Source organism: Pseudarthrobacter sp. RHLT1-30-1, assembly GCF_059383415.1.
In genome coordinates, this window is record NZ_JBWZCG010000023.1 from 1 (window position 1) to 55,556 (window position 55,556).

Consider the following 55,556-nt stretch of genomic DNA (forward strand, 5'->3'; position numbering starts at 1 on the left):
AAAAGTTCCCGGCGCGGTTTGGGGTAGGGTGCCTTGGGGCAGCGGCCGTGCCCGCCCGCTCCCACCAACCAGCTACCAAGGGGACTCCGAGTGCTTGAGACGATGGCCGCCGCACGGATTGAACCGGCGGAACTGGCACGGGCGCAGCAGACCCTGGCGGCCATCTCCCGCAGCTTCGACGCCAAAGTGGTGGGCCAGGCCAGGCTCCGCGAATCCCTCCTCGTCGGGCTCATGACCGGCGGCCACATCCTGCTGGAAAGCGTCCCCGGGCTGGCAAAGACCACGGCGGCGCAGACCGTGGCCGAGGCCATCAGCGCGGACTTCCGGCGGATCCAGTGCACCCCGGACCTGCTTCCGAGCGACATCGTCGGCACCCAGCTGTACGACGCCGCCAAGGGCACCTTCGTGACCCAGCTTGGCCCGGTTCACGCCAACATCGTGCTCCTGGATGAGATCAACCGCTCCAGCGCGAAAACCCAAAGTGCCATGCTCGAGGCCATGCAGGAACGCCAGACCTCCATCGGGGGAGTGCTGCACCGGCTGCCCAGCCCCTTCCTGGTGCTGGCCACGCAAAACCCCATCGAGCAGGAGGGCACCTACCTGCTGCCCGAGGCCCAGATGGACCGTTTTATGCTCAAGGACGTGCTGGACTACCCCACGCAGGCCGAGGAGGCGGAAATCATCCGGCGGATCGACGCCGGCGTGTTCACGCCCGAGCAGAAGCCCGCCGCGGCGGCCTCGCTGGAGGATGTCCGTGAACTGCAGGGAATCGTCCGGCGGGTCTACCTCGATCCGGCGATCGTCCGCTACATCGTGGGCCTGGCCTCCGCCACCCGAAACGCCGCCGAGTACATCGACGCGCGGCTGGCCGGTTTCATCGAGTTCGGCGCCAGCCCCCGTGCCAGCATCGCGTTCAGCCAGGCGGCACGGGCGGTGGCCCTGCTCAACGGTCGGGACCACGTGATTCCGGAGGATGTGAAATCCCTCGCCCACCGCGTGCTGCGCCACCGGCTGATCCTCGGCTTCGAGGCCGTCGCCGAACAGGTGCCGGTGGAGACCCTGATTGACGCCATCGTCGCCGCCGTCCAGACCCCCTGAAAATGGCCGGTCTCCTCCAGCGCGTGAAGTCAAAGCTGTCGATCTACGCGCACCGCAAGGCGCACGGCATGCTCGCGGGCCAATACGGCGCGGTCTCGCAGGGACGCAGCCTGGACTTCGATGACCTCCGCGCCTATGTCCCCGGCGACGAGGTCCGCGACATGGACTGGAAGGCCACCGCCCGGCACGGATCACCGCTGGTCCGCCGCTACGTCGCCGTCCGCCGGCAGACACTGCTGCTGGTCACCGACACCGGCCGCAATATGGCCGCCGAGTCCCGGAGCGGCGAGCAGAAGAAGGAGATCGCCGTGCTGGCCCTGGGCGTGGTGGGCTACCTCGCATACCGCCACGGCGACGCCGTCGGGCTGGCCTGCGGCGACTCCTTCGGTTCCCGGTCGCTGCCGGGGAAGACCGGCGAAGCGCACCTGGAACGGCTGCTGCGCGAAGTCCATGACGGCACCTCGCTGGCCTCCGCGCCGAGCCGGCTCGAAACCCAGCTGGACTATGTGGCCCGGAACTTCCCGCGGCGGATGCTGCTCCTGGTCGTGGCCGATGAATTCCGCCCGGACGCGGAGACCGAACGGCTGCTCCGCCGGCTCCGCGCCCAGCACGAGATCCTCTGGCTGACGGTCCGGGACGCCGAACTGCTCGGTGCCGGTGACGGCGCCGGTGACCGTGGTGCCGGCCGCGGTGCTGCCCGCGCTCCCTCCCACGCCGCCGCCGCCCACGCCGCCTCCGCCGCCTCCGCCGCCTACGACGTCGCCGCGTCCGGCAACCCGGCCGGAGCCCAGGCCGCCCTGCTGCCGGCCGGGCTGGCGGAGTCCGCCCCTATCGCCGCCGCCTACGCCCGCGCCCGGGACGAGCGGGACGCGGCGCGGCAGTCGATGCTGCGCCGGCTGGGGATCGCCGAAGCCGACGCCGGCAGCAGTGACGACGTGATTCCCGCCGTCTTCACCCTGCTCGGACGGCACCGGCGTGGACGGTGACTCCCATGGACGGTGACTTCCTCGGTCCGCTGGACTACAACGCGTGGTTCCCGTGGGCAGGCCTGGGAGTGCTGGTCCTCGTGGCGGCCTGGTTCGCCTACGTCATCCTCAGCACCCGACGTCGGCGCCCGGTCCCGCACGCGGCGCCCCCGGCTCCGGGGCCCTCCGCGCGGGACCTGGCCCGGCTCCGGCGCGACTACCTGCAGCGGATCGACGCCGTCGCCGCTGAGGCTGCGGCCGGCACCCGCTCCGGCCGTTCCTCCCACCAGGAGCTGAGCCTGCTGGTCCGCAGCTTCGTCCGCGATGCCTCCGGACTGGACGCGACGCGGATGACCCTCGCCGAGCTCCGGGCGGCCAGCGAGCCGAGGAAGCAAGTGGCGGGGAATCAGGCCCGTGCCAGCCAGCCGCCGGTCCACCAAGCGGCGCCCAACCTGCCGGCCGCCGCGGACGCCATCGCCGTGATGTACCCGGCCGCCTTTGGCGCCGCACCGGCGTCCGGCGTCCCGGCCGCAGCAGAAACCGCGCGGGGAGTGGTCCGGTCGTGGAACTGATCTTTTGGTGGATCCTGCCAATCGCCGCCGTGGCGGCCGCGCTGGCTTGGCTCGTCGCGCGGCGCCGCCACCGGGCCCGGACCGCCCGGCGCCGTCCGGTGGCCCACAGCGACCGCCTTACCGCGCTGCCGGAATACCAGGCAGCGCTGCGGAAGCACCGCCTGCGGCTGCGGCTCATCGCCGCCGCCGGCACCGTGCTGCTGGTGGCCGCCGTCGTCGCCGCTGCCCGTCCCGCCGAACGCAGCCTGATCCAGCCAGCGCAGCAGAATCGGGACATCATCCTCTGCCTGGACGCGTCCGGGTCGATGAACAGCGCCGATGCCGCGGTGGTGGAGGTCTTCGGCCGGCTGGCCCAGGAATTCGACGGCGAGCGCATCGGCCTCACGGTCTTCGACAGCAGCGCTGTGCAGGTCTTCCCCCTGACCGACGACTACGACTCCGTGCAGGAACAGCTGCAGCAGGCGAAGAGCGCCTTCGACGGGACCGGCAGCGGCAGCTTCCTTGACGGGACGTGGAACGGCGCGGGCTCCTCACTGATCGGCGACGGCCTGGCGTCCTGCCTCCAGAGTTTCCCGGCGGCGCGCAGCGGGGACGGCCCCGTGAACGACGGCGGGGGAGACAGCGCGGATGCCACCGGGGGCCGCTCCCGCTCGGTCATCCTGGCCACGGACAACTTCCTGTCCGGCACCCCGATTGTCACCCTCGAGGAAGCCGGTGGCCTGGCCAAGGACCGGGACGTCCGAATTTACGCACTGAACCCGGGGGACTACGACTTCGGCCCGGACACGGACCAGCCCGGCGCCCGCCTGCGCAACGTCGCCGGGAGCAGCGGCGGCGCATACTACGGTCTCGACAGCCCGGACGCGGTTCCCGGCATCGTCGCCGGGATCGAGGCCACCCAGGCCGCGGCGTTCCAGGGCTCACCCCGTGCAGTCGTATCGGACCGCGCCGAGCTTCCGCTTGCCGTGGCACTGCTGGCCGGGCTGGTCCTCGCCGGAGCATCGTGGCGGCCCCGGCCATGACCTTCAACCCCATCCTGCCGTGGTGGATCATGGGCCCGCTGGCCGCCGCCGCCATCCTGGGCCTGGCCTGGATCCTGTCCGGTTCCCGCACATCCCCGGCTGACTTCCGCGGCTGGCTCTTCCGCGGCGGCCTCGTGCTGCTTCTGCTCCTGGCCGCCTGCCGGCCCGGCGTTCCTGGCGGCACCGCCCGGGCCGCTGACAGCGGACTGAACGTGTTCTTCGTGGTGGACACGAGCAGCAGCATCGTCGCCGAGGACCATTTTTCCGCCGGCAGGCAGGGGGCCGGTGTGGCACGGCTCGACGGCGTCCGGGAGGACATCCGGACGATCGCACGGGAACTCGGCGGGTCCCGGTACTCGCTCATCAGCTTCGATTCCGGCGCCGTCGTGCGGATGCCCCTGACCGCCGACACGTCCGCGCTCGATACCGCCGCGTCCGTGCTGGCTCCGCAGGTCACCGCCTATTCGAAGGGCAGCAGCGTCACCGCGGCGGGCACCGTTCTCGCCGAACGGCTCGCGGCCGCGCGGGACAGCCACCCCGAACGCCCCCGTCTGGTGTTCTACTTCGGAGACGGCGAACAGACCAGTGCCGCCAAACCCCAGGCACTGGGGATTGACGGGTCGCTCGTGAGCGGCGGCGCCGTCCTGGGCTACGGCACCACCGGGGGCGGTCGGATGAAGGAAAACAGCGGGGATCCCACGCAGCCGGCGCAGGACTACATTCAGGACCCGGCCACCGGCACCGACGCCGTCTCACGCCTCGACGAGGACCGGCTGCAGGACCTGGCCCGCCAGCTCTCGGTACCCTATGTGCACCGGGCGGCAGGGGATCCGGCCGCCGCGATGCTCCGCAAAGCCACCCCCGGCACCCTGGCAGGCACCGGCGAACGCCTCGACGGCAGGACGGAACTGTACTGGCTGCCGGCCTTCGCCGCGTTCCTGCTGGCGCTGCGCGAAACGCTCCTGGTGTCCGGCCAGCTCCGGGACCTCCCGCCCGTCCGCCGGGACCCCCGGGCAGCGGCAACCACGGCACCCTCTGCGTCCCGCGGATCAGCACCGTCCGCTGCCCGGGGGCCGGGCGCATGAGGCTCCGACGCCGTCGCCGGCTGCTGCTCTGGTCAGTAGTCCCCGTCCTGCTGGCGCTCTTGCTGGCCGCGAAACTGCTTAGCGCAGCATGGTTCTCCGGCCAGGCCCGCAGCGGCTTCGCCCGAGGTGACGCCCCGGCAGTGGAGTCGGCCGCCGTGGTGCTGGGCCTCGGGAACTTCCTCGAACCGCACAAGGCACCGTTCGCGGCCGGGGACGCGCTGGCGCTCCGCGGCGAGTTCGCCGGCGCGCGCACCGCCTTTGACGCTTCGCTCGCCGACGCGCCGCCGGCCGACCAGTGCCGGGTCCGGGCCAACCTGGCCCTGAGCATCGAGCGGCTGGCCGACGCCGGCCGGGAAGCTGGCACGGGTGCCCCACAGGGTGCCGGCCAGGGTGAGGGCACGGGTGCGGGCCCGGACGCCGGCCCGGCCGGCGGCAACGACGCTGCCCGCCTCCTCGACGAGGCGCTCGCCGTCGTCGGGGGTGCGCCCGCCGGCTGCTTCGGCGCCGGCAGCACCGACCCCGAGGCGGGGAAGAACCTCGAGGCGGCCGGGCAGCGCCTGACGGAAAAAATAGAGGCGCTTCGCAACCAGGCTCCACCCGAACCCGAACCCGAACCCGACCCCGAACCCGGACCGGAAGAACCGGGCGGCTCCGGGCCCACGGACCCGATCCGGTCGCAGCTTGAGCAGCTTGAGGAGTCCGGAAAATCCGCCCAGCAGGAGCGAAGCCGCGGCCTGGAACGGGAAGAGTATCTCAACGGCACGGCCACCGGACCGCTCACAGACAAGCCCTGGTGAGCCACGGGGGCGAAGAATGTTCTATCCGGGGCCCGAATATGCCGTAAAGCCGCGTCTTAATTCGGCGGCAGACTTGAACCGATTCCCGGCTGGCCCTAGAGTTCTAACCAAGTTACCTCAGTAACGTGTCAGCGATCCTCCGCTGAAGGTCCGCCCCACGGCGGCCGAGGAGGGTGTGGGTGCCCCCATGTGGGCCTGACATTTGCTCACGGAAAACTTCGTATCAGGCGTAACAGTCGCGGCTGCGTCCTGCTGGAGTTTCCTCCGTGTTCCCCAAACTCAATTCACCGACGGACCCCCTCACCGGGCACAGCTGTCGGTGTTCACAGCCAAGGACGCAAATGTCTCCACCAAGCCTTATCGACACCCATCCAAATCTGGCCGGCACGGCCCCGGTCGCACTGTCCTACGAGCTGTTCCCGCCGCGGTCCGCCGCGGCCGCGGAATCGCTCTGGACCACCATCGGCGAACTGGAAGCCACGGACCCGGACTACGTGTCCGTGACCTACGGCGCCAGCGGCTCCAACCGGGACACCGCCGTCGAGCTCATCAACCGCCTCGTCCAGGAAACCACCCTGCGGCCGCTGGCGCACCTGACCTGTGTGGGGAACTCCCCGGAGGAGCTCGCCGAGATCATCGGTGAACTGCTCGACGTCGGCGTGCGCGGCATCCTGGCCCTGCGCGGCGACCAGCCCAAGGACGGCGGCGCCCCTCCCGAGGGGTCGCTGCGCTACGCCCAGGACCTGATCGAACTGATCCGCCGGGTCGAACAGCGCCGCTCCGCGCTGCTCTGCGCCGGCAAGGTGGCCGTCGGCGTCGCCGCCTACCCCACCCGGCACCCGGAATCCCCGAGTGAGGCGCACGACGTCGAGGTGCTGCTCGCCAAGCAGCGTTCCGGCGCGGACTTCGCCATCACCCAGGTCTTCTTCCACACCGAGCAGTACGCGGACCTGCTGACCCGGGCACGCCGGGCCGGCGTCACGATCCCGATCATCCCGGGTGTCATGCCGCTCACCAGCCTCCGGCGGCTCGCCCGGCTCAGCGAACTGACCGGTGTCGACCCCGACCCGGATCTGATCGGACGGCTTTCCGCCGCCGATACGGACGCCCAGCGCATCCGGATCGGGGTCAGTGCCACCGTGGACCTGGCCAACGCGGCCCTGGACGCCGGCGCCCCCGGGCTGCACCTGTACACCTTCAATGAACACGCCGCGGCCCTCGACGTGCTGGACAAGCTCGCGCTGCCCCGCCCGCGAAGCGGCAACCGGCACAGCACCCACCAGCGCAGCCACGGCCGCCGCCGCCAGCTCGCCAGCTGACCGCACCAGCACAACTTCCCTCCGCACCACATCTCCCAACACCAAGGACTTCGCCATGACTGAAAAGATCACCCCCACTCCGTTCCCGGCCGCCTCGATCCTGGGCTACCCGCGCATCGGCCGCCGCCGCGAACTCAAGAAGGCCGTGGAGGCCTACTGGGCCGGCACGATCGACGCCGCCGCCCTGGACGCTGCCGCCAAGGAGATCCAGCTCGGCACCGCCCGGCGCCTGCAGGAGCTCGGCCTCACCGAAGCCGCCGCCGTTCCCGGCACGTTCTCCTACTACGACCAGGTGCTCGACGCCGCCGCCCACCTCGGCGCCGTTCCCGCCCGCTTCGGCAACCTCCTGAACGCCCAGGGCCAGCTCGACATCGACGGCTACTTCACCCTCGCCCGCGGCAACAAGGACCAGCAGCCGCTCGAAATGACCAAGTGGTTCGACACCAACTACCACTACCTCGTCCCGGAAATCGGCCCGGAAACCGACTTCTCGCTGACCTCCGACCGCATTGTCGAGGAATTCACCTACGCCCTCGCCAACGGCGTCGAGACCCGCCCGTACCTCGTCGGACCCGTCACCTTCCTGCTGCTGAGCAAGGCCTCCGACGGCGCCCCGGCCGGCTTCAGCCCGCTGTCCCGCCTCGAGGACGTCCTGCCGGTCTACACCGCCCTGCTGGAGAAGCTGGCCGCCGCCGGCGCCAGCTGGGTCCAGCTCGATGAGCCCGCCCTCGTGGTGGACCAGGACACCCCGGCCGAGGCGGTCCAGGCCGCCGTCGCCCGCTCCTATGAGGTCCTTTCCGCCGCCGCGAACCGCCCGCAGCTGTTCGTCTCCACCCCGTACGGTGCGCTCAACGGCCAGCTCGGCACGCTCGCCGCAACCGGCATCGACGCCCTGCACCTGGACGTCTTCAAGGGCGGGGTGCCCTCCGCCGCGGCGCTGGCCGCGCTGGGCAACAAGACCCTCGTCGCCGGCGTCGTGGACGGCCACAACATCTGGCTCAACGATCTTGCCGCCTCCGCGGGGAAGATCGCCGGGCTGAAGAAGTCCGTCGCCAGGCTGGCCGTCAGCACCTCCACCACCACCGCGCACGTCCCGCACGACGTCGACGAGGAAACCCAGCTCTCCGCGCAGCTGCGCAGCTGGCTCGCCTTCGCCGACCAGAAGACCGCCGAGGTCGTCACCCTCGCCGGCCTGCTGACCAACCCGGCAGCCGTCCAGCCGGCCATCGATGCGGCCACCCGCATCATCGCCGACCGTGCCGCAGCCGACGGCGTCCGCCGCGCCGAGGTCCGGAACCGCACCGCGGCCCTGACCGACGCCGACTTCAGCCGCTCCGCTTACGGCGTCCGCGAGGCCGCGCAGACCAAGGCCCTGCACCTGCCGCCGCTGCCGACCACCACGATCGGTTCCTTCCCCCAGACCGGCGAAATCCGCACCGCCAGGGCCCGCGCGAACAAGGGCGAGCTCAGCACCGAGCAGTACAAGCAGCTGATGAAGGATGAGATCAAGCGTGTGGTGGAGCTCCAGGAGGAGCTTGGCTTCGACGTCCTGGTCCACGGCGAGCCCGAGCGCAACGACATGGTCCAGTACTTCGCCGAGAACCTCGACGGCTTCGACGTCACCGTCCACGGCTGGGTCCAGTCCTACGGCTCCCGCTGCACCCGCCCTTCGATCCTGTGGGGCGACGTCACCCGCAGCGCACCCATCACGGTGGAGTGGGCAGAGTACGCGCAGTCCCTCACCAACAAGCCGATGAAGGGCATGCTCACCGGCCCGGTCACCATCCTGGCGTGGTCCTTCGTCCGCGACGACCAGCCCCTCGGCGAGACCGCCAACCAGGTGGCCCTCGCGCTCCGCGACGAGATCGCCGACCTGGAAGCCGCCGGCATCAAGATCATCCAGGTCGACGAGCCCGCCCTGCGCGAACTCCTGCCGCTGCGCAAGGCCGACCAGGCCGGGTACCTGGACTGGTCGGTGAAGTCCTTCCGGCTCGCCACCGCCGGCGCCGGGGACGCCACCCAGGTCCACACCCACCTGTGCTACTCGGAGTTCGGGGCCATCATCGACGCGATCGACGGCCTCGACGCCGACGTCACCTCGATCGAGGCCGCCCGCTCGCGGATGGAGGTCGTGCACGACCTCGAGTCCCACGGCTTCGGCCGCGGTGTGGGCCCGGGCGTCTACGACATCCACTCGCCTCGTGTCCCGGGCGAGCAGGAAGTCACCGAACTGCTCAGCACCGCGGTCAAGCACGTCCCGTCCCGCCAGCTCTGGGTCAACCCGGACTGCGGCCTGAAGACCCGCGGCTACGCCGAGACCGAGGAGTCGCTGCGCAACCTGGTCACCGCCACCAAGACGGTCCGCGCCGGCCTGCTGCAGGCAGCCCAGTAGGACCAGCCGGCAGCGCGCCAAGCGTCGGCCGGACGACCGGCTGAGCGCCAACCGGCGGAGGGGGCTAAACCCCTCCGCCGGTAGAGCCTGCCGGTTCTTGGCCTGCGGGCATTTTCAACCGCCACGCGCTGATCAGCAGCCAGACGGTCCAGACGATGGTGAGGATGATCCCGGCCAGCGTGGGCAGCGCGTTGGTGGCGGCGAAACCTTCGGCTCCGACGATCCATCCCTGCAGCAGATAGGCCACCCCGGACAACCCCATGAGAAAGCCGATGGTGCGGGGGAGCCGCCGGGTGGCCACGATGACGAAGCCGATAATAACCAGGGCGAGACCCAGCAGGCAGCTCTGGTAACTGCGCATACCCCACTCCAGCCAGCGGATTCCCTCCGCGCTGGCGAAACGCATCGCTTTCTCCGGCTCCGCAGCCGCGGCCCAGGCATCCACGGCGTGCTTGAGGGCGACGCCGTCGACAGCCTGAAGCGCGCCGTAGAGCGCGAGGGAGAGGGCGGCCGAGAGGGCCCCCGACCGGGCGGTCCAGGCCAGGGCGCCCCGCTGCAGATTCAGGGAAACCACCAGGGCCATCAGTCCGGCGGTCAGCAGCGCCATGCCAATGAACTGGACCAGATGCACGCCGGTCCAGACGCTGCTCCTGGCGTACTCGGTGAAGGACGCCACATGGTCGTTGGCGCTGGCGGCGTCGGCGTGGAACAGGCCGGCCAGCAGGGAAACCACGACGCCGGCGACGAGCAGCGACGCGGCCACGCGCAGCGACCGTCTGTCGGCGGTCAGCGGTCCCGATTCCGTTAGGCGCGCCAAACGCCCGGTTCCGCCGTCGCCTGTTTGGATTTCTTCCATGCTGGCCACCGCTCCATCAGTTCGGTGCCACGGGACAGTCCGGAGTCAGGACTCCCAGAGGATCTCGTCGTCCACGACGCCGTCCTCGTCCGCGGAGGCAACCAGGACCTCGTCGGTGAAATGCTTGCCGAGGGTGAAGTCCAGGACGAAATAGCGTTCCGGCTGGCCGGGGAAGATGCCCACGTGGCCCAGCTTGAGCGCCTTGAGGAAGACCGCATCGGTGAGCTGGCTCTTGTCCTCGACGCCGAACACCGTCTTCAGGTGCTCGTCCTTGATTGCGTTGCAGTGGAAGTGCCGGTACTCCTGCGGGCTGGTGCCGTCCTGCTCCAGCTCGTCGGCGATCATTTCGCGGACCTGGTCCACGAGTTCAGGCAGGAAGCGCAGCCGGTAGTCAACCTTGTGCAGCGCCGCTTCGTCGAAGCGGTCATGCGCGTTGACATTCAGGTCAAGCTCCACGGTCTCGCCCGCCAGTTCGTGCTTGGCGGTGAAGTTATGGTCCCTTCCGTGGTTGAGCTCGACCTCTCCGAAGTGCTTGCTCGCTACCTTGTTCATATCTTCAACATAGTCCTGAAATCCGGCCCGTTCCAGCATTCCCAAGGTTTTATCCAGTACCGGGCCCGGCCGGCCCCCGGGGCCGGTACATTGGGCGGATGCAAAACGTTGCCCCCGCCGTCGCCCGCGCCCGTGAACTGTTCGACACCGGCGCCACCCGGCCGCTGGCCTGGCGGCTCGAGCAGCTGGGCAGCCTGCGCCGGATGCTGGCCGAGCGCCAGACGGAATTCGCCGAAGCCCTGGACAGCGACCTTGGCAAACACGCCACCGAGGCTCTGCTGACGGAAATCGGCTTCGCCACGGCCGAAATTGTGCACCTGGAGAAGAACCTCGAAGCCTGGCTGCGGCCACGCCCTGTCCCCGTGCCGCTGGCCGTCCAGCCGGCCAAGGCCTGGACCGAGCTGACCCCGCTGGGCGTGGTCCTGGTGATCGGCCCGTGGAACTACCCGCTGCAGCTGCTGCTCGCCCCGCTGGCCGGTGCCCTCGCCGCCGGCAACACCGTCGTGCTCAAGCCGAGCGAACACGCCCCGGCCACCTCGGCGGCGCTGGCCCGCTGGATCCCGGAGTACCTGCCCGGCGCGGCGGAGGTCGTCGAGGGCGGCATCCCGGAAACCACCGCCCTGCTGGCGATGCGCTTCGACCACATCTTCTTCACCGGCGGGGAGGCCGCCGGCAAGGTGGTGCTGCGCGCCGCCGCGGAGCACCTGACACCGGTCACCCTGGAACTGGGCGGCAAATCCCCGGCGTACGTGGACGCCACCACGGACCTGGCCAAGGCGGCCAAACGCCTCGCCTGGGGCCGGTTCCTGAACGCCGGCCAGACCTGCGTGGCGCCGGACTACATCCTGGCCACCGAGGACGTGCTGGTGCCGCTGGAGCGCGAACTCGTCAAGGCGATCGGCGCACTGTTCGGCCCGGACGCCTCCCGCAGCGAGTCCTACGGCCGGATCGTCAATGACCGGCACTTTGCCCGGATCGCCGCCCTCGCGGACGGCAGCACCGTGGTCCACGGCGGCGAACGGAACGCCGCCAGCCGCCACTTCGCCCCGACCCTGCTCCGGCCCGCCCCGGGCGACGCCGTGATGGGGGAGGAGATCTTCGGTCCATTACTGCCGCTGGTTCCGGTCGCCGGGCAGGATGAGGCCATCCGGATCATCAACGACGGCGCCAAGCCGCTGGCGCTCTACGTCTTCAGCAACGACGCCGGGACCCGCCGGGCCTTCTCCGAACGCACCTCCTCCGGGGCGCTGTGCTTCGACGTCCCGGCGGCGCACCTTATGGTACCCGGCCTGCCGTTCGGCGGGGTCGGCGGCAGCGGCATGGGCGCCTACCACGGCGAACACTCGCTGAAGACGTTCTCGCACGAACGCTCCACCCTGGCCAAGCCGTTCCGGCCGGACACCCTGGAGCTGATCTACCCGCCGTACACCCGGACCAAGCACCGGATTGCCAGCGCCCTCGCCGGCACTGGAACAAGCCTGCGGCAGCGGCTCCGCAAGAGCTGACTCAGCCCCGTCGCTGGCCCGCAGGCTTCAGGGCCGGGGAGTTGAAGGTGTCGCCGAGCAGGTCGAGGAAGAGCTGGACCTGGGCGGTCTGCTTCTCATTGATCAGCAGGGCAAAGACGTTGCGGGCCAGCCGGATCTCGGGAACGTCCAGCACCACGACCCCGGCCGGGCGGTGCAGCAGCGCGAGCTCCGGTACCAGCGCCGCGCCGAGCCCCGCCGCGGCCATCTCGAGGCTGGCGTGGAAGTCATCGCTGTAGGCAACCACCCGCGGGTGCAGGTTGCAGCTGGCAAAGAGCCGCTCGATCACGGTCGCGTCGGATGTGCCCGGGTGGTGCACAATCCACGGCATGTCGGAGAGGTGGTCCGCCGCGACCTTCGAATCGGTGCCGATGCCCCAGACCGCGGGCAGCACCACCCGGAAGTCGTCGTCGCCGATCCACTGCCGGTTTACCGTGTGCGGCCAGGCCAGGCCGGACTGGCCCACCTGGTAGACCAGGGCGACGTCGAGTTCGCCGCCGGTGCGCAGGCCCTGGATGGTCTGGGCCGGCTCCGCCACGGACACCCGCAGGTCGATGCCGAGTTTCTTCCAGGCCGGGTTGGCGAGGATCCGCGGCAGCACATAAGTGGCCAGGCTGGGGAAAATGCCGAGCCGGAGTTCCTGCCGGGTGGTGTCCCCGGTGCGGGACGCCGCCGCCATCAGCGCCTCGATATCGGTCAGGACCTTCGCCGCGTGCCGGGTCATGACCAGGGCGGCTTCGGTGGGCTGGATGCTGCGGGCGGAGCGCTGGAACAGCTCGACGCCGGTGTCGCGCTCCAGGGCGGACATCTGCTGGGAGACGGCCGACGCCGTGTACCCGAGCCGGGCGGCGGCCGCCGCGAAGGAGCCCAGCCGGGTGACTTCGACAAGGGTCCGCAGGTGGACGGGGTTAATCAAGGGTTGCCCTTCGCATAATTCCGGTGAGCCGGGACCGCAATCCCGCTTCATTCTGGCACATTTGGCAGAAGTGGAAATTGTTGGAAGCCGGACACATCCGCCGGCGCTCCCGCGACGAATTGCCGCTAAGAGGATTCACCAGGACGATTCAGCCAGTCGACGTACCAGCCAACAGGAGCAGATCAGTGTCAGATGCAGTAGGGATTCCCGAGGGCCGGCGGATAGCCGTGATCGGCAGCGGCGTGGCGGGACTGACCGCCGCCTATGTGCTGAACCGGCAGGACACCGTGACTCTCTTCGAGTCCGAGGCCCGGCTCGGCGGCCACGCCCACACCCACGACGTGCCGCAGGCCGGCGGCCCGGTGCTCGGGATCGACACCGGCTTCATCGTCCACAACGAGCGGACCTACCCGACGCTGCTGCGGCTCTTCGCCGAACTGGGCATTAAAACGCAGGACTCGGAAATGAGCATGTCCGTCCGCTGCGACGGCTGCGGGCTGGAATACGCCGGCGCCCGGGCCAAAGGCCGCGGCATCCTTCCCCGGCCCGCGACCCTGCTGCGCGGACGGTACCTGCTGATGCTGCTCGAGGTGATGCGCTTCTACCGCCGCGCCAGGGCCCTGCTCGCCGAGGCGGGCCCCGCAGGGAAGTATTCAGCAGGGAATGGTGCAGGGGAAAACTCCAGCGGGAACGCAGCAGAGCCTGAGCTGACCCTGGGCGAGTTCCTGGCCCGGGAGAAGTTCAGCGGCTACTTCATCTCGCATTTCATGACCCCGATCGTCAGCGCGGTCTGGTCCTGCGACCCCACCACGGCGCTCGCGTACCCGGCCCGCTACCTCTTCACCTTCCTGGCGCACCACGGCCTGCTCGGCGTTTCGGGCTCGCCGCAGTGGCGCACCGTCACCGGCGGTTCGCGCAGCTACGTGGACAAGCTGGCCGCCACGCTGCCGGACATCCGCCTGGCCAGCCCGGTCACCGGCGTGCGCCGCCACGCGGACGGCGTCACACTCTCCATCGCCACCGGTGCGGGCACCGTGACCACGGAGACGTTCGACGCCGTCGTGATCGCCACGCACCCGGCGCAGGCGCTGGGCATGCTCACTGACGCTTCGCCGGCTGAACGCGTCGCGCTCGCCGGGATGCCGTATTCGGTCAACCACACCGTCTTCCACCGCGACTCCGCCGTGCTGCCGACCAGTGACAACGCGAAGGCGTCCTGGAACTACCGGCTGCCGTCCTGTGATGCCAGGCCGGACAAGGTGCTGGTCAGCTACGACATGACCCGGCTGCAGCGGCTCGAGCCCGCCGACGGCGGGCGCTACATCGTCAGTCTGGGCGAATCCGAGCTGATCGCGGACCACACGGTGCTCGAACGGATGGTCTACGAGCACCCGCAGTACACCCCGGAATCCCTGACGGCCCAGCAGCGGATCCTGGCCCTTGGCGATGACCGGCTGGCCTTCGCCGGCGCCTACCATGGCTGGGGATTCCACGAGGACGGCGCGCTCTCCGGGGTCCGCGCCGCGGCCCGGCTGGGACGCGACTGGGACGACGCCGCCGTCGCGCTCAACAAGCAGTACCGGGCCGTCGCGATCGACCCGGACCTGCAGAGTGTCGCCGCGGAGGGCTCATGAGCGCCCCGGCCGCGATCTACCGCACGTCCATCGCGCATGTGCGCCGGACGCCGCTGAAAAACGCCTTCACCTACCGCAGCTACAGCTGGTATGTGGACGTTGACCGGCTCCCCGTCTTGCCCCGGCTGCTCCGGCCGCTCGCCGGCTTCAGCGCCGCGGACCACCTGGGTGACCCGGACGGCACCCTGCGCGGCAACGTTGAGGCGTTCCTCGCGACCCGGGGGATCGGGCTCGACGGCGGCCGGATCACCATGCTGGCCAGCGCCCGGATGTTCGGGCATGTCTTCAACCCGCTGAGCCTGTTCTGGTGCCACGACGCCGCCGGGGAGCTGCGCTGCGTCCTCGCCGAGGTGCACAACACCTACGGGGAGCGGCACTGCTACCTGCTTGAAACGGACGACGCCGGCCGGGCCAGCGTGCCCAAGGCGTTCTACGTCTCACCGTTCAACGACGTCGACGGCCAGTACCGGATGAAACTCCCGGAACCCGGCGACCGGCTCGCCGTCTCGATCGTGCTGGAACGCGAGGGGCAGCAGCCCTTTCTCGCCAGCGTGGACGGTGAACGCCGCGAAGCCACCGTGCCGAACATCCTCGCCGCGGCGCTCGCGGTCCCGCTGGCACCCCTGCGCGTCTCCGTGCAGATCCGCTGGCAGGGAATTAAGCTTTGGGCACGTCGGCTGCCCATCATCAAACGACCGCACCACCCTTCACAGGAGGCTGTTCAGTGACCATCACCGAAGCGACCGGACCCGCCGCAGGGCGCCCGCACCAGGCGACGCCGGCTGCCCCCACGGGGCTGGCCACCGACACCGCAGCCCCCGACGCTGCCGGCGCTGACAGCGCTGCCGCTCCGGCGGCGGCAGCGACGGCGACGGCGTCCCGGCCCGGCGTCCCGTACACGGTCCCGCAGCCGCCGGCGGTGGTCGACGCTGACTTCTGGCCCGGCATCGCCACCGTCCCCTCCGGGCTGAAAGCCGCCGTGGCCGGCAAAGTGGCCGAGGCCATCTTCAAGGCCGCGGTCCGCCGGCTTCCGTTGCAGGTCCGGTACCCGGACGGCACCGTGCTCGGCAAGCACTCCTCCGGTGAGGACGCCTCCGCGACTGCCCACCCCGTGATGACCATCAACCGGCCCGGGGCCTTCGCAGTCCGGGTCGGCGACGGCGGCCTGATCGGCCTGGGCGAGTCGTACATGGCCGGCGACTGGGATGCCGAGGATCTCACCGCGGTGCTCGAGGTGTTCGCGGGCAGCGTCGGCAACCTTGTGCCCGAACCGCTGCAGAAGCTGCGCGCCCTGTACCTGCCGCGCCAGCCGCGCCGGGAGCGCAACACCGAGCAGAACACCCGCTCGAACATTTCCCGGCACTACGACCTCTCCAACGAGCTCTTCGCGACGTTCCTGGACGAGACCATGACCTACTCCAGCGCGATCTTCCCGGAGTCCGGCGAGGCGCTCAAGAGCGTGGCCTGGGACGGTTTGGCCGACGCCCAGCAGGCCAAGATCGACCGGCTGCTGGACAAGGCCGGCGTCACCCGGGGCACCCGGGTGCTGGAGATCGGCACCGGCTGGGGTGAACTCGCACTGCGGGCGGCCCGGCGCGGCGCTACGGTCTACTCGGTCACGCTCTCCAGCGAACAGCAGGAACTTGCCCGCCAGCGGGTCGCCGACGCCGGCTACGCCGACGCGGTCACCATCGAGCTCAAGGACTACCGTGCCGTCGAAGGTGAGTATGACGCCGTCGTCTCGGTCGAGATGATCGAGGCCGTGGGCTTCGAGTACTGGGCCACCTACTTCCAGACGATCGAGCGGGTCCTCGCCCCGGGCGGGAAGGTCGCGATCCAGGCGATCACGATCGCGCACGACCGGCTGCTGGCCACCCGCTCCAGCTACACCTGGGTGCACAAGTACATCTTCCCGGGCGGCGTCATTCCCTCCGTCCGGGCCATCGAGGAGATCACCGAGAAGCAGACCGGACTCCGCGTCCGCGAACGCCTCGCGATGGGGGAGCACTACGCCCAGACGCTGCGGCTCTGGGAGGAGCGCTTTATGGCCCGCGCCGCCGAGGTCCACGGCCTCGGCTTCGACGAGATCTTCCAGCGCATGTGGCTGTTCTACCTCTGCTACTCCCGGGCGGGCTTCGAGACCGGCTACCTCGATGTGCAGCAGATTGTGCTGGACAGCCGCAGGGCGGGCGAGCCGGGCGGCGGATCCGCAGCCTGACCGTGCCGCGCCCGGCGTCGCACGTGGCGGCGAACTGAGCGCAGCTGTTAGACGCCTCACGCCGACAAAGGCGGGCACCCTCCCGGTGCCCGCCTTTGTCGTGTTCCCGGACACCACATGTGGTGTTGTGTGGCACCTTCCGGCCCCAAGCGCCGCACCCGCGACACGCCGTCTCCGGGGCGACACGCGGGGGAGTTAATTGTGCAAAGGTACTCCACAGCCTGTGGATTTCGTCCGCTTAAACAGCGGAACTACGGACATTTTGAAGCACCCTGCCTGTGGACTGTCGGTGCATTAAATGACATACTTGTAATACATCATCTTGGGGTCCACATCGGGCTCTTGCACTACATGTAGTATCGACATACAGTTCCAGCGGAGCAGCAATGCTCGCCAGGCAAGGCCAGTAACGGATGAGGATTCCTGTCCCGGATCGGCCCGCCCGGACTACTGGCACCAGAGGCTTACAAGGGGGGCTCCGCAGGGGGCCCGGCACCAAAGACGCACCAGAGACTCAGCTCAAATGCAGTGGCTATCTCGCAGTAAAAACGACGCAGTACCAAAGACTTCAACAAAGGGGACAGGGACCATGACCGTTACGGTTTACACGAAGCCGGCCTGTGTTCAGTGCAACGCGACATACCGCGCGCTGGACAAGAAGGGCATCACCTACCAGAGCGTCGACATCTCGCAGGATGCGGATGCCCTCGAGCGCCTGAAGGCCCTGGGTTACATGCAGGCCCCGGTAGTCGTCACGGACCAGGACCACTGGTCAGGGTTCCGCCCGGACAAGATCGAAGAGCTGGCGCAGGCTGTCGCCGTCGCCGTAGCCTGAACCGCTTCGCACGAAATCACGTCAGATGAGGTGAGGAACTCCATGGCATTGGCAACAGCCGATACGCCGCTGGCAGCAGACACCGTGCACACCACCAGCAGCCACCTCATCTACTTCTCCTCCACGTCGGAGAACACCGCACGCTTCGTGAAGAAGCTGGGCATCGACGCGGCACGGATTCCCCTCCACATGAAGGAACCCGCGCTCGTGGCCACCGAGCCCTTCGTGCTGGTGCTTCCCACCTACGGCGGCACCGGGGGAGAGGGATCCGTTCCTAAGCAGGTCATCCGCTTCCTGAACGATCCCCGCAACCGGAAGCAGATCCGGGGAGTGATCGGGGCGGGCAACACAAACTTTGGGGACAACTACTGCATGGCCGGCGACATCATCGCCGCGAAATGCCAGGTCCCGCATTTATATCGTTTCGAACTCATGGGGACGCCGGAAGACGTCAGCCGAGTACAACAAGGATTGGAAGAATTTTGGACACGACTGTCGCAAGAACAGAAGTAGCCGTCGAGAAGCACACCGTCCCGGGTGAGAAGCCGGCGATGCCGGCTGCCTTCCAGGGCCTGGGCTACCACGAGCTCAACGCCATGCTGAACCTCTACGGCCCGAACGGGGAGATCCAGTTCGACGCCGACCGCGAGGCCGCGCACCAGTACTTCCTGCAGCACGTGAACAACAACACCGTGTTCTTCCATGATCTTGAGGAAAAGCTCGACTACCTCGTCAAGAACGACTACTACGAGCGCGAAACCCTCGACCAGTACACGATGAACTTCATCCGCGATCTCTACAACCGCGCGTACAAGAAGAAGTTCCGCTTCGAGACCTTCCTCGGCGCGTTCAAGTTCTACACCTCCTACACGCTGAAGACGTTCGACGGGAAGCGCTTCCTGGAGCGCTACGAGGACCGCGTCTGCATGGTGGCCCTGCACCTGGCCCGCGGCGACGAGCAGCTCGCCACCCAGATGGTCGATGAGATCATCGAGGGCCGCTTCCAGCCGGCCACCCCGACGTTCCTGAACGCCGGCAAGAAGCAGCGCGGCGAACTCGTCTCCTGCTTCCTGCTCCGCATCGAAGACAACATGGAGTCGATCGGCCGGTCCATCAACTCCGCGCTGCAGCTGTCCAAGCGCGGCGGCGGGGTGGCGTTTGCGCTGACCAACATCCGCGAGGTCGGCGCGCCGATCAAGCAGATCGAGAACCAGTCCTCCGGCGTCATCCCCGTGATGAAGCTCCTCGAGGACAGCTTCTCCTATGCCAATCAGCTCGGTGCCCGCCAGGGTGCCGGCGCGGTGTACCTGCACGCCCACCACCCGGACATCTACCGCTTCCTGGACACCAAGCGCGAGAACGCGGACGAGAAGATCCGCATCAAGACCCTCTCGCTCGGCGTCGTGATCCCGGACATCACCTTCGAGCTGGCCAAGAAGGACGAGGACATGTACCTGTTCTCGCCGTACGACGTCGAACGCGTCTACGGGATGCCGTTCTCCGACGTCTCGGTCACCGAGAAGTATTACGAGATGGTGGACGATTCCCGGATCAAGAAGACCAAGATCAAGGCGCGCGAATTCTTCCAGACCCTCGCCGAGATCCAGTTCGAATCCGGCTACCCGTACATCATGTTCGAGGACACCGTGAACCGGGAAAACCCGATCGACGGCAAGATCATCATGTCCAACCTGTGCTCCGAGATCCTCCAGGTGTCCCAGCCCACGACGTACCACGATGACCTGTCCTACGACCAGACCGGCAAGGACATCTCCTGCAACCTGGGTTCGCTGAACATCGCCAAGGCCATGGACTCACCGGACTTCGGCCTGACCATCGAGACGGCCATCCGCGCGCTCTCGGCCGTCTCGGACATGTCCAACATCACCTCGGTTCCCTCGATCGCCCGCGGCAATGACCAGAGCCACGCCATCGGCCTCGGCCAGATGAACCTGCACGGCTACCTTGCCCGCGAGCGGGTGCACTACGGCTCCGAAGAAGGCATCGACTTCACCAACATCTACTTCTACTCGGTGGTGTACCACGCGGTCCGCGCCTCCAACCGGCTGTCCATCCAGACCGGCCAGACCTTCGGCGGCTTCGAGAAGTCCAAGTACGCCTCGGGCGAGTTCTTCGACAAATACACCAACCAGGAATGGGTCCCGCAGACTGCCAAGGTTGCCGAGCTGTTCAAGAACATCCACATCCCCACCCAGGATGACTGGCGCGAGCTGAAGGCCTCCGTCATGGAGCACGGCATCTACAACCAGAACCTGCAGGCCGTCCCGCCGACGGGCTCGATCAGTTACATCAACAACTCCACCTCCTCGATCCACCCGGTGGCGTCCAAGATCGAGATCCGCAAGGAAGGCAAGCTGGGCCGTGTGTACTACCCGGCGCCGTACCTGACGAACGACAACCTGGAGTACTACCAGGACGCGTACGAGATCGGCTACGAGAAGGTCATCGACACCTACGCCGCCGCCACCCAGCACGTGGATCAGGGCCTGTCCCTGACGCTGTTCTTCAAGGACACCGCCACCACGCGCGACATCAACAAGGCCCAGATCTATGCCTGGAAGAAGGGCATCAAGACCATCTACTACATCCGTCTCCGCCAGCTCGCGCTGGAAGGGACTGAGGTAGACGGCTGCGTCAGCTGCATGTTGTAACCGATATCGGTTGATTTTGCTTCAGTACGACGACGGGCGTCCGCCCGCCGTCGTACGCTTTAACTTGAGAACGAACCCAACTTTTAGGGGATAACATGACCGAGAAGGTCAAGCTGCTTAGCCACGTTGAAGCCATTAACTGGAACCGCATCCAGGACGACAAGGACGTGGACGTCTGGAACCGCCTGGTCAACAACTTCTGGTTGCCGGAGAAGATCCCGCTGTCCAACGACGTGCAGTCGTGGGCGACGCTGACCCCGGACGAGCAGCAGCTCACCATGCGCGTTTTCACCGGACTGACCCTGCTGGACACCATCCAGGGCACCGTCGGCGCCGTCTCGCTGATTCCGGACGCGATCACCCCGCATGAAGAGGCTGTCTACACGAACATCGCCTTCATGGAGTCCGTGCACGCCAAGAGTTACTCCTCCATCTTCTCCACGCTGGCCTCCACCAAGGAGATCGACGAGGCATTCCGCTGGTCCACCGAAAACGTGAACCTGCAGAAGAAGGCCCAGATCGTCATGGACTACTACCAGGGCGACGATCCCCTGAAGCGCAAGGTGGCCTCCACCCTGCTGGAGAGCTTCCTGTTCTACTCCGGCTTCTACCTGCCGATGTACTGGTCCTCACGGGCCAAGCTGACGAACACGGCCGACCTGATCCGACTGATCATCCGCGATGAGGCCGTGCACGGCTACTACATCGGCTACAAGTTCCAGAAGGGCCTCGAAGGCCTGTCCGAGGAGCGCAAGCAGGAGATCAAGGACTACACGTTCGAGCTGCTCTTCGAGCTGTACGAAAACGAAGTCCAGTACACGCACGACCTCTACGACTCCGTCGGCCTGGCCGAGGACGTCAAGAAGTTCCTGCACTACAACGCCAACAAGGCGCTGATGAACCTGGGCTACGAGGCCATGTTCCCGGCCTCCGTCACCGACGTGAACCCGGCGATCTTGTCGGCCCTGTCACCTAACGCGGACGAGAACCACGACTTCTTCTCAGGGTCCGGGTCCTCGTACGTGATTGGCAAGGCTGTTAATACTGAGGATGATGACTGGGACTTCTAATCCTCCTCCTCCTCCTGTAGATGGACAACCATTTTGGTCCTTTGGACGCTCTAAATGGTCCTCGGGATTCAGTGCCAGTTCTTCTCGCTCGCGCTCATCCTCCGTGCCGGCAACCGCCGCCATGACCGGACATGGCAGGATAGGGGGCTCGGCACACCGAGGGCCACATGCTCCCGTGGCCCCGTGGAGCTGAGCGCAAACGTGCTATTTGTCGCCGTCGGTTTCGGTGTTCTTCGTGCCGGTGTCGAAGGGCTTGCCTTTGGTCGGCGGCTCGCCCGCGGCGAGACGGTCCGACTCTCGAGCCCCAATAACGGACTGGGCTCCACCGGATCCGGCGTCGGCAGGTGAAGGTCCGGGCGGTACGGCCCCGGCGGCCGCAGATCCGGTCACGGTACGCTGCCCCTCGGTCATGGCGGGGTCATTGAACACCTGCTCGACGGGCGCCTCGCCCGACTTTGCCCGTTCCGGATGCGAGTGATCCCCCTGCGCGTTGGTGCCCGCCTCAGCGATCTCGACCGCTTCTCCCACATCTGCACCGCTGTGGGGGCGATCGGCCAGGACATCGGCACCCGGTGACGGGTGCCCGGCCTGCGGCGCAGCGTCCTGGCCGCCGAGCGGATTCTGGGTCATCGGCTTACCTTTACGCGTATCTGTTCCGGCCTTGCGCACGGGATCCACGGTACCGTCCGCACCGTAGTCACCCTCGGGGTACTGACCGATTTCCGACCCGGCCGTACGTCCCGGGGCTGTCCCGGCGTCGCCATAGTCGGCCGCCACGTAGCGGCCGGATTCCTTGGCCTGGTCTCCCAAGGGTTCGGGCAGACCGCCCTCACTGCCGGCCGCACCGTAATCACCTTCGATGTACTGGCCTTCCTCGTCCTCCGCGTGGCGGCCGCTCTGCACGCCGGCCTTGCCATACCTGCCTTCGACGTACCGGCCTCGGAGCTCCCGTTCTTCTGGTTTCTTTTCCGTGGCCGCCTGATCCGCGGGCACTTCGGATTCGCTGCGGTCTTTCATGATCCTGCCCTCCCGAGACGAACTCATGCGTCTACTCCGGCGCAATTCAAGTCTAGCCAGAGCCACTGCGCCGCGACAGGGGCGGCGGCGTCGGCCGGGACGGCGGCTTTGGCCGTCCGGCTGCAGCGAACTGTGCAGGCGCCTCGACGATCGTGCTTTTGCAGTCTCCGGACCCCTGGAAGTGGCATGCAGGCATATTTCGGCTCCCTGGAGCGGTGTGTATGCCGCGTATCGACTCACTCCGGCGTCGCATCGGTCCGGGAGTCTTCAGACGACGGCGCTGTCGGCTGGCAGGCATGAAAATGCCTGCCGCCTGGTTCTTCCTTCAACATGACATGGCCTGGCCCTCCAGCGTCCTCCCAAGGGGCTCTCCCGCGCCGGGCCGGGCGTCGAAGCATCGAGGCCGACGGCAGCCGGGAGTGTGGCGGAATGTTTGAGCGGTTTACGGACGGTGCGCGGGAGCTTGTGGTGCTTGCCCGGGAGGAGGCGCGCATGCTGAACCGCAATTACATTGGTACCGGATACTTCCTCCTGCTGGGGCTGATCCGCGAGGGCGAGGGAGGGACCAGAGACCCGCAGATGCAGCCCGATGCCCGTCAAACGAACTTATCATTCACAAATGTTGGGACTTGAGAAAACTTCAGGGGCGGGCGGTTTCTCAGTGATCCCTCCTGCTGCCAAGCAGAAGGCAGAGGTGCGGTCCGCCCGCACCGCACCTCTGCCTTCTGGCTGCGTGTCTCAGTGTTTCTTGAAGGCGTCTTTGATTTTTTCGCCGGCCTGCTTCAGGTCCGCTTTGACTTGCTCGCCTTTGCCCTCGGCCTTCAGCCGGTCGTTGCCGGTGGCATCGCCGGCGGCTGCTTTGCCCTTGCCGTGGAGTTTCTCGGCGGCGTTGTGGATCTTGTCACCCAAACCCATGGTCGTTCTCCTTATTTGGCCGCCCCCGCGACGTGAATGCCGTGGAGGCCGACAGTTAATTGTAGGGACGGAACCGTCAAGAGTGGGTGCGATTGGCGATCGGCATATCGGGTGGTTTGGGGCCGGAGTGGGCAGCCGGTGCGGCCCGGAGGTTCAGGCACACGGATTTTGGCACCGTTTCTTCGCTGCAGGCATACGGTTGTAATTTCGGTGCCGAGTGGCAGGTCTTCGTCAGTGCTGAAATGGCACCCGGACACACAGAACAAACGTCATGCACCGCCGCCGCGTCCCGGCAGGCGGTCTTAGCCACGAACGGTGAAAGGCCTGTCAGCAGCCTGGATTTGCGGGGCCCTATGCGATCAAGGTGTGAAGATCGACCCCGAAGAGGGCCACGAGAGGCCACAGGACAATCGCCGCGAGGCCTTCCAGAATGTTGCCGGGAACGTTCCATGCCACGAGATAACCGTGGGTGGCGGCGACCACTACCCCGATGATCAGATACACGATCCCGATCAGACCTATTCCGCGCCTGCCCATTTTGCGCCTGCCAATTCCGCGTATCATCACTCATCTCCCGCTGCGGGGTGTGAATCAAATTATAGTAGCGCCTGGGGCGTTCGGGGAGGCCCGGGCTTCGTCGGGTTTGTTGTTCCGGGGGACGATATGAGGGCTGTCGATCAGGTGCTCGCACAGAACGGGTGTCGCTGGGCCATAATGCCGGTTTGCATACAGTCGGGGTCGAGGAGGAGCTGCTCATCGTGGATCCTGCCGAGGGCGTGCCGCTGCCTTTGGCCGGCGAGCTTCTGGCCTGCTGGCGCGGGCCATGTCGATTTCCAGGGCCAGGCATTCCATCAGGGCGTTTGCGCGTTTCACGATCTCGTGGAGGCCTGGATGCTCTGTGCAGTCACGTGGCCATGGGCAGTGATCCGGGCGAAGCTGGAAACTCCCGAGTGGCACGGCTGGGCTGCCGGGAAAGCTCAAGGGGGAATACCAAGAGGCTGTTCCGGAACCGCGCAGGGAGCATAAAGGACCATTTGGTTTGTCCATGTCCAGGCGCGCAGGGACTGCTGCTTCCGCGGAAATGCGCAGGGGCGAAATGGTCCTCGGGACCAAGTAGCCTGTCCATCTACATCTTCTTCTTCTTCTTCTTTCTTCTTCCGTCCCTGCTGAGCTTATAGAAACCTATAACGACGGCCCCGCACGCTCATGCGTGCGGGGCCGTTGTGCACGATGCTACTAACCTGTTGTGCCCGGAGCTGACGGCGAAAGAACTCCAGCCGTCGCTGGCATGAAGTGCACTACTAAATCCGTGACGCCGTTTCCTTCGAGTAGCAGTGTTGAATTGCCGGATCTTGTGTTCTTCCATCCCAAGAAACGGGAGGGCCTCAGCCCTGGGGGCGAGGCTCCAGATGATGTAGCCATGGTTGGCGCGTCGACCGTGATGATCTCCACCCCGCTGATGCAGGAAGCCGCGCGAATCCAGATTCCGGGGTAACAGAGGCTTGGCGGCCGTGTCCGGGCACGCCCTGTTGCCCCGTGACACTTACAGTTCGACTGTGCACTTTCGCACCATCTACATTGGGGGAATCCTTGAGTATCAACAACGAGAAAATTGCGCCGTATGGGCAGATGCCCGCCGCCGGCCCCGGGACCACGGTGACCGCAGGCGCCGGAACCGTTCCCGGGGTCAAGATCTACCAGTTCAGCGGCGGGGCTGCGTCCTGGTTCGGAACCCAAATCCTGGGCGTTCTGATCACGATCTGCACGATTGGGATCTGCTACCCGTTCGCGGTTGTCCTGGTCGAACGGTGGCGGGCCAAGAACACGTTTCTTCATGGCCGGCAGCTTCTGTTCATCGGCACCGGGTGGGGCATCTTCGGTTTGTGGATCAAGTGGCTGCTGCTGAGCATCATCACATTGGGAATCTACACGTTCTGGGTCTACCCGCGGCTGATGCAGTGGAAGGTCGAGAACACCGTTTACGCGTAGACGGAAAGGCCCTGCACCCTTCGGGGTGCAGGGCTCTTTCGGTGGGTGCCGAAAGCAGATCGGCATGGCAGCAGGTGGAGTCCACGTGCTGCCCAAAGTTGGAGGAACGGAAGCGGCCGTGCAGAGCCATCGACGGGGCGTGCATCACTGCGATGCATTGCCTGCGCAATGATATACAGTCTGGTCGAAAGTGATTCACTGTGCCGTATGGAGACTCCGAAAGCACTGATCGACACGTACACCCGGTGGCAGAAGGCAGGCCGCACTAAACAGTCGCCCTCGCACTGGAAGCCGCAGGCGTGGACGCGGCAGTTGCCGCAATACGCTTCCCTTCTCGAATCAATTCCGAAAAGTCCCATTGGCCGGACAGGCGCTATCCAACTCGTTGGCGACGTTGCTGACGAAGAATCGGCTGTGCGCGTATTCTTGATTGCCATGATCTGGGGGTATGGGCCAGTCGGCTATGGCCCCTATCGTACGAGGCGGGTGCTCGAATCACATGATGCTCCGGCGCGTTTGTTAGAGGTTGCCAAGATTGCCCGATCGCAGGGTGGCCTCGCTGCGTTTGAACACATCCAAAAACGGCGAGCAACGGACAGGGGATACCTCAAGTACCTCGGCCCGGCATTTGGTTCGAAGTACCTGTATTTTCTCACTGCATCCACCCCCACAGTGGCTCCTACTCCGGTGATGGACGCAGTTGTTGCGAGGTGGTTCCGCAAAAACGTCGGCAGTTCCCCGCTGAACGTGATCCCTTGGGATTCTCATAGTTACGGCACGTTCCTTGCCCACCTGGACCACTGGTCGACGTCGCTTGTCGGCGGAGAAGATGAGCCTTTGAACCTCGCCGAAGTTGAGTACCTCATTTTCGCATCCGAAGCCAGTTTCGGACTGAGCACCGAAGGCTCGGAAGAGGGGGAAAAGGCCGAAGCTCGCCTCACCGTGCGCGATCTGGTTGACAGGCTTCGGGCAGTCTTCACCGTGGGACCGGATCCTGACGATGAAGCTGCTCAACTTATCGATGAGCTCGAGAGGGCACTTGAATCGAGACTTCAAGTAGAAGAAGTCGAATAGCCGCTCGCGCTCCCGAGATCGAATGAATCGGCACAACCCGCGGAACAGATTTGGGTTCCCAGCGGAGCGGTGGGTGCGAATCGAGGCGGCTATTCTGGTTCCGCCCATTGGTAGTGCACTACCAATGGGCGCACCATAGTGTCACCAAAATCCCGTCAGTGTCACTGTGAGGTTCAGAGCCCTGCCCGCTGCGACGACGGTGCCTCGGTCAGCAGAACGGCGAACCACTCACCAGTCAGCAGGTTTGTTCAGCGCCCCTCATTCGCGCGGTCAACCACGTAAACCTGGCGAAGGGGGATGCGTGACTGCCATCGGGGTGCCAGCTTCTCATAGTGCGTGAGTGTCAGTTCGACGACGTCTGCACCAGTATGCAGGCGCAGATTCTGCCGTTCCCGCTCATAACCGACGGCGTCTTTGCTGTAGCTGCCCAGACAGACGAAGAGTGCAAGTTCGCCATGCGCCAGGGTGCCGCTCAGACGCTGGACATCGGGGCGCGACTGCTGGGCACTTGTGTGTTTGCACTGGACCTTGATCACTGGCGGTTCGAGGCCGAGGGGGTCTCTGTGCGCAATAACGTCGATCCCGCCGTCAGACGAATACGGAGTGACGCGTGCTTGGTACCCCATAGCCCGAAGCAGGTCGGCTGTGAAGTGCTCAAATTCCTCGTGGGAGAGATCCTGCAGCAGGGTTTTCAGGATGAAGTCGCGGGTGAACTGGTCCAGGCGGGCAGCGCTCGGCTCGGTCTCGATCCATTCGTCGACCGATTCCGGTTCAATCCCCTCGGGTTCGTCCTGAGGTATGTTCTCCGCTCCGGATTCTAGGAATCGTTCGAATACCTGGACGTTTTTCTTGACCTTGAACAAGGTCAGTGCAGAGCCGATCTCATACAACGCCTTCTGCGGGAACAGGCCGCGGGAGACTCCGGTCTTGATCCAGCGGACCGACCGACGGTGCGGGTGCACCGGAGCGTCCTGAAGATATTGGTACTCGCCGGTAATGACACCGAAGTTCAGTGTACTGTCGGCGCGGTAGGGAGCAATGACAACGTCACCCTCCTTCATCTCATAGGCGAAGCGTAGGAGAATTCCGGCCCAGACCGGGATGGCACCAGCCTTTGCTTCGGGATAGGCGTGCTCCAGTGCCTTCTTAAGGAGATCCCGGTCGCCACCGATAGAGCGGATGTCAGGAATGGCATCCCAACCGATGCTGATGAATCCGTGGTCGACCAGTTCGTTCGACAATGCATCGTTGTGGATTCCCCATACTGCGACCACGTCGGCCTCTATCTTTCCTCGCTGCTGAGTTAAATGTGCTCGCTTAGCCTATCGCCGGTGATTGGGCCGCCGGATCTCACGATGACGCGTCGCGCGTCGTGCGAGCGACCGCTTCTGAATGTTGCACCCATGGCAGCATACGTGCCTGCTCCAAGGAGAGGCCGGGAATCCGGGAAACAACAGGACGAACAGCTCTTCCGCAAGCCGCCCAGCTTAACCGCGTTAAACTGGGTGACGCCGACAAATTCCAACAACCGAGCACAAAGGAACCCAGTGCGGATCGTCTCGTGGAACTGTTCCATGGCCTACTACAAGAAACGCCACCTGATCGACGCGCTTCAGCCCGACGTCGTCATTCTTCAAGAAGTTGCGAAGAAAGACATCACTGCTGCTCGGGACCCTTTTGCCGCATGGACGGGCAGTAACCCAAACAAAGGGCTGGGAGTGCTGGGACTCACCAGCGCCCGCTACAAAGTTACTGAAAATGCAGATCCCGGCCTGCCCTGGCATCTCCCATTTTCGGTGGACGGACTTAACATCGTCGCCCTGTGGGCACATCAACTCAATCGCGATCTGAGATATGTGCGCGTGACCCACGAAATTGTCGACCGGCACGCAGCTTTTCTTACTGGCGAAACGGCGTTGCTGATGGGTGACTTCAATAGCAACACGATCTGGGACAGAGTACATCCGGGAAGGAACCACAGCTTGCTGGTCGAAAAGCTAGGTGGTATTGGGCTCAGCAGCGTATACCACCGCGACGGTGGGAAGGACCAAGGGGCGGAGCCGACCAAAACGTACTTCCACACACGGAACCGGAAATTCGGGCATCACATTGACTACGCATTCCTGAGCGATGGGGTGCCAGCGCGTCTCATAGTGGGAGATTCTGAGGACTGGTTGGCACATAGCGACCACATGCCGCTGATCCTCGATATCGCCTAGGTCTCGAGCCTGACAGCTTCCACCACATCCTCGGCGCGCAACTCATGCGTGGTGGCCTGCCAGGTCCCGAAACGGCCATAGTTGCCCGGTTCCAGGATGCTCTTCCAACCCTCCTCGACTTCAATCCTCAGACCTTCCGGCCAATGTGCGATGCTCAGGCCCTGTGATCCTGCTGTCCTGATCCGGTCCTCGAAATCGTCGAACACACGATCCAACCGGGCACCGAAGTCCTCGTCGCTCTCGCCTGGAAGATCCCAGACAAGCGGGCTTGCGTTCAGGACCGAATGCCAGTCGCCAAAATGCGAGAGCAGCACCCGTTCCGGAGGGACCTTGCACGTCAGAAGAATATCTCCCTTGGGTCGCCTGCAGAAGTCAACCAGGTCCTGGCGCCTGATCTTGGCCCAGAACCAGAGCGCACTGTTACCCGTCTTTGCGAGTCTTCTTCCCATCCGCTGGAGCTGCGGCCGAATGGTGTGGAGCAAGAGCCGTTCCCCGGAGAGAGGTCGTAGCCGATGCGGCCCCGGGGAACGGCGTCGACGGGCCGGGCATTTGTGAAAGGAAAGGTCGGCACAGGACCATCATTGCTGAGTTTGGTCACGGTGGGCTCCTGCGCCACAATTTCCCTGCCCGACCGGCTCAACCGTATGCATAAGCTCTCCGGGTCCTCCAAGACCTCTCCGACATCCGCATCCTGGACCGAACTCAAGAGGGGGCTGGGGGCACCGATGCGGGCCGCGCTTGGGCCACGGGCGTTCGTCTCGGGGGAGTTCCCAACTCCCAGGGACGCGGAGAGCCAACGCGCCAGCTGACCGCTCAGAATCCGGCGGCCCTCCCGCATTCCTACGTTTCGACGCGTAGGGAGTAGGAGGAGCCGGAGGGCGTCCGCTGCAATAGTTTGAAGTCGATCAAGTATCGGCGCAGCATAACGACGTCATCGGAATAACTGAGAAGCCGTTCATTTACCTGCTTTTCCGTTAAGTGCTCGCCGGGCTCGATGGCCTCACGGACAATCCAGGCGAGGAGCTCCCGCCGCTCCGCCATGTTGGCCGGATACCGGTCAATCCTGCCCAGACGCATGAAGCGAGCCAATCCGGCATGCACCTGTCGTCGGGGTTGCTGGGTGAGCAGGCTGCGGAAGATCGCCCCGGACGCCTCCAGTTCGTTGGCAGCATTCCGTTCAACCAGCCCGGACTCAAGCAGAGCGGCGATGGCCTTGTCCCGGCGTTGGGCATTCAGCTCAGGAACGACATCGGGGAGCCTGGCGCCCAGCACGATTTGTGCGTAGGCGGTCCGCGCGTCGTTATTGGCCAGGGCTGCCACGATTCGCCGCCAGTGCGGTCCGCTCAGGTTCGTCTGTCCGGTCACAGCGTTTTCCTCGCTCCTTTATATGCCTCCGCAGGTACCGGGCACCGTGTGCTTGGTCAACAGGAAAAACCGTAGTCCGGCGCGGGTGTGACGCACGGAGCCTGCGGGCGGCAGGCTGGTGAGCACGTCAATCGTGATGGTATCGCGGCTGACCACCCGACCGCGGCCGCAACTCGGACTAGCGGTTGTCCGTGTGACAGGAGTCAGGACAGCCGTGCCGCTGACTACTATTCCGCCGGCAGCGGGACGGCGGCCACTATTGCGGCGCCCTCCGTCCTGAACCGTCATGCTAGACGAGTGATTCAACACCGACAGGCGATGTCGTCAAGAAGGTTGGGACGTGATCGTCGCGCACTTGGATACAGAAGACCGCTGGGCCCCGACCTCACAGGACTCAAGCATCAGCAGGTGAAGTTCCTTGACCGTCGCGACGGAGGTGCAAGAATCCGGCTTCAAAGAAGTCCACTAACGGCGCGGTCGCCGCCATCTTTCGAAAGATGGTTCGGTCGCCGAGATTGATGACGTTCACCGGCACTATTCATGAGTCTCGTCGACCGGTTGACGGAGCTGGAGACGATCGCTAGACTCCACTCACTGCGGCTGGGGCCGCCCGGCAAGTAGCGGAAGGACCCTAACAATGAACCGTTTAACCCGCTTGGTCGTCGCCTCCGGCGCTGGCCTGGCTCTCGCCTTCACTGCCTCGCCGGCGCTGGCCGCGCCGCCGTCCGACCCGGGCAGCAACCGCGCCGTGGTGGAACACACACAAACCAGCAACCCCGATGGGTCATACACCTCTCAGTACCGCGGGGTGACCCGAAACGTCGACGGCCACTACACGACCAACACCCGCGATCAAGTGACTGACGGCGAGTCGTCCTTCGACTACAAGACCCACTACACGCTGACGGGCAACCTGACAAAGCTGAGTAGCCAGAGCACCTTTGCCGAGGCTGGCGTGACGTGCCGCGCCAACTCCCAGGTTGTCATCACGAACGGTGAGACGCGCAGGGAGAACACTCGATCGAGCTGCTAGCACGCACGGAGGAATTTCCGCAGCGACGATGCTGCACCACAGATTCCTTTTGCTGAGGGAAAGCTGAGGCCGGCCCCTAAGGGACGGCCTCAGCTCGTTAGTAGCTGCCCCAAAACGTACCGAGAACGGCTGGTCGCACATGGAACCGCGTGTCCCAGGCGGGCAGAGGAATTTGCCTTGAGAGTGGCTCGACCGGCGGGCATCCCCGGCGCAACCGTTGAAGCGGAGTCATGGATGGACGAGCGTGACGGGTTGCTGGCCACAGCGCGGACGGCGTACGCCCGCGGCGACTGGCCCGCTTCGACGCGGTGACGGCTTTCGACGCCATCCACGACCAGGCGCATCCGGCGGCGCTGCTGCGCAACATCCACCGGGCGCTGGGGCCGGACGGGACCTTTCTGATGGTGGACATCAAGGCATCCAGCAACGTGGAGGAGAACATCGAGGTCCCCTGGGGCAGCTACCTGCACGCGATCTCAACCTTCCACGGCATGTGCGTTTCGCTCGGACTCGACGGCGACGGGTTTGGCACCAGCTCGCGCTGTCGATGCTCGCCGACGCCGGCTTCGCGAACGTGGAGTCCAAGGACATCGAATCGGATCCGTTCAACGCCTACTCTATCGCCAGGCAGTAGCACGCTGCCCACCGGGAGGCCCCTGGACCCCAGCATCCGGTTATCCTGTGGCTTACTTCTGAGGTACTCCCGCGGCAGCCTCGGCTGCCGCCAGATCCCCGCCGAAAGCCCCTACAGCGGACTGATAGTTCGCCGTGTTGCCTTCTGACTTTGCCTGCTCGGCCTTCCGCCTCGCCCTGATCATCGCGGCGGTGGCGGGGAAAGCAGTGTCGGACATCGCCGGAAAGTCGAACTGCAGGTGCGGGTCAACCTCATAGGCCAGCCACCGGCTCTCGAGCTGCCCATGGTGTGCAGCAACGGCGCCAAAGGCCTGCGCGTCAACCAGTGACAGCCCGGTTAGGCTTCCAGTGGCTAGGCCAGCGGCGCCCTCGGCTGTCCGGGCCGCGTCGCGCTGGCGTTGCAGCGCCTGCGCGGCGCCCAGCCCGGGTGTGCCCTTGAGTCGGTGCTTGAGAACCATGTTGTTTTCGTAGGCCCGGATTTCGTCCGGTGTCGTACCGTCGAGCTCGGCAGCGCTTTTACTGACGACGTCGGCAGGGCCTCTGCGACTGGCGATACTGCTGTCGGGGACGGGAAACACGTACTTGCCTCCCAGGATGCCCCGGCATAACCCCCAAGACAGTCCAATCCGGTAAGCCTGCTGAGCCTGTCGACCCCGGCAACAAAAAAGGCGCTCGCGTTCGTCACGGCCTGGCCCGTGGTGAATCTCATGGGCCCGAGGCGCCTCACCCTGCGGTGCCTGGTGAGCTGTCGGTCGTGAAATGAACGGGCTTTTGCGATCCAATCGCGTGCTCGGGTCCTCAGTTGGGGGCTTTCAGTCATGATCCCGAGGATACCGCCCTGCCACAAACTCCCCGTCCGGAAGACCGCCGTTCAACGTCCCTGGGCCGAGTATCGACTATGGCCAGTCTTCTCGTCTGAACTGGATCCGTGGTGCCGGTTTCAGGGTGTACTCCACCTGGCTGCACCGGCTCGCAGCCGTGTCTTCAGCTGTAGGGGCCGCTGTCGGGTCTTCGCCCTCTTCGGACAATTAAATCTCCTCATTCAGATCGCGCTTGGGCTTCAGAGGCCGCCGGTATTTGTCACGGTAATGGCGGTATTGGTCCCAAGAGAAGGGCTGGCAGACCCTATGTGATGTTTCCGGCTCCATGCGATGTCTGCTGAAGGGGGAAGCAGGGCCAGGGCCGCCACAAACGGGAATCGGACGTCGAGCTACGGGGGTGGCGGGGCCGGGTCTGCAGACCGTTCGGCGCGCCATGGGGCGCGCCACTCCGCCGCCTCCCAACCATCCATGATGTAGAGCCGCTCGTGCGCAACCCGGTCTCCCTTGAACTCCATCAGGCTGACGGCGTACATCCATGGCGCGCCGTCGTAGCTGATCAGGTTCTCCACAACGACCAGGTCGTCACGTTGGGTGATTCGTCGGGTGTGGAACTTGAGCTTTGCCGGGTACTGCCGTCGCCATTCGCGGAAGTTCTCCACACCTTCGAACCGTTCTCCGGACTGAGGGAACTCCAGTACTGCGTCGTCGTGGTAAATCTCGTGGGAAACGTCCTCGTCCTTGCCTGCGTACTCCCAGTGACGCCGCAGGGCCTGCAGGAGCTCCGTCTCTTCGAGCATCACTCACCTCCTCGGGACAGGCCCAATTTTAACTTCAGGCTTCTTGCCTGACAATGGGCCGGCAGAAACCCTAGACAAGGTCGTTGTCCGCGCCGAAGAGCCGGAAGCCGCGATGAGATTCTCAGTGATATTCGGGTATCGCGATGTACTGGTTGATGTTCGTGGACTGGAATTTCTCGAACTTCAGCGTGGATTGACCGCCCTGGGGATTTCCAACCACAACGGTTTGGTCGGAGGGGTTGACGCCCAAACAGGGCATAGGAATGGTTGGATACCAGCTTGCCGTCAGAGTTGGAGGTTCCAAGCGTCACGAGGCCGTTCGTGAAGTCCTGCTGCATCTGCGCAAAGCTCACTCCCGTCATGGGGCCACCGGGATTACGGTCGACCCCACCTGGCCGGTGATGGCATAGAGGGCGTTATGTACGTCGTGATCCTTGGCGTTACTGAGGTCGGTTCCGTCGATGCTCTTGTAAGCGTTTCCGTTCGCTGCCGCCCACCCTTTTTCGATGATCGCGGCCCATGAAACGTTTTTGCCGCCGATCTTTTCGATGCCGTTTTGGAGGGGTGAGCCGTCGCTATAAGGGAGGTCACCGGTCACGGTCACCTTCACCGGGTTGGGTACCCCGTCGTACTTGCTGTGGAATGAAACCGTGTAGGTGCCGTTGCCATTATCCTGAACCATATTCTGGACGGTGTCGGGCGCCCGCGCGGCTACGGTCAGCAAGGCTGCCAGGAAATAGCAGTCTCCGGTGTCGCCCTGCATGATGTTCGTCAGGTCCCCGGAAATATCCGGCTTACCGGCACTGTCAAGTGCAACAACACCTGATCAGGTATTTTCCGGTAAGTGGCGCCCTTCACCGAAGGATTACCCAGGGGCGGCGCGGTCGTCGGCGCACTCGCGGTCGTCGTCGGACTCGCGGTCGGGGCCGGAACCTGCGTAACGTCGGGACCTGGTGTGGCCGTACAGGAGGCTAACGCGAACACCAAGACGGCCGTCGCTCCGGCCGTCCAGACTATGTTGCCCATGGTCGGATAATACCGGCATCTGGAAGCGTCCTGAAGAGCTGACGGAACAGAGGCCCGTTTGGCCAATCGTTGCCGGTCCGCAGATTAGTCCTCCGCCGGGCTCGCGCAAGGGGTGACGCCCTACCCGTCTTCGCTCCTGAGTAGGCCAGGCTCCGCGCGTGCCTGCCCCGATCCACGGATGACCGGAGTCCCGGCGTTGCCCAGCCGCTGGCTGGCCCACCGCGCAGCTAAAAGCCCGGGAAACCCTGGCCAGCTGACACACTCTGCTTGGTGAATCAACCTGGGGGACTCATTGAAGATCGTGATGTACACCAGCTGGGCGCTGTTTGTCGTCGCAGCCATTGTGGCGACGACGCAGGCACTACGGAAAACCAGGCGTCAGGAGCGGCTCATCGCCCTGGCCGAAGGTCCAGGCGACCGTGACCGGCAGCGGCCAGGGTTGGACGAACGGCGGGGGCAACACCACACGAAAAGTCCGCTTTTGGCCGTACTACCAGTTCATCGACCCGCGCGGAGTCCTGTATGTCGGGGAATCCGAGGTCTCCTAAACCAACAGGCCGATGCCCGGGGAGATCCTGTCGGTGCCTACGACCCCGCGGACCTGAACCAGTCCTTGCAGGTTGACGCTCCGTCCAAGCCGATGATCCGCTGTCTGATCCCTGCTCTCACCTTCCCCTGCCTCGTCATGTTCTTTGCCATCCGCTGGTTCACGGCATGACCCACCCGGGGTGGGTCCTCGGAGGACGGAACGGGATTGATGGCGCGCAGGGCACGCCGCGTCCTGGCCGCCGCCGTCGTCGTCCTGACCCTGGCGTCATGTGCGAGGCCGAGGATCGAGGAGATGGGCCGGAACGCCATCCGGGACAAAGCCGGCGAGGCCATGGACACCTTCACGTACATCACGACGGCCGTGGATCCCGCGGACCGCAGCGAGCTCACGCGCCGACTCACCGGGAACCTGACGAGCACTTACTCCCTGACCTGGACGGCCGACGGCGTCCTCGTCAACGACCTCTATCTCAGGGATCATCTGACCACCAGCGGAGGCTTCTGGGGTCAGCAGCGCACCGTCAGCGCATGCCTCAGGTTCACCTTCGACAACGGCGTCCGGGCGATGAAGTCCATCAACTGCCCCGCCACGGGCCCGCAGTCTGTGCACACCGACGAACGAGTCACGATTCCCTGACACGATCCGTGGCCGCCGGGGTTCGGGCACAGCTGGACGCCGAACTCGCCGGCCTCCAGAACGTCACCATGGTGGCGCCGATGGGGGATCAGCAGCATCATTTTCCTGCTTCATGTAGTAGTCCACGCCGCTGTACCCGCCGTCAGCGACGATGGAGGCACCCGTGATGAACGCTGCTTCCGGGCTTAGAAGAAATGCGACGACCTCGGCTATGTCTCCAGGTGCTCCGTTTCGACCCAGCGGAGTCAGGCTTGCTGCTTCGTATGATTCGCTGATGATGCCGCTGTCGACCCAGCCCGGCGTTACTGCGTTGACCCGGATTCCTCTGGGTCCAAGAATGTTGGCGAGGCTCCGGGTGACGGAAAGAAGTGCCGCTTTGCTGGCCGAGTAGCCGATGCTTCTGAAGGACCCGATGTGCGCGTCTGTGCTGGCTATGTTCACGATGCTGCCGCCGGTGCCCATGTGTCGGCTAACTTCCTGGGCGAGGATCAGGGGTGCCGTCACATTCACTTCGAGGGCTCGATCCCACGCACCCAAGGTGAATTCGTCAAAGCCTTCCTTTTCGAGGATCCCGGCGTTGTTCACCAGCGCGTCGAAGGGAAATTCCGTCTGGATCTTGCGAGCGAAGTCCAGCGATGCGGATCGGTCAGTCATGTCGAGCTGCCGTACTTCGACACCATGAGTGCGCGTCAGCTCCATCGCTTCGTCGTGACCGGTGTTGAACGTGGCGATCACCTTCCAACCCTTCTCGGCCAGGTGCTCAGCTATTGACCGCCCTATCCCTCGGGCGCCGCCGGTAACCAGAACGACGCGTTCATTTGTCATCGCGACGACTCCATCGTTTGTCTCGTCTTGACGCTCGGTATCTTTCTTCGTCAGGGGCGAGATCCTATCGAAGTCCGGGCGCCCGTGTAAGTACTTCCGGGATGGCCAGGACTTTCAACAAGATGAAAGGTCATCGGCACTGCAAGGCTGATGTCCCGATGGCGCCTGCTGCGATCCGCGTATTATCTTGCCTTCAGTTCGCAAAGCCCGGCGAGGATCCTCACCGTGACTCCGGCAATGCCGGTTTCACCAAGTCGCCCTGGACGGCGTGCTTTGAACGGGCAGGCGCCCGTCTCTCAGCCCTTCTGCTGTGTACGCTTCGAGGACGACATTGGGGGATTGAATGACCAACTATCTTGACCTGAGCAAAGCCAAGGCCGCCGCCGCTCTCCAGGAGTTTCTCGACGAGCGCGGTCCGGCGCTGGAGCGGCTTCGCGAACGCCTGGTGGCCGACGGCCAGGACGCGGCTGCGCTCCTCGACGGCTTCGAGATCGGTCTGAGCGACGAGATCGCCCACGAATGGTCATTCAAGATTGACCGGCTGGTCCGCCAGCTATCCCGTGAGGACGGCATTATTGGGGTCCTCCGGGAGGATCGGGAACTGATTCTGGTGCGGGCACCGTCGTGGAGCGCCGGCGAGCTCGAGACGTGGTTCGCGCCGCGCCTCAAGACCGGGTGGATTTCCACCTTGAAGCGCAGGCTCCTGCCGGATTAAGGGGCTGGCGGCGGTCCCCGCAGCGCGCCCTGGCCCATCACAAGGCGTGTAATTACCCTAACTTTCAGTGAGACGAGGAACAGTGTTTAGTATTTATCAACTCGAGCCCAGGGATCCCCTCCTCGGCCGCCGGTATGTTGCTGACCCGGAACGGAAGATCAGGTTGCAACGGGTAGCTGGACTGGCCTACCGCCCCGGCGGCGCCTTCAAGTTGACTGCAGGTGATGCAGTGATTCCTTTTGAAGTCGACGACGAAGATTTGACGGATCCAACGACGGGTCAGGAGTACATCCTCCGACGCTTTGACAGCTTTGGGGTGAGCCCAACGGCCAAACTCCTCGGGAAAATTGACCCATACGAGTTTCCTGACGAGGAGACAAAAGACAGACTCCTTATGGCGGCCGCTGAGGCACTGATTATCTTCGGTTGGAACTATGACGGCCCCTCACGGGAAGACGGTTTCATTCGAGTTGAGGTCGGCGGGCGAATAATGACTCTTCGGGACATTCCGCACCCTTGAAATCAGGTGACCCCGGAGCGGGACCGGCCGCTATGGATCAGGCGGCGCCTATCTGGTCTCCCGGGCCGCTAGGCTTCCGCCAGCGTACGTCAGTTCGGGGTTGAGACCCAGCGTTCTGCAGGCAGATCCACTCGGGAGAGGAAGTCCTCAACGACGGCGGCGAACTCGTCGGGCCGCTCGATCTGTGGCATGTGTCCCGTGTTCGGGAAGGCGTACGACTCGGCGTTTGGCAACGCCGCAGTCGCCGCCCTGAGGTGGCTGAACGGGAGAACAAGGTCGTGGTCGCCCCAGACCACGAGCGTCGGAATGTCCAGGCGCGCCACGGCCTCGACGAGGGCCGTCCGCCATTCTGTTCTGATGCCGAAAACCGTTCCCAGATCCCGGACGACGTCGAGGACCGTCTGGCGGTGGGCCGCCCGATGCGACAGGGCGAAAGTATGGTCCACGCGGGCATCGGTCACCAGCTCCCTGTCGTAGAAGAGCGACCGGACCGTGCGGCGTGAAGCTGCCGCGTCAGGAAGCATAAGGAGACCCGCGAGCGGCCTGACCGCCAGCAGGCGCAGGACCAGGGCAACCTCCTGGCCGAACCCGGCGCTGTCGGCGAGAACCAGGGCTGAGACGCGGCCGGGATGGTCGGCAGCGAACCTCATGGCGACGGCACCGCCGAGCGAATTGCCGACGACGGGAAGCGGTCCGTTCACGCCAAGGGCGTCGAGGACGGCGGGCAGCACGTCAGCAAGCTTCGCCAAAGTCGCCGGCCCGGAGACCCGGTCGGAGTAGGCGAAGCCGGGCAGGTCCACGCTGTAGACCGTGTGGCGCGCCGAGAGCCGATCGTGCTGTTCACTCCAGTCCTCGAGGCTCCGGCCGATGCCGTGCAGAAGGAGCACAGGCTCCCCGGCGCCCGTCTTCCGATAGCGCAAACGCCTCCCCGCGACGCTGATGTGTCCGGTTCCCGGGAGACTGAGCGGGTCCCGGGGCGCTGCCGTGGTTTGCCGTCCGGACGTGACCACCCGCTGTCCGCGCCGGCCGAAACGGACATGGTCCGTCAGGCGGGCGGCCCTGAGCAGGGCGAAGTCGCGCACATAGTTCTGGTGCAGACGCCAGGGCGAGCCGGCGCCCTGTCTGGGCAGCAGGTCGGCGTCGCGAAGGATGTAGCCGGCCTTCAGGTCGATCAGGGATGTCAGCTCAGCGTTCACGACGTCGGCGGGAGCCTCGGGTGCCACCCACTGGAGGTTCCGGCGGTCGAGGTACTTCAGCACCCGGCAGATGTAGCCGGCGACCAGATCCGCTTTCAGGGTCCAGGACGCGTTGGTGTAGCCGACCGTCAGCGCAAAGTTGGGGACGCCGTCGAGCATCATGCCTTTGTAGGTCAACGTCCTGCCGACGTCCACCGGCTCGCCGTCGACAGTAAGAGTCATGCCACCAATTACGAGCACGTTCAGTCCTGTCGCCGTGACAATCACGTCGGCCGGGATCGATCTGCCCGAGACCAGGTCGATCCCGCCCGGGGTGATCCGCGCGATCGTGTCGGTCACGATATCGGCGGCGCCCGCACTGATGGCGCGGTAAAGGTCCCCGTTGGGGATCGCGCAGAGCCGCTGGTCCCAGGGCTGATAGGACGGGGCCAGATGCGTGTCGACCGCAAAGCCCTCCGGCAGCTTGGCGATGGCTGAGCTGCGGAGGATTGCCTTCATCGTTTCCGGCCGGCGCCGGCTGAGCTGGTACGTCAGCATCGAAAAGAGTATGTTCTTTGCCCGCACGACGTCGTACGCCAGTTGCGCCGGCACCTTGCCCCGGAGCCGGTCGGCCAGGTGGTCCCGGGACGGCACGGGGGCGATATAGGTGGGGGAGCGCTGCAACATGGTGACCCTGGCAGCCGACGTCGCCATCGACGGCACGAGTGTCACCGCGGTGGCACCGCTGCCGATGATCACCACCTGCTTGCCTTCGTAATCGAGGTCCGCAGGCCAGTGCTGCGGGTGGACTATGGACCCCGCGAAGGTGTCGGCACCCTCGATGACCGGGGTAAACCCCTCGTCGTAACGGTAATAGCCCGAGCAGACGGACAGGAACGAGCAGGTAAGCGTGACCGGCAGCCCGGTGGCCGACGTCGAATCGTCCTCTCGATATTCGCCGTCGGAGGTGGGGACGGCTGTGACCGTCCACAGCGCGTCTTCGCTTGACCACGCGGCCGATAACACCCGGTGGTGCAGCCGGATCCGCGACTCGAGGTGCTCGTCAGCGACCGTTGCTTCAATGTAGTCGCGGATCGAATCGCCGTCGGCGATTGCCTTGGCGCCGGCCCAGGGCCGGAAGGAGTAGCCGAGCGTATACATGTCGCTATCGGAGCGGATGCCCGGGTACCTGAAAAGATCCCAGGTGCCTCCCACCGCACCGCGGGACTCAAGGACTGTGAAAGTCTTCCCGGGTAGTTCGCGTTGCAGCCGGCTGGCGAAACCTACGCCGCTCAGCCCGGCGCCGACAATCAACACATCAACGTGTTCACTCATGGGGCCACGTTATCCCCGCCGGGCGCTGGACGGCCTGGCCCGCGGATAAGGGTGATGGCAATCTTGCCCCGAACGTCCCCTGCTTCGAGATGCCGCATGGCTTCCTGGACCTCGTCCAGGGTGTACGTCCGGTCGACACTCGGCATCACCTCGCGGGCCTCGATGAGAGCGGTGAGCCGTTCGAGGTCGCTGGCGCGTTCCTTGGAAGCGAGCATGGTCAGGCGCTGACGCACGAACAGCGACAACAGCGGCGCCCGGAGGCTCCGCCCGAAGCCTCCCGTCCACCTGCCGCCTTCCTCGCCGCCCACGATGACGGCCGTCCCGGAGGATGCGAGGGCCCGGCGCAGCCGTGACAGCGGCGGGTTCCCTCCGACGTCCAGGATCAGGTCGTAGTGACGACTTCCGTCGGCGAAGTCATCCCGCGCGTAGTCAAGGACATGGTCGGCGCCGAGAGACCGCACCAGATTGGCTTTCCCGGCGCTGCACACGCCGGTCACCTCCGCTCCACGGGCCTTTGCCAGCTGCACGGCGTAGGTGCCGACGCCACCGGAGGCGCCGAGGATCAGCACCTTGTTCCCGCGCTCCACCCTTCCGGCGTCGAGCGCCTGGAGGGCCGTGCCGGCCGAAATCGGCACCACCGCCGCCTGCTCAAAGGACAGGTTCGCCGGTTTGTGGGCGACCTTGTCCTCCCATGCCGCGGCGTACTCGGCGAAGGATCCCCGGGACATGCCGTACACCTCGTCCCCGACGGCGAACCGGGACACCGCGGATCCGACGGCGGCGACAGTTCCGGCCGCATCGATGCCGGGCGCCGGATTTTTCGGCCCGCGGAATCCGAACCCCAAGACCCGCAGGAGATACGGCCGGCCCGTCATCATGTGCCACGTTCCGCGGTCCATCCCCGCCGCGTGCACGCGGATCAACACTTCGTTAGCAGCAACCACCGGTCGTGCAATCCGGCCCCGGCGAAGAACGTCGCGGGTGCCGTACCCGTCCTGCACGATGGCCTCCATCGTGCCCCCGGTTTCCGGATTTTCCGCGGTGCTCGCGCTCCTCGGGTCCTTCATGGCATTTCCTTTCCACAGTTTGCCTTACTAAGTAAGGTCAATGTATCGTACTAAGTACGAAAGGTCTACGGCCTGAAATGAAAGAGGGATCCGGATGTCTCCAGCAACAATCCACGCCCGTCCCCGGCTCAGTCGGAGCCTGGTGCTGCGCGGCGCTGTGGCGGTCGCCGACGCAGGCGGCATTGACGCCCTGACGATGCGCTCCCTGGCCGTCGCGCTGGAGGTCAAGCCGATGTCGCTCTACCACCACGTCGCCAACAAGGATGAGGTCCTCGACGGCATTGTCGACATCGTTTTCAGTGAAATCGACCTGCCGGTGGCCGGTGGCGAGTGGCAGTCCGAGATGCGGCGGCGGGCGGCATCCGCCCGTGAAGTGATGCTGCGTCATCCCTGGGCGATCGGCCTCGTGCAGACGCGAACAAGCCCCGGGCCGGCGACTTTGAAGCACCACAACGCCGTCATCGGCACGCTGCGCGAAGCAGGCTTTTCGGTGAAGATGACAGCCCACGCGTTCGCCGTGATCGATGCCTACTTATACGGGTTCGCCCTGTCCGAGACGACGCTGCCCCTCAACGGCCCCGAGACGGTCACCGAAGTTGCCGGGCAGCTGATGGATCAGTCGTCCCCCGGGGACTACCCCTACCTCACCGAGTTCACGATGGAACATGTTATGAAGCCCGGCTACGACTACGGTCAGGAGTTTGAGTTCGGGCTGGACCTGGTCCTCAACGGCCTCGCGGCTCTGCCCGGGAACGGTGATGGCACGGCCGTGCCTGACGACCTATAAGAGCAAGTAGGCCAGACGCTTGAACCTTCAAGTAAAACCGGATACGATGATGTCATGACTACGACACTTGACCGCCCCCCGGTTCTCTTCCTCAGCCATGGTGCGCCGCCGCTGGCTGATGATGCCACCTGGACCCGCGAACTCAACGCTTGGTCCGGCACGTTCGACAAGCCCAAAGACATTCTGATGGTGTCAGCCCACTGGGAAAACGCCCCGGTCACGCTCAGCGCCACCGGGCGCAATCCCGGACTCGTCTATGACTTCGGCGGTTTCCCCCAGAAGTACTACGACGTCACCTACAACGCCCCGCAGGCTCCCGGGCTGGCCACCGAGGTGGAGAAGCTCGTGGCCGGCCATGGCCACCATGTCGAGCGCGACGAGAGCCGCGGCCTGGACCACGGCGCCTACGTCCCGCTCAAGGAAATGTTCCCGGACGCCGATGTGCCGGTCGTGCAGATGTCCATGCCCACCCTTGATCCGCAGGGCCTGTTCGATCTGGGCAAGTCGCTGGCGCCGTTGCGCGACCGCGGCACGCTGATCGTCGGTTCGGGTTTCACCACGCACAATCTGCGCTGGTTCAACCCCGCCGGCGGACCCGACAGTACCCCGCCCTCGGTCTCCCGTGAGTTCGATCAATGGGCAGAGGAAGCCATGGCGCGCGGCGACGTGGACTCCATCCTGGACTTCCTCCACAAGGCGCCGGCGGCCCGCGAGGCGCACCCTCGCAGTGAACACTGGGCCCCGCTGTATGTGGCGCTCGGGGCAGCCTACGGTTCGGGCGACCTGCACGCCAAAACCGCTATCGACGGGTTCTGGTTCGGCCTGTCAAAACGCTCGTGGACTCTGACCTAAGCCAAACAGCGCCGCGTGCCGTAGGGAGTGTCTACAAACCCGGAACCGGGACACAGCGGTCAGTGGCGGCAGCTCAGGGCTTGGTCATGGACTCGGGCGGCGGAGCGAAGGGTGCGGCCGGGTAGAGTCCCGCCATCTGCTGCATGTAGTTCGCCCACTGCGGGCCGGCGAGCATGTACCCGTCAATGTTCTTGTAGAACTTGCCGTTGATGGTGACGTTCTGGCCCGGCCGATTCTGGCCCTCCAGGGTGTCCCCGAAGAAGGAGGCGGTGGCAAGGCCAGTGGTGTAGCCCACCACCCAGGTCGCGCCGTTGTTGTTGGATGTGCCGGTCTTGGCTGCGACCGGGACGTGATCCTGGACCTTGGGCTGGATATAGATCCCGGACCCCTTTCTCAGCACGTCTTGAAGGACGGAGTTCACGCCGCGGGCTACCTCGGGCTTAACCGCGCTGCGGCAGTCACTCAGCTGGGCCGGCAGCTCGCGTCCCGCCGCGTCGGTCACGGCCGTAACGGCGATCGGGGCGCAGTACAGGCCGTCGGCGGCGAACGTCGCAAAAGCATTGGCCAGGTGGATCGGCGCCACACCAATGGCACCCAGCAGGTTGCCCAGCTGGTGCATGTTTATCTGGGCGTTGTCCACGCCGCTGTGAAGTCCGACGGCATCCACCATTGCCTGGATGCCGCAGAAGTCCAGTTGGGCGGCCTCAGCGAAAGTAGCCGTGTTGATGGAGTTGTATAGCCCGTAATTGACGGGCATTTTGCGGTAATAGCCCTCGTCGTTGTTCTGGAGGTCGTCGGCCGCGCCGAGGGCCTTTTCGGCCGTGTTGTAGGCCCCGAGAACCTTTCCACAGCTGGACTTCCAGGCGAAGTCCAGCGGATAGGTCCGCTGGGAGGCGTCCACCTCGGCGACCAAGGACTTGCCTTCATTGAGCCACTCCGCGAAAGTGAACGGTTTCATCGTGGACCCGGGCTGGAACCCGCCGGCGCCGTTCAGGTCGTTGCCATCGGCGTCCCTGGCGTCCACGTTGAAGTTCAGCTGGGTATCGAATTTCCCGGGGGCGGGAAGAAACACGGTGTTTTGCGCCATCGCGAGGATTTTGCCTGTGCCTGGCACAATCGTGACCAGCGATGCGCCCCACCTGTCCGGGTTGGCCCCGGCGGTGGCGTCGACCTGCGCCTGCGCGGAGGCCTGCAGCCGGCTGTCCAGCGTAGTGGTGATGGTCAGGCCGCCGCGGTACAGCTTCTTCTCCCGGTCCGTGACGTCGACGCCGTACGCCGGGTTGTTGAGGATCAGGTGGGACACATAGTCGCAGAAGTACGGCGCCATGTCAGCCGCCGAGCACCCCTGCTTTGCCGGCGCGATCTGCAGGTCGACACCGCTGGCGACGGCGGCGTCGTGCTCAGTCTGGAGGATTTTCCCCTCGCTGAGCATTTTGTCGAGGACCTGGTTCCGCCGCTTGATGGAGTTTTCCGGATTGTCGGTGGGGTCGTAGAAGGTGGGGCTGTTGACCAGGCCGGCCAGCAGGGCAGCCTGCGGCAGGGTGAGGTCCTTTGCGGTTGTGCTGAAGAAGTGCCGGGCCGCGGCCTCAATGCCGTACGCGTCCCGGTTGAAGAACACAATATTCAGATAGCCCTCAAGGATCTGGTCCTTCGTGTATTTCTTTTCCAGCTCGAGGGCGAGCTTCATCTCCCGTACCTTGTCGCCGACGCTCTTCTGCCCGCTGAGGATGACTTGATCGCTCCTGTCCGCCGACAGCAGGGACTCATTGACCACGTTCGTTACGTACTGCTGGGTCAGGGTGGAAGCGCCCTGTCTGCCGCCGCCGGTCAGGTTGGATGTGAGCGCCCGGAGAATCCCCTGCGGGTCGACGCCGGCGTGCTTGTAGAAGCGGCTGTCCTCGATGGCGACGATCGCGTCCCGGATATACGGCGACATCTGGTCCAGCCCTACCTTCACGCGGTTTTCAGCGAAAAAGGTGGCGATCGGCTTCCCGTCCGCGCTCAGCACCTTGGTTGACTGCGACGGCGGCTCAACCGCCAGCTCAGCGGGCAGGTTGTTGAAGAAGGTGATGGACCTGCTGACCGCGACGCCGGCAGCAGCGACGCCGGGGACCGCCAGGCTGGCGACTAAAACACCGCAGCTCGCGCTCACCGTCAAGAATCCGAGGATCCTCCAAAGGGCCCCGGCCACACGAGTCCTGATTCGCTTCTTCGGCGCCATGTTTGACCAGCTATCGCGCTCATAATGTGTGCCCAGAATACGCCGGGGCGCTGCCGTCGGGCCAGTGCCGGAAGGCCTAATGCCTTCCGCGCCTGCTGCCCTCCGGGCCTAATGCTTTCCGTGCCCGGAGGATCGCAATCTGCCTGCAGCAGCCGGCGCCGCGGGTGTCCACAGCGCGCCGCCGAGGACCGCTACCCAGAGCAGGAATGTGCCGATACTGATACGTTCCCCGATGCCCAGCAGGAGGTTTGGTCCCGGGGCCGCGACGAACGAAAGAACCGCCGTGACCGCCATAACAACAAGCGACGTGACCGTGTACACACGCATCCGGCCGGGGAACCCCACGGCCACAAAGCACATTGCACCGACCATCAGGAGGAGCAGCAAATTGGTGGCCACGATATGCATGGGAACAGACGTTTCTTCACCCAGTGTCAGCGGAAAGAAGCCTGCCACGATGTTCGAACAACGCGTACCCGATGAGCAGGCAGGCTGCAACACGCAGCGCCCGGTTGCCACGAGCCGAATACCAGACGCCGATCCCGAAAGCGACGAACAGCAGCAGGAAGAACCACATGGCTACGCCGAGGAAGTCACGACCGGGGGAACCAACGGCGAACAGCTCGCTGACCATCCGTTCCGTCCGGCGGTAACTGTCCCACATCGACGCCGCAACGCCGTCGGTGGCAACCACGTAGAGCAGCGACGAGAGCGCTCCGGCCGTGAGCATGCTTCTGCGTATGGCGTTGCGGGGTGGGCGTCCGGGCGGTGCGGCCCTCCGAAGCCGGGGAGGGTGATGGTGTGTGCTCGACATTTTCCGGTGTCCTCAGAGCCTGCGAGCGTCAGCCAGCAGGGTAGTGACCTTACGACGGTTTATCCAGTCAACGGCTGACCGGCCGGGGCCAACAGGGTCAAAGGTCATCGGGACGCAGGTCAATCCTGGGGGCCAAGGACTCTTCATGCGGCTGCTGCCGCGCTGGTAAACCTGAGGTCTGATCGGAATTCATTCGAAACCGGGACGCGCGGCAGTGCATCCTCGCATTCCTTCGGCAACAACCAGGCCCTGAGGGGAGTCACGATGGCACGTCGCAAACCGGGGCGGGTGATCGTCGCCGGAACTGTCGCTGGTCTTGCTGCCGTTTACCTGGCGCTTGTTCGGCCGCGCCTGCTCCGCGCCGGCGCGACCGCGGAGGAAGCGCACGGGCCCTATCCGGGGGACGGGCTCATCCCGGACGGGACTCGGAGCGCCACCATGGCCGTGACCATTGACGCGCCGCGCTCGCGGGTGTGGCCCTGGCTGGTGCAGATGGGGACCGACCGGGGCGGGTGGTACAGCTGGGACCGGCTGGACAACTTTGGGCGCACCAGCGCTCGGACGGTTCATCCCGAGTGGCAGGGCATCGCCGTTGGCGACCATCTGACGGCCAGGCCGGACGGCAGCCAGTGGTGGGAGGTCGCGGCCCGGGATCCGGAGCGGTTCCTGGGTCTGCGCATGTCACTTGACCTGCGCGGGCGCCCGTTCGATCCGGCGGGACAGCGGCCCCGGTTCTTCACCGACTCGCTGTGGGGATTCGAGCTGAAGGATGCGGCAGGCGGGCGCACCCGAGTGGTCGTGAGCGGGTACTGGTCATTTCGGCCGAAATGGCTGCAGCCCATTCTGAGTATTGTGTTTCTGGAGCCCGGCCACTGGGTCATGCAGAGCCGTCAATTCACGAATCTCAAACGCCGGGCCGAATCCTGACGCGCCCTGCTCAAGGCCCGGCCGCGTTTACCGGCGGACGGAGGACGCACCCAGTCAGTCCTGGCGGTTCTTGTCCAGGACAGTGACGTCCAGAGGCATCCGGTTGGCACGACGAAGGCGGCCGGCCAGCACGTTGCGCAACCCGCGGGTCACCATGGTCGTCCGGGTCAGATACCGGAACTCGGCGGCGTCCGAGGTTACCAGGTGCAGGAGGGGGCGGGCGGCGTCGTCAGCGGTTTGCCCCCAGAGCCCGACGACGATCTGCAGCCCGCCCAGTTGCTGCTCGTACCCCGGCTGGGACGTGATGTGCCCCAGGAGGTCCGTCGTCACCAGGCCAGGATTCATGCCATGCACCCTGACGCCGGTGCCCCTGGTTTCCAGCCGCAACGTCTCGGTGAACTGGCGGACCCAGCGCTTGCTCGACGCATACGCGTTCTGCAGCGCCACCGGCCCCCGGTCGCCCTGGCCGTAGACGTTGACGAGGTCGCCATGGCCTTGCGCGAGGAACACCGGCAACGCGGCCCTCGCCCCGTGGAAGGTGCCGAGGATGTTCGTGCGCACCACTCGCGTGAAGTCGTCGACCGGCGTGGACGCCGTCGGCCCAAAGACACCGGAGGTTCCGGCGTTGTTGACCCAGATATCGAGCGTCCCGCGGCTTAGGGCATCGTCGCGCAGGGCCTCGACGTCGAAGGGCTCACCGGTGTCGCAGCGACGTCCCGACGCCGCGATCCCTTCCGCGAGCAGCCGCCCGACAGCGGCCGCGACGTCGACGTCCGACCTTGACGCGAGCACCACCGTCGCGCCCTGATGACCCAGCAGACGCGCCATGGCGTACCCCAGGCCGCGTGTAGAACCTGTCACGACGGCCACGCGACCGCGGAGGATGTCTCGCTGCGAACCCATGCTTTTCTCATACGCGCAGCGGCCGGGGAGGGCAAGAGCCAATGTGAGCTCTTAGGGCAGGTTGCCGCCCTCAAGGTTTTCGTTGTTTCCAACGAACGCGTGCCGGATTAGCATCCCCGGTATGAATGCAAAACTCTTTGCCTACCTCAGCTACCCGGATGCACCAGCGGCATTGGAGTGGATGGAGCGCGTCGGGTTCGACGTCGTCCGCCGCCAGGACGACGCATCGGGCCGGGTCGTTCATGCGGAGGTCCGGCTCGGTGATGCCGTGCTGATGGTGGCGAGCAATGATGCCGAGTAAAAACGACCGGCACTGGCCGGCCGATCTACCGGCCAGGGGCTTTACCTGCTGGTTGACGACGTCGACGTTTTCTATCGCAAGGCCATGGCGGCCGGGGGAACCAGCGTAATCGAGCCCGAAAGCACGGATTGGGGTGCCAGGCGAGCCCGGGTGCTGGACCCGCAAGGTCAGGAGTGGAGCGCGGGCACTTATGAACCGGGGGCCGCGCCCTAAACGGGTCCCTTGGCGCCGGTACCCGGGGCGCCGCACGTCGACGGGTCGGCTGGAGGCGTAAGTTTGGCCTGTACCTGGAGCCTGGCATTATCTAACGAGCGCGCCCTGATCGCGCAGCCGGGTCTGGTGACTGAGTTGGGGAACGGTTTGTTTTCGATCTATCTGCCCGAGGGTGAGCCATGGTTCTCGGACGAACGCCGAGTAGTCGACCCTGATCGAGATATCGCTTTGCAGTTCACGGGCGGCATCGGCTCGGAGGGAGCACGAGGTTTCCTTCTTTCCCACGGTGTTGTGCGGTTTCCCTTCTCCACTATCGAGAAAACCGGGAACCCCGGTGCGGCTGGGGGCGGGTGCTACTTTGTCTACGAAATCGTGTCACTCTCTGATCCCTTTTACGGCCCGAGTGACTCCGAGAACCCCACACACCATTTCAGCAGCGGCGATGACGCGAGGTACTGGCGTCGCATAGCCGCTGAAGCGTTGCTCATCTTTGGACGGGACTACAACGGCTTCGACTTGGACCCTGCCTATGCTCGCGTCCGATTAGATGGGGAACTCCTAACCCGCCGGGATTTCGGCTACACCCAGTAACAGACACTCTTCATCAATGGCGGCGCCTTTATTGAAGGGCCCTTAACGTTGGCACCGTCCCGTTTTGGAACCACTGGCAGGCGGTGCAGGTGGTCCTCACGGGTCGGAAGTAGTCGGTCAGGAATCCTGTGCTGCGACCTCCGGTTCGGACAACCCGCGGAGTCTGATGGACAGTGTCGCTGAGTACGAACCTCCTCCTACCTGTCCGGTTGTCGGCGCACCATCTCGGTGATCCAGGCGGGAGCGAACGGTGATGTGCAGCCCGGGGGAGTGGGGTAGTCCTTGAGCACTTCCAGGCGCCCGCCGATGTTCAGTGCGCGGGCGCGCTGCCCGGCGTGCTCGATCCCGATCTGCGCAAGGCAGTGGTTCATCGCCCACTGCAGGCGGTCCGGGGCGTCCTTCATTTCCGCCTCGATGACGTCGAGCAGCCCCGGCAGGTCGAGGCCCTCGGGCTTCTTCGCCACGCGTTCGGTGGTCAGCGCCCAGCCGGCACTGGCCACCACGGGATCCGGATCGGCGGACCACGCCAGGCGCAGCTCCTCGGAGTGCGGGTTCTTCTTCACCACGTAGTTCACGAGCCAGTCATGCACCTTGGGTCTCCGCGCCCGGCGCAGCATGTCGTCCAATTCGTCACGTTCGAACGCCTTCGGCCGGCAGATCAGGATCGCCAGCAGCCTCGCGGCGGTGTCACCCGTCTCCCAGAGCTGCCGTGCGAGTTCCTGCTGTGTCTTCAGCCGCTTCGCGATCGCGCGCAGTTTGCCCAGGTTCACGCCGTGATCGTCACCGTGTTTCTCGTTCACCTCGCGTGCCCGTGGGTCCTCGAGCGCGGCCAGCTCGGCCATCACCTCGGCCACCGTTGTCTCTGTCAGCGTCTCGGCCACTGCAGTCTCCTGTCAATCACGTTTGAGCTTGAGCATACTAGGAACCACGGAGACCGAGCTGGACGCAGCTGGCAGGCAAGCGTTCCGCACGGGGGCAGGCGCTGACATGCTGGTGGGGTGACCACGATCTCGACGCAAACGCCGCGTACCGCGCTGACCTGGAAGCTTGTGCCGGCGGTGTTGCTCTCGGTCTCCGGAGTGCTGCTTTTCGGCGTCGAAAATGACTTCCTGGGCTACAGCCTGCTGGCGTTGAGCGTGGTCTCTGCCGCTTTGATCGACCGCGAATTCGTACGGCACCTTGCGCTGGTGGCGGCGGGAATGGTCGTCATCAGCGTAGTTCCCCTGAACGCTGATTTGAGCCTGACGCACATGGCGCTGATGGGGGGAGTCCTTGCGCTGGCCGTGCTCGTGCCGTGGCTGGTGTCGCGGTTTGTCTACCGCGAGAACCTCATCAAATTCCCGCTGAAAACGGGCCACAAATGGCCCCTGGCCGCGAAGCTGTACTTGCTCGCTGTCGTGGCACTCGCCTACCTGATCCTGCCGGTTTACCTGGTCCGCGCCGGGGTGTATCAGAACTGGCCGGACGCCTCCGAACCCACCATCTTCTGGCGGCTCTTTCTCGGCGTAAACACAGTGGGAATCTGGGACGAGCTGTTCTTCATCTGCACCACCTTCACGCTGCTGCGACGACACTTCCCGGACTGGCTCGCCAACATCCTGCAGGCCGTGATCTTTTCGTCCTTCCTGTGGGAAATCGGCTACCGGGCCTGGGGCCCGCTGCTGACGTTCCCGTTCGCACTGCTGCAGGGCTACACCTTCAAGCTGACAAAGTCGTTGACCTATGTCGTGACGGTGCACCTGCTCTTCGACTTCGTTCTGTTCCTCGCGCTGGTGCACGCGCACAACCGCGACTGGCTGCCGGTCTTCCTCTATTAGGCCCGGCTCCGGCGAAACTGTCAGGCACCCCCGAAACACAGTCCAGTGAAGTACGGCGTGTTTCAGTGGGCTGGATGACCTACCCCACCAGCCGCAATGGCCGGTCGCCCAACCGGACCGTGATTTCCTGGCCCCAGGACGCGGTCAGGCGGTCCTCCTCCATACCGTCGCCGAACACCACCAGCTGGTCCGATGCCACAGTGACGCGGAGCGTTTCGCCCGGCTCCAGCGCACCCTCGGTCAGCGCGGTACCGGTGATGGGGGAGGGCCAGGCCTCGCGGACGAACCATGCGAGCCGGGGGTCCGTGGGTGCCGGCAAGGCGCGACCGCCGCGTTCCAGGGCGATGGAGGCGCACCAGCCGGTCGCGCCAGTGCCCGTGGAGACGATCAGCCCCGAGGAGGAGTGGTGTTCGGCCCGGCCGTCCGGTGAGGTGAGCTGGTACCGGGCCGACTGGTGTGAGGCGTGCCCGATGAAGACCTCGTTAAGCCCGGAGAGACGTTGCCCGTCGTCGAGCCACGCTGTCACGGTGGCGAGTTCCTGGCAGCGCAGCACCGCCAGGCCGGCCTTGCCGGCCGCCTGCAGCAGCTTCGCCGCCCCGCCGGGCGTGTGCCGGACCAGGACCCCCGGATTCGCTCCCGGCTCCGGATCGATCCCGAGGACGGGCTGGCCGTTGAGATACTTCGCCGCGTTGGCCACCAGCCCGTCCTGGCCCACCACCGCAATGATGTCCTCCGGGGTGAGCAGGAAGCGGCTCAGGTCCGCGCGCTCCACCTCGGCGGAACGCCACTCGGCCGGCACGGCGGCGCGGACCGCCGCGAGGGCTGCGGCGGACCGGTCGTGGCGCTGCTGGACAGCCTGGATGGTGCGGCCGCGTGTGCGGAGGAAGAATTCGGCCTGGCCGCGGGTGGCGTGCCGGTCCAGGAGTTGCTGCAGCTCGGTCCGCCGGTGGACGATGACGAGGCGGGGGGTTGCCATGACCGGCCCCTACTTCCCGGCCCGGCCGGCGGCCCCCGCCGCGGGGCCGGCCGGTGCAGCACCCGGGACCGCGCCCGCGGGCTCCCTGATCAGCCCGGCAAGAGCCCCGCTGAGCAGGTCCGGGGTGATGGTGAGGTTGCCGATGTTCGGCAGTGATCCGGCTGCGTCGCGAAGGGCGAGTGCCAGCAGTGTTTCCTGCTCCATGCCGCTGTAGATCTCCATGGTGGCGGCCTCGCGTGCCGTGGCCGCATCGCCCACCAGCCGGATCTGGTTCGCTTCCGCAGAGGCGTTGATGCCCTGGCGTGCGGCCGAAGCCTGCGCCTCAATGAGTCCCGCTGCGGCTCTTTCCTCGGCCTGACGCCGCGCGTTGGCGCCTTCCTGGGCGACCAGGTGTTCGCGTCGGGTGGCCAGTTCGATCTGGCTCGCCATCTCGTTCTCGGAGATGGTCCGTTCCCGTTCGACGGCGACAGCCCGGCGTTCGTACACGGCCCGGTCCGCTTCGGCCTGGAGCTGTTCCCGGACCGGGGTCTGCAGTGCCCGCTCGACGTCGGACTCCGGCCGGACCGCCAGAACCTGAACCGCGAGGATCTCGATGCCGGTGGACTGAAGCCGGGTGTCCGCCCGGAGGGCTGCACTGAGGACGTTGCGGAGCTGGCTGACCCCGCGTGCCAGGGCCTCGGCGAGTGTAGTGGTGGCGATCTGGTCGATGGCGTGGCTCTGGCACAGCTGGCCGATGATGGTGGCCACCTGCTCCTTCCCGGCCGGCTGGCCGGAGCCGGCCGGCTGAAGGCCGAAGTCAAGTCGGGTGGAGACGGACACCGGGTCGATGAAGCGGTAGGTGACGTTGGCCTGGACGCTGACGTCCTGGTGGTCCCGAGTAATCGCGTGGAAGAGCGTGGGCAACTCCTGGTCGTCCACGGGGACCTCGCTGAGCACGGAGTTCGCCTGCCGGAACCAGAAGGCCTGGCCCACACCCTGGTGCCTGACCCTTCCTTTCTGCAGGTGGACGACGTGGCCGGTGGGGCTGCCCAGGAAGTGGCTGATCCCGGGGTAGCGCTTGATGCGTGCCATGGCATTCTCCTTTACCGTTCGATATTGTCGTCAAAATGACGATAACTGAACAATAGGGCCGCTTCGACGTATCGTCAAGGTGACGATAATTAGCTAGTGTGGACCTATGCCTGAATCGCACCCGGCGCCCGCGTGCTTCCCGGTGACGGTCGACGTCGTCGCCCTCACCGTGGCCGACGACGTCCTGAACGTCCTGCTGGTCACCCGGCTCATCGAGCCCTTCCGTGGCAGGCTCGCCCTGCCGGGCGGATTCGTGCTGCCCGGCGAGGACCTGGTGACGGCGGCCAGCCGCGAACTTGCGGAGGAAACCGGCGTCGAGCAGGTCCCCGGCCACCTGGAGCAATTGGGGAGTTACGGCCCGGCCGGGCGCGACCCGCGCGGGGACGTGCTCACGGTGGCCCACTTGTTGCTCGCTCCCAATTTTCCGGTCCTGTCCGCCGGAAGCGATGCCGAGGACGCCGCCTGGTACCCGGTCAGCCAGGTCCTCGACGGCGAACTGGAACTCGCCTTTGACCACGACCGGATCCTCGCCGACGCCCTGGAGCGGGCAAAGTCCAAGCTCGAATACTCGCCGCTGGGGGCGGCCTTTTGCGGCGAGGAGTTCACTGTCGCCCAGCTCCGGGCTGTGTATGAGGCCGTGTGGGGCGTCCGCCTGGACCCCCGGAATTTCCACCGCAAGGCCACCGGAAACCCTGGTTTCCTGGAAGGCACCGGGCGGATGACCACGGGCGACGCCGGCCGCCCTGCGGCGCTGTTCCGGCTTTCCCTGGCTGCCCGCACGGCCGCGGACCAGCCGGCTCGGGCCGTGCTCAACCCGCCGCTCATGCGGCCGCGCGACTGACGCCGCCGGCCAGCACTGGGCGATGATCGCCCCCGCCAGCTTGCCCGGGGTCGCCGTATACCTTTCACTTCCAGGCTCGTAATCTTGTTGTTAGGGGCGGGTCAAAAACCGCCCGCTCCCGCCAGATGGAAGCAATGGAAGGCCCGGCGATGCGTCCCCACGGGGATCACTGGCCACGTTGGGATGCTGCCGGCCGGGAGAGGAGAACGCGATGGAAACGCGTGTGGAACCAAGAGCACTCTGGGGGAAGACCGGCGCGATCGCGCTTCCCCTCGGCGTCGTCCTGTTGGTGGCTGCTACGGCCGTGCACCCATCCCGGGAAGATGTCATGAACCATACGGCGGTCTTTAGGGAGTATGCGCAGAGCGACGGCTGGATTGCCATCCACTTCACCCAGTGGGTCGCCGGCCTGGTGTTCTTCGGCGGGCTGGTGGCCCTGTACTTTGCCATGACTGCCAAGCGGGAAGGGCCAACTGCGCTGGCACGCTTCGGCCTTGCAGCGGTGGTGCTGACAGCGGCGGCCATCACCATGCTTCAGGCGGTGGACGGTGTTGCGCTCAAATGGGCCGTTGATGCCTGGGCGGATGCTCCCGCCGATCAGGAATCTTCAGCTTTTGCGGCAGCGATGGGGTTGAGATGGACTGAATACGCGCTGCAGAGCTATTCCAACATCCTGCTCGGGCTCACGCTGATTTTCTTTGGTCTCGCTATTGCCTACGGCAGCGCATATTCCCGCTGGCCGGGGTGGCTGGCTGCGTGCTCGGGGGTCGCCTGGATCATCCACGGCCTGATGGTTTCCTACGTGGGCCTCTTCGACTCGGCGCCCCGTCTGGCGGCACTGCTGCTCATGGCCGTGTGGGCGTTCGTGATGGCCTTTCAAATGTGGCCTGGCGACCGCCGCGGACGGGCTGCCCGTACAGCGGCACCCGCGGGCCCGGTCACCGCCTAATCGACTGGAGCGAATCGCTCAAACTGGATGATGACATTCACAGTTCCGCCCACGGCAGGGCTGAGAGGCAGTCGTCAGATGTGCACTACGGGGCCTCGCCGAGCACTTTGAGGTGTTCGCGGTACTGCTCCGCAGTGAGGTCACCTCTCGCAAAGCGCTCGTCGAGGATCTGGCGGGCCCGGCTCCCTCCGATAGGCGGCGGGCCTCCTGGGCCCGGGGGCCCGTATCCACTGCGGAAGCCGCCGCCAGCGACCCTGACGGCAAGGAACACCAGCAGCGCGATCCCGATGAGCAGCAGGGGAACCCAGAGCCACATCCACCACATGCCTTGTCCGTAACCCCACATCATGATCGGCACCTTTCACCTCAGGACTTACTCCGAGTCTTGGCGCGCCGTCGGCTGACGGGTAGAGTCCGAGGTCCCTTTCCACTCCCGCCGGCGTATTTGGCGGCCCCGACCTGGGCGGGTCCTGGCAGCCTCGGAACGTCGTCCAGAGATCCGTACCGAGCACAGGAACCGCTGCCCCCGGACTGGACCTTGAACAGAACACGCGCATCGTGCGGTCAGGCGGCGTCCGCGGGGCGGAACGTCATGCCGCCGTCGATGGAGACGACGATCCCGCTGGCCGTGGCGGCCCAGATCGATGGAGCTGCCTCTTGGCCCTTCACCGCAGCCACAGCCTGGACCGTGTCACGGATTTGGCCTTTTCTGGTCCAGGTCGCGCCGGCGTCGCCGGAGTAGTGGACTGTCCCGTCGGGTTCGACTCCGAAGGCCTCGGCAGAGCTGGCGAAAGCGGCGAACTGGACCACAGGTCCGGAATCCACTGTCGTCCAGGTCCTACCGCCGTCAGTGGAGCGGCGGATCCCTTGCGGGGTGGTGGCCAGGACAGTGTCGCTGGTGGGCGTTCCGGCGAGGACGGCCGGGAGGAAATCGGCGGCCACCGAGTTCCAGGTTTTTCCGTCCGGGCTGGTGCGCAGTACGCCGTCGAAGCCGACGATTCCGGACTTGGTCGCGGTGAGTGCGTGGAAGTCCGATTCACCCTGACGGGAGAGCT

Annotated in this window: 57 protein-coding genes and 1 pseudogene (1 of these 58 running past the window's edge); 34 read left to right on the plus strand and 24 right to left on the minus strand. The window is 65.5% G+C overall.

Features of this window, described 5'->3' with window-relative positions; genetic code table 11:
* The first annotated feature begins 102 nt into the window (after positions 1-102).
* The 8 genes from AC50YM_RS15480 (at position 103) to metE (ending at position 9,250) form a co-directional block, all read left to right on the plus strand.
* Positions 103-1,098 carry an AAA family ATPase gene (locus tag AC50YM_RS15480; RefSeq protein WP_494957905.1) on the plus strand — a complete coding sequence of 332 codons (996 nt, stop codon included), beginning with the start codon at positions 103-105 and terminating at the stop codon, positions 1,096-1,098.
* 2 nt (positions 1,099-1,100) lie between these two features.
* The gene (locus AC50YM_RS15485) at positions 1,101-2,084 is read left to right on the plus strand and encodes a DUF58 domain-containing protein (protein ID WP_494957844.1); all 984 of its coding nucleotides are present in this window, start codon (positions 1,101-1,103) and stop codon (positions 2,082-2,084) included.
* A gap of 5 nt (positions 2,085-2,089) precedes the next feature.
* Positions 2,090-2,635, plus strand: a complete 546-nt coding sequence (locus AC50YM_RS15490) for a hypothetical protein (RefSeq protein WP_494957845.1) — start codon at positions 2,090-2,092, stop codon at positions 2,633-2,635.
* Positions 2,626-3,657, plus strand: coding sequence for a vWA domain-containing protein (locus AC50YM_RS15495; RefSeq protein WP_494957846.1), 1,032 nt, complete (start codon positions 2,626-2,628; stop codon positions 3,655-3,657). Before AC50YM_RS15490 ends, AC50YM_RS15495 begins: the two co-directional genes overlap by 10 nt.
* Positions 3,654-4,742 (plus strand): VWA domain-containing protein, encoded by a 1,089-nt coding sequence (locus AC50YM_RS15500; RefSeq protein WP_494957847.1) that lies wholly within the window; start codon positions 3,654-3,656, stop codon positions 4,740-4,742. Before AC50YM_RS15495 ends, AC50YM_RS15500 begins: the two co-directional genes overlap by 4 nt.
* Complete coding sequence (locus tag AC50YM_RS15505; protein WP_494957848.1) at positions 4,739-5,539, plus strand: hypothetical protein; 801 nt, start codon at positions 4,739-4,741, stop codon at positions 5,537-5,539. Before AC50YM_RS15500 ends, AC50YM_RS15505 begins: the two co-directional genes overlap by 4 nt.
* Before the next feature lie 341 nt (positions 5,540-5,880).
* Entirely contained in the window at positions 5,881-6,858 is a 978-nt protein-coding gene (locus AC50YM_RS15510) for a methylenetetrahydrofolate reductase (protein WP_494957849.1), read from the plus strand.
* Positions 6,859-6,913: 55 nt separating this feature from the next.
* Positions 6,914-9,250 (plus strand): 5-methyltetrahydropteroyltriglutamate--homocysteine S-methyltransferase, encoded by a 2,337-nt coding sequence (gene metE, locus AC50YM_RS15515; RefSeq protein WP_494957850.1) that lies wholly within the window; start codon positions 6,914-6,916, stop codon positions 9,248-9,250.
* Positions 9,251-9,314: 64 nt separating this feature from the next.
* Here metE and AC50YM_RS15520 read toward each other — a convergent pair whose 3' ends face one another.
* Positions 9,315-10,106, minus strand: coding sequence for a DUF4386 family protein (locus AC50YM_RS15520; protein ID WP_494957851.1), 792 nt, complete (start codon positions 10,104-10,106; stop codon positions 9,315-9,317).
* A gap of 45 nt (positions 10,107-10,151) precedes the next feature.
* Complete coding sequence (locus AC50YM_RS15525; protein ID WP_494957852.1) at positions 10,152-10,658, minus strand: DUF2004 domain-containing protein; 507 nt, start codon at positions 10,656-10,658, stop codon at positions 10,152-10,154.
* Positions 10,659-10,756: 98 nt separating this feature from the next.
* Between AC50YM_RS15525 and AC50YM_RS15530 the strand changes: the two genes are divergently transcribed.
* Positions 10,757-12,163 carry an aldehyde dehydrogenase family protein gene (locus AC50YM_RS15530; protein ID WP_494957853.1) on the plus strand — a complete coding sequence of 469 codons (1,407 nt, stop codon included), beginning with the start codon at positions 10,757-10,759 and terminating at the stop codon, positions 12,161-12,163.
* A 1-nt stretch (position 12,164) separates the two neighbouring features.
* Here AC50YM_RS15530 and AC50YM_RS15535 read toward each other — a convergent pair whose 3' ends face one another.
* The gene (locus AC50YM_RS15535; protein WP_494957854.1) at positions 12,165-13,097 is read right to left on the minus strand and encodes a LysR family transcriptional regulator; all 933 of its coding nucleotides are present in this window, start codon (positions 13,095-13,097) and stop codon (positions 12,165-12,167) included.
* Positions 13,098-13,282: 185 nt separating this feature from the next.
* Here AC50YM_RS15535 and AC50YM_RS15540 point away from each other — a divergent pair, with 185 nt between their 5' ends.
* The 7 genes from AC50YM_RS15540 to nrdF all read left to right on the plus strand — a co-directional run bounded on the left by AC50YM_RS15540 (position 13,283) and on the right by nrdF (position 21,526).
* The gene (locus tag AC50YM_RS15540; RefSeq protein WP_494957855.1) at positions 13,283-14,731 is read left to right on the plus strand and encodes an NAD(P)/FAD-dependent oxidoreductase; all 1,449 of its coding nucleotides are present in this window, start codon (positions 13,283-13,285) and stop codon (positions 14,729-14,731) included.
* Positions 14,728-15,459: a DUF1365 domain-containing protein gene (locus AC50YM_RS15545; protein ID WP_494957856.1), complete on the plus strand. Its 732-nt coding sequence runs from the start codon at positions 14,728-14,730 to the stop codon at positions 15,457-15,459. Before AC50YM_RS15540 ends, AC50YM_RS15545 begins: the two co-directional genes overlap by 4 nt.
* Positions 15,456-16,949 carry a class I SAM-dependent methyltransferase gene (locus AC50YM_RS15550; RefSeq protein ID WP_494957857.1) on the plus strand — a complete coding sequence of 498 codons (1,494 nt, stop codon included), beginning with the start codon at positions 15,456-15,458 and terminating at the stop codon, positions 16,947-16,949. The genes AC50YM_RS15545 and AC50YM_RS15550 overlap by 4 nt, the downstream gene beginning before the upstream one ends.
* A 589-nt stretch (positions 16,950-17,538) precedes the next feature.
* Positions 17,539-17,784 (plus strand): glutaredoxin-like protein NrdH, encoded by a 246-nt coding sequence (nrdH, locus tag AC50YM_RS15555; protein WP_069951997.1) that lies wholly within the window; start codon positions 17,539-17,541, stop codon positions 17,782-17,784.
* A 42-nt stretch (positions 17,785-17,826) separates the two neighbouring features.
* Positions 17,827-18,297, plus strand: coding sequence for a class Ib ribonucleoside-diphosphate reductase assembly flavoprotein NrdI (gene nrdI, locus AC50YM_RS15560; RefSeq protein WP_494957858.1), 471 nt, complete (start codon positions 17,827-17,829; stop codon positions 18,295-18,297).
* Positions 18,298-18,335: 38 nt separating this feature from the next.
* Positions 18,336-20,456 (plus strand): class 1b ribonucleoside-diphosphate reductase subunit alpha, encoded by a 2,121-nt coding sequence (gene nrdE / locus AC50YM_RS15565; RefSeq protein WP_494957906.1) that lies wholly within the window; start codon positions 18,336-18,338, stop codon positions 20,454-20,456.
* 95 nt (positions 20,457-20,551) lie between these two features.
* Positions 20,552-21,526 carry a class 1b ribonucleoside-diphosphate reductase subunit beta gene (nrdF, locus tag AC50YM_RS15570; protein WP_024368367.1) on the plus strand — a complete coding sequence of 325 codons (975 nt, stop codon included), beginning with the start codon at positions 20,552-20,554 and terminating at the stop codon, positions 21,524-21,526.
* Between the two features lie 204 nt (positions 21,527-21,730).
* Here nrdF and AC50YM_RS15575 read toward each other — a convergent pair whose 3' ends face one another.
* From AC50YM_RS15575 to AC50YM_RS15585, 3 genes are all read right to left on the minus strand, one after another.
* Positions 21,731-22,570, minus strand: a complete 840-nt coding sequence (locus tag AC50YM_RS15575; protein WP_494957859.1) for a hypothetical protein — start codon at positions 22,568-22,570, stop codon at positions 21,731-21,733.
* Positions 22,571-23,281: 711 nt separating this feature from the next.
* Positions 23,282-23,458, minus strand: coding sequence for a CsbD family protein (locus AC50YM_RS15580; RefSeq protein WP_069951468.1), 177 nt, complete (start codon positions 23,456-23,458; stop codon positions 23,282-23,284).
* A 351-nt stretch (positions 23,459-23,809) separates the two neighbouring features.
* Positions 23,810-23,995 carry a hypothetical protein gene (locus AC50YM_RS15585; RefSeq protein ID WP_083266519.1) on the minus strand — a complete coding sequence of 62 codons (186 nt, stop codon included), beginning with the start codon at positions 23,993-23,995 and terminating at the stop codon, positions 23,810-23,812.
* 1,053 nt (positions 23,996-25,048) lie between these two features.
* Here AC50YM_RS15585 and AC50YM_RS15590 point away from each other — a divergent pair.
* Both AC50YM_RS15590 and AC50YM_RS15595 read left to right on the plus strand, forming a co-directional pair.
* Entirely contained in the window at positions 25,049-25,447 is a 399-nt protein-coding gene (locus AC50YM_RS15590) for a DUF898 family protein (RefSeq protein WP_494957860.1), read from the plus strand.
* A 207-nt stretch (positions 25,448-25,654) separates the two neighbouring features.
* Positions 25,655-26,521, plus strand: a complete 867-nt coding sequence (locus AC50YM_RS15595; RefSeq protein WP_494957861.1) for an 8-oxoguanine DNA glycosylase OGG fold protein — start codon at positions 25,655-25,657, stop codon at positions 26,519-26,521.
* 248 nt (positions 26,522-26,769) lie between these two features.
* Here AC50YM_RS15595 and AC50YM_RS15600 read toward each other — a convergent pair whose 3' ends face one another.
* A complete protein-coding gene (locus AC50YM_RS15600; RefSeq protein WP_494957862.1) occupies positions 26,770-27,795 on the minus strand; it encodes a restriction endonuclease in 1,026 nt (341 codons plus the stop codon).
* A gap of 129 nt (positions 27,796-27,924) precedes the next feature.
* On the opposite strand from AC50YM_RS15600, the gene AC50YM_RS15605 reads away from it, so the two are divergent.
* A complete protein-coding gene (locus tag AC50YM_RS15605; RefSeq protein WP_494957863.1) occupies positions 27,925-28,740 on the plus strand; it encodes an endonuclease/exonuclease/phosphatase family protein in 816 nt (271 codons plus the stop codon).
* On the opposite strand, the gene AC50YM_RS15610 is transcribed toward AC50YM_RS15605, so the two are convergent.
* On the minus strand, positions 28,737-29,222 hold the full coding sequence (locus AC50YM_RS15610; protein WP_494957864.1) for a DUF3841 domain-containing protein: 486 nt from the start codon (positions 29,220-29,222) through the stop codon (positions 28,737-28,739). The two genes, AC50YM_RS15605 and AC50YM_RS15610, sit on opposite strands and share 4 nt — an antisense overlap.
* Positions 29,223-29,580: 358 nt before the next feature.
* Positions 29,581-30,105, minus strand: a complete 525-nt coding sequence (locus AC50YM_RS15615) for a DUF2087 domain-containing protein (RefSeq protein WP_494957865.1) — start codon at positions 30,103-30,105, stop codon at positions 29,581-29,583.
* A gap of 637 nt (positions 30,106-30,742) precedes the next feature.
* Between AC50YM_RS15615 and AC50YM_RS15620 the strand changes: the two genes are divergently transcribed.
* From AC50YM_RS15620 to AC50YM_RS15630, 3 genes and pseudogenes are all read left to right on the plus strand, one after another.
* Positions 30,743-31,138, plus strand: a complete 396-nt coding sequence (locus AC50YM_RS15620) for a hypothetical protein (RefSeq protein ID WP_494957866.1) — start codon at positions 30,743-30,745, stop codon at positions 31,136-31,138.
* A 308-nt stretch (positions 31,139-31,446) separates the two neighbouring features.
* Positions 31,447-31,515: pseudogene (locus AC50YM_RS15625) on the plus strand (hypothetical protein); the annotation flags it as partial.
* Between the two features lie 116 nt (positions 31,516-31,631).
* Positions 31,632-31,772, plus strand: coding sequence for a hypothetical protein (locus AC50YM_RS15630; protein WP_494957909.1), 141 nt, complete (start codon positions 31,632-31,634; stop codon positions 31,770-31,772).
* A gap of 52 nt (positions 31,773-31,824) precedes the next feature.
* Here the strand turns inward: AC50YM_RS15630 and AC50YM_RS15635 are convergent, their stop codons facing one another.
* From AC50YM_RS15635 to AC50YM_RS15645, 3 genes are all read right to left on the minus strand, one after another.
* Positions 31,825-32,349, minus strand: coding sequence for a hypothetical protein (locus tag AC50YM_RS15635; RefSeq protein ID WP_494957867.1), 525 nt, complete (start codon positions 32,347-32,349; stop codon positions 31,825-31,827).
* 632 nt (positions 32,350-32,981) lie between these two features.
* Positions 32,982-33,389: a nuclear transport factor 2 family protein gene (locus AC50YM_RS15640; RefSeq protein WP_494957868.1), complete on the minus strand. Its 408-nt coding sequence runs from the start codon at positions 33,387-33,389 to the stop codon at positions 32,982-32,984.
* A gap of 358 nt (positions 33,390-33,747) precedes the next feature.
* Positions 33,748-34,152: a C2 family cysteine protease gene (locus AC50YM_RS15645; RefSeq protein ID WP_494957869.1), complete on the minus strand. Its 405-nt coding sequence runs from the start codon at positions 34,150-34,152 to the stop codon at positions 33,748-33,750.
* Positions 34,153-35,172: 1,020 nt separating this feature from the next.
* On the opposite strand from AC50YM_RS15645, the gene AC50YM_RS15650 reads away from it, so the two are divergent.
* Positions 35,173-35,601 carry a hypothetical protein gene (locus AC50YM_RS15650; RefSeq protein WP_494957870.1) on the plus strand — a complete coding sequence of 143 codons (429 nt, stop codon included), beginning with the start codon at positions 35,173-35,175 and terminating at the stop codon, positions 35,599-35,601.
* A gap of 63 nt (positions 35,602-35,664) precedes the next feature.
* On the opposite strand, the gene AC50YM_RS15655 is transcribed toward AC50YM_RS15650, so the two are convergent.
* A complete protein-coding gene (locus AC50YM_RS15655) occupies positions 35,665-36,426 on the minus strand; it encodes an SDR family NAD(P)-dependent oxidoreductase (RefSeq protein WP_494957871.1) in 762 nt (253 codons plus the stop codon).
* A gap of 343 nt (positions 36,427-36,769) precedes the next feature.
* Here AC50YM_RS15655 and AC50YM_RS15660 point away from each other — a divergent pair, with 343 nt between their 5' ends.
* Together AC50YM_RS15660 and AC50YM_RS15665 are read left to right on the plus strand one after the other, a co-directional pair.
* The gene (locus AC50YM_RS15660; RefSeq protein ID WP_494957872.1) at positions 36,770-37,141 is read left to right on the plus strand and encodes a hypothetical protein; all 372 of its coding nucleotides are present in this window, start codon (positions 36,770-36,772) and stop codon (positions 37,139-37,141) included.
* Positions 37,142-37,223: 82 nt separating this feature from the next.
* A complete protein-coding gene (locus AC50YM_RS15665) occupies positions 37,224-37,661 on the plus strand; it encodes a hypothetical protein (RefSeq protein ID WP_494957873.1) in 438 nt (145 codons plus the stop codon).
* A gap of 89 nt (positions 37,662-37,750) precedes the next feature.
* Here AC50YM_RS15665 and AC50YM_RS15670 read toward each other — a convergent pair whose 3' ends face one another.
* Positions 37,751-40,171: an alpha/beta fold hydrolase gene (locus AC50YM_RS15670; RefSeq protein ID WP_494957874.1), complete on the minus strand. Its 2,421-nt coding sequence runs from the start codon at positions 40,169-40,171 to the stop codon at positions 37,751-37,753.
* The gene (locus AC50YM_RS15675; RefSeq protein WP_494957875.1) at positions 40,168-41,238 is read right to left on the minus strand and encodes an NAD(P)-dependent alcohol dehydrogenase; all 1,071 of its coding nucleotides are present in this window, start codon (positions 41,236-41,238) and stop codon (positions 40,168-40,170) included. The genes AC50YM_RS15670 and AC50YM_RS15675 overlap by 4 nt, the downstream gene beginning before the upstream one ends.
* 94 nt (positions 41,239-41,332) lie before the next feature.
* Here AC50YM_RS15675 and AC50YM_RS15680 point away from each other — a divergent pair, with 94 nt between their 5' ends.
* Together AC50YM_RS15680 and AC50YM_RS15685 are read left to right on the plus strand one after the other, a co-directional pair.
* The gene (locus AC50YM_RS15680) at positions 41,333-42,025 is read left to right on the plus strand and encodes a TetR/AcrR family transcriptional regulator (protein WP_494957876.1); all 693 of its coding nucleotides are present in this window, start codon (positions 41,333-41,335) and stop codon (positions 42,023-42,025) included.
* A gap of 54 nt (positions 42,026-42,079) precedes the next feature.
* Entirely contained in the window at positions 42,080-42,877 is a 798-nt protein-coding gene (locus AC50YM_RS15685) for a dioxygenase family protein (protein WP_494957877.1), read from the plus strand.
* A 73-nt stretch (positions 42,878-42,950) separates the two neighbouring features.
* Here the strand turns inward: AC50YM_RS15685 and AC50YM_RS15690 are convergent, their stop codons facing one another.
* The 3 genes from AC50YM_RS15690 to AC50YM_RS15700 form a co-directional block, all read right to left on the minus strand.
* Positions 42,951-45,098: a transglycosylase domain-containing protein gene (locus AC50YM_RS15690; protein WP_494957878.1), complete on the minus strand. Its 2,148-nt coding sequence runs from the start codon at positions 45,096-45,098 to the stop codon at positions 42,951-42,953.
* Positions 45,099-45,206: 108 nt separating this feature from the next.
* On the minus strand, positions 45,207-45,506 hold the full coding sequence (locus AC50YM_RS15695; RefSeq protein ID WP_494957879.1) for a hypothetical protein: 300 nt from the start codon (positions 45,504-45,506) through the stop codon (positions 45,207-45,209).
* Between the two features lie 16 nt (positions 45,507-45,522).
* Positions 45,523-45,828: a DUF998 domain-containing protein gene (locus AC50YM_RS15700; protein WP_494957880.1), complete on the minus strand. Its 306-nt coding sequence runs from the start codon at positions 45,826-45,828 to the stop codon at positions 45,523-45,525.
* 522 nt (positions 45,829-46,350) lie between these two features.
* On the opposite strand from AC50YM_RS15700, the gene AC50YM_RS15705 reads away from it, so the two are divergent.
* A complete protein-coding gene (locus AC50YM_RS15705) occupies positions 46,351-46,839 on the plus strand; it encodes a hypothetical protein (protein ID WP_494957881.1) in 489 nt (162 codons plus the stop codon).
* 54 nt (positions 46,840-46,893) lie between these two features.
* Here AC50YM_RS15705 and AC50YM_RS15710 read toward each other — a convergent pair whose 3' ends face one another.
* Positions 46,894-47,742 (minus strand): SDR family oxidoreductase, encoded by an 849-nt coding sequence (locus AC50YM_RS15710; RefSeq protein WP_494957882.1) that lies wholly within the window; start codon positions 47,740-47,742, stop codon positions 46,894-46,896.
* 121 nt (positions 47,743-47,863) lie between these two features.
* On the opposite strand from AC50YM_RS15710, the gene AC50YM_RS15715 reads away from it, so the two are divergent.
* The 3 genes from AC50YM_RS15715 (at position 47,864) to AC50YM_RS15725 (ending at position 48,847) form a co-directional block, all read left to right on the plus strand.
* Positions 47,864-48,043: a VOC family protein gene (locus AC50YM_RS15715; RefSeq protein WP_494957883.1), complete on the plus strand. Its 180-nt coding sequence runs from the start codon at positions 47,864-47,866 to the stop codon at positions 48,041-48,043.
* 48 nt (positions 48,044-48,091) lie between these two features.
* Entirely contained in the window at positions 48,092-48,256 is a 165-nt protein-coding gene (locus AC50YM_RS15720; RefSeq protein ID WP_494957907.1) for a VOC family protein, read from the plus strand.
* Between the two features lie 147 nt (positions 48,257-48,403).
* Positions 48,404-48,847, plus strand: coding sequence for a hypothetical protein (locus AC50YM_RS15725; RefSeq protein WP_494957884.1), 444 nt, complete (start codon positions 48,404-48,406; stop codon positions 48,845-48,847).
* A 197-nt stretch (positions 48,848-49,044) separates the two neighbouring features.
* On the opposite strand, the gene AC50YM_RS15730 is transcribed toward AC50YM_RS15725, so the two are convergent.
* Positions 49,045-49,689: a DNA alkylation repair protein gene (locus AC50YM_RS15730; protein ID WP_494957908.1), complete on the minus strand. Its 645-nt coding sequence runs from the start codon at positions 49,687-49,689 to the stop codon at positions 49,045-49,047.
* A 156-nt stretch (positions 49,690-49,845) separates the two neighbouring features.
* Between AC50YM_RS15730 and AC50YM_RS15735 the strand changes: the two genes are divergently transcribed.
* On the plus strand, positions 49,846-50,664 hold the full coding sequence (locus AC50YM_RS15735) for a CPBP family intramembrane glutamic endopeptidase (protein ID WP_494957885.1): 819 nt from the start codon (positions 49,846-49,848) through the stop codon (positions 50,662-50,664).
* A gap of 79 nt (positions 50,665-50,743) precedes the next feature.
* On the opposite strand, the gene AC50YM_RS15740 is transcribed toward AC50YM_RS15735, so the two are convergent.
* Positions 50,744-51,640 (minus strand): diacylglycerol kinase catalytic domain-containing protein, encoded by an 897-nt coding sequence (locus AC50YM_RS15740; RefSeq protein WP_494957886.1) that lies wholly within the window; start codon positions 51,638-51,640, stop codon positions 50,744-50,746.
* A gap of 9 nt (positions 51,641-51,649) precedes the next feature.
* Positions 51,650-52,711 carry an SPFH domain-containing protein gene (locus AC50YM_RS15745; RefSeq protein WP_494957887.1) on the minus strand — a complete coding sequence of 354 codons (1,062 nt, stop codon included), beginning with the start codon at positions 52,709-52,711 and terminating at the stop codon, positions 51,650-51,652.
* Between the two features lie 106 nt (positions 52,712-52,817).
* Between AC50YM_RS15745 and AC50YM_RS15750 the strand changes: the two genes are divergently transcribed.
* Both AC50YM_RS15750 and AC50YM_RS15755 read left to right on the plus strand, forming a co-directional pair.
* Positions 52,818-53,552, plus strand: a complete 735-nt coding sequence (locus AC50YM_RS15750) for an NUDIX hydrolase (protein ID WP_494957888.1) — start codon at positions 52,818-52,820, stop codon at positions 53,550-53,552.
* 223 nt (positions 53,553-53,775) lie between these two features.
* Positions 53,776-54,501, plus strand: coding sequence for a hypothetical protein (locus AC50YM_RS15755; RefSeq protein ID WP_494957889.1), 726 nt, complete (start codon positions 53,776-53,778; stop codon positions 54,499-54,501).
* An 85-nt stretch (positions 54,502-54,586) separates the two neighbouring features.
* Here AC50YM_RS15755 and AC50YM_RS15760 read toward each other — a convergent pair whose 3' ends face one another.
* Positions 54,587-54,850 (minus strand): SHOCT domain-containing protein, encoded by a 264-nt coding sequence (locus tag AC50YM_RS15760; RefSeq protein ID WP_494957890.1) that lies wholly within the window; start codon positions 54,848-54,850, stop codon positions 54,587-54,589.
* Positions 54,851-55,065: 215 nt separating this feature from the next.
* Positions 55,066-55,556: the 3' portion of a F510_1955 family glycosylhydrolase gene (locus AC50YM_RS15765; RefSeq protein WP_494957891.1), read on the minus strand. Its footprint extends 391 nt past the window's final position; 491 of the gene's 882 nt are visible here — the last part of the coding sequence; its start codon lies off the right edge, out of view; the stop codon is at positions 55,066-55,068.

Coding starts and splice junctions, on each gene's coding strand:
- AC50YM_RS15545 (WP_494957856.1), top strand. CDS start 14,728: ATGAGCGCCCCGGCCGCGATCTACCGCACGTCCATCGCGCATGTGCGC.
- AC50YM_RS15520 (WP_494957851.1), bottom strand. CDS start 10,106: ATGGAAGAAATCCAAACAGGCGACGGCGGAACCGGGCGTTTGGCGCGC.
- AC50YM_RS15740 (WP_494957886.1), bottom strand. CDS start 51,640: ATGGCAACCCCCCGCCTCGTCATCGTCCACCGGCGGACCGAGCTGCAG.
- AC50YM_RS15750 (WP_494957888.1), top strand. CDS start 52,818: ATGCCTGAATCGCACCCGGCGCCCGCGTGCTTCCCGGTGACGGTCGAC.
- AC50YM_RS15605 (WP_494957863.1), top strand. CDS start 27,925: ATGGCAGCATACGTGCCTGCTCCAAGGAGAGGCCGGGAATCCGGGAAA.
- AC50YM_RS15695 (WP_494957879.1), bottom strand. CDS start 45,506: ATGCATATCGTGGCCACCAATTTGCTGCTCCTCCTGATGGTCGGTGCA.
- nrdE (WP_494957906.1), top strand. CDS start 18,336: ATGCCGGCTGCCTTCCAGGGCCTGGGCTACCACGAGCTCAACGCCATG.
- AC50YM_RS15645 (WP_494957869.1), bottom strand. CDS start 34,152: ATGCAGGGCGACACCGGAGACTGCTATTTCCTGGCAGCCTTGCTGACC.
- AC50YM_RS15505 (WP_494957848.1), top strand. CDS start 4,739: ATGAGGCTCCGACGCCGTCGCCGGCTGCTGCTCTGGTCAGTAGTCCCC.
- AC50YM_RS15675 (WP_494957875.1), bottom strand. CDS start 41,238: ATGAAGGACCCGAGGAGCGCGAGCACCGCGGAAAATCCGGAAACCGGG.
- AC50YM_RS15650 (WP_494957870.1), top strand. CDS start 35,173: ATGGCGCGCAGGGCACGCCGCGTCCTGGCCGCCGCCGTCGTCGTCCTG.
- AC50YM_RS15640 (WP_494957868.1), bottom strand. CDS start 33,389: ATGCTCGAAGAGACGGAGCTCCTGCAGGCCCTGCGGCGTCACTGGGAG.
- AC50YM_RS15500 (WP_494957847.1), top strand. CDS start 3,654: ATGACCTTCAACCCCATCCTGCCGTGGTGGATCATGGGCCCGCTGGCC.
- AC50YM_RS15580 (WP_069951468.1), bottom strand. CDS start 23,458: ATGGGTTTGGGTGACAAGATCCACAACGCCGCCGAGAAACTCCACGGC.
- nrdH (WP_069951997.1), top strand. CDS start 17,539: ATGACCGTTACGGTTTACACGAAGCCGGCCTGTGTTCAGTGCAACGCG.
- AC50YM_RS15485 (WP_494957844.1), top strand. CDS start 1,101: ATGGCCGGTCTCCTCCAGCGCGTGAAGTCAAAGCTGTCGATCTACGCG.
- metE (WP_494957850.1), top strand. CDS start 6,914: ATGACTGAAAAGATCACCCCCACTCCGTTCCCGGCCGCCTCGATCCTG.
- AC50YM_RS15670 (WP_494957874.1), bottom strand. CDS start 40,171: ATGAGTGAACACGTTGATGTGTTGATTGTCGGCGCCGGGCTGAGCGGC.
- AC50YM_RS15660 (WP_494957872.1), top strand. CDS start 36,770: ATGACCAACTATCTTGACCTGAGCAAAGCCAAGGCCGCCGCCGCTCTC.
- AC50YM_RS15480 (WP_494957905.1), top strand. CDS start 103: ATGGCCGCCGCACGGATTGAACCGGCGGAACTGGCACGGGCGCAGCAG.
- AC50YM_RS15575 (WP_494957859.1), bottom strand. CDS start 22,570: ATGAGTTCGTCTCGGGAGGGCAGGATCATGAAAGACCGCAGCGAATCC.
- AC50YM_RS15530 (WP_494957853.1), top strand. CDS start 10,757: ATGCAAAACGTTGCCCCCGCCGTCGCCCGCGCCCGTGAACTGTTCGAC.
- AC50YM_RS15620 (WP_494957866.1), top strand. CDS start 30,743: ATGAACCGTTTAACCCGCTTGGTCGTCGCCTCCGGCGCTGGCCTGGCT.
- AC50YM_RS15760 (WP_494957890.1), bottom strand. CDS start 54,850: ATGATGTGGGGTTACGGACAAGGCATGTGGTGGATGTGGCTCTGGGTT.
- AC50YM_RS15705 (WP_494957881.1), top strand. CDS start 46,351: ATGGCCGTGACCATTGACGCGCCGCGCTCGCGGGTGTGGCCCTGGCTG.
- AC50YM_RS15690 (WP_494957878.1), bottom strand. CDS start 45,098: ATGGCGCCGAAGAAGCGAATCAGGACTCGTGTGGCCGGGGCCCTTTGG.
- AC50YM_RS15510 (WP_494957849.1), top strand. CDS start 5,881: ATGTCTCCACCAAGCCTTATCGACACCCATCCAAATCTGGCCGGCACG.
- AC50YM_RS15490 (WP_494957845.1), top strand. CDS start 2,090: ATGGACGGTGACTTCCTCGGTCCGCTGGACTACAACGCGTGGTTCCCG.
- AC50YM_RS15730 (WP_494957908.1), bottom strand. CDS start 49,689: ATGGCCGAGCTGGCCGCGCTCGAGGACCCACGGGCACGCGAGGTGAAC.
- nrdI (WP_494957858.1), top strand. CDS start 17,827: ATGGCATTGGCAACAGCCGATACGCCGCTGGCAGCAGACACCGTGCAC.
- AC50YM_RS15685 (WP_494957877.1), top strand. CDS start 42,080: ATGACTACGACACTTGACCGCCCCCCGGTTCTCTTCCTCAGCCATGGT.
- AC50YM_RS15710 (WP_494957882.1), bottom strand. CDS start 47,742: ATGGGTTCGCAGCGAGACATCCTCCGCGGTCGCGTGGCCGTCGTGACA.
- AC50YM_RS15595 (WP_494957861.1), top strand. CDS start 25,655: ATGGAGACTCCGAAAGCACTGATCGACACGTACACCCGGTGGCAGAAG.
- AC50YM_RS15655 (WP_494957871.1), bottom strand. CDS start 36,426: ATGACAAATGAACGCGTCGTTCTGGTTACCGGCGGCGCCCGAGGGATA.
- AC50YM_RS15715 (WP_494957883.1), top strand. CDS start 47,864: ATGAATGCAAAACTCTTTGCCTACCTCAGCTACCCGGATGCACCAGCG.
- AC50YM_RS15745 (WP_494957887.1), bottom strand. CDS start 52,711: ATGGCACGCATCAAGCGCTACCCCGGGATCAGCCACTTCCTGGGCAGC.
- nrdF (WP_024368367.1), top strand. CDS start 20,552: ATGACCGAGAAGGTCAAGCTGCTTAGCCACGTTGAAGCCATTAACTGG.
- AC50YM_RS15700 (WP_494957880.1), bottom strand. CDS start 45,828: ATGCTCACGGCCGGAGCGCTCTCGTCGCTGCTCTACGTGGTTGCCACC.
- AC50YM_RS15680 (WP_494957876.1), top strand. CDS start 41,333: ATGTCTCCAGCAACAATCCACGCCCGTCCCCGGCTCAGTCGGAGCCTG.
- AC50YM_RS15585 (WP_083266519.1), bottom strand. CDS start 23,995: ATGGGCAGGCGCGGAATAGGTCTGATCGGGATCGTGTATCTGATCATC.
- AC50YM_RS15525 (WP_494957852.1), bottom strand. CDS start 10,658: ATGAACAAGGTAGCGAGCAAGCACTTCGGAGAGGTCGAGCTCAACCAC.